The 55,136-nt window shown below is 68.8% G+C and carries 60 protein-coding genes, 3 tRNA genes and 1 pseudogene; 54 read left to right on the top strand and 10 right to left on the bottom strand.

Features of this window, described 5'->3' with window-relative positions:
- Positions 1-217 precede the first annotated feature (217 nt).
- The gene (locus tag ABZT03_RS04380; protein ID WP_356033295.1) at positions 218-430 is read left to right on the top strand and encodes a hypothetical protein; all 213 of its coding nucleotides are present in this window, start codon (positions 218-220) and stop codon (positions 428-430) included.
- 18 nt (positions 431-448) lie between these two features.
- Here ABZT03_RS04380 and ABZT03_RS04375 read toward each other — a convergent pair whose 3' ends face one another.
- A complete protein-coding gene (locus tag ABZT03_RS04375; RefSeq protein WP_356033293.1) occupies positions 449-1,105 on the bottom strand; it encodes an SDR family oxidoreductase in 657 nt (218 codons plus the stop codon).
- A gap of 167 nt (positions 1,106-1,272) precedes the next feature.
- Positions 1,273-2,613, bottom strand: a complete 1,341-nt coding sequence (locus ABZT03_RS04370) for an amidohydrolase family protein (RefSeq protein ID WP_356033290.1) — start codon at positions 2,611-2,613, stop codon at positions 1,273-1,275.
- A 245-nt stretch (positions 2,614-2,858) separates the two neighbouring features.
- Between ABZT03_RS04370 and ABZT03_RS04365 the strand changes: the two genes are divergently transcribed.
- The 8 genes from ABZT03_RS04365 to ABZT03_RS04330 all read left to right on the top strand — a co-directional run bounded on the left by ABZT03_RS04365 (position 2,859) and on the right by ABZT03_RS04330 (position 8,133).
- A tRNA-Thr gene (locus ABZT03_RS04365) sits at positions 2,859-2,931 on the top strand.
- 46 nt (positions 2,932-2,977) lie between these two features.
- Positions 2,978-3,050 (top strand) — tRNA-Met (locus ABZT03_RS04360).
- A gap of 91 nt (positions 3,051-3,141) precedes the next feature.
- The gene (gene rpmG, locus ABZT03_RS04355; protein ID WP_003948671.1) at positions 3,142-3,306 is read left to right on the top strand and encodes a 50S ribosomal protein L33; all 165 of its coding nucleotides are present in this window, start codon (positions 3,142-3,144) and stop codon (positions 3,304-3,306) included.
- 166 nt (positions 3,307-3,472) lie between these two features.
- Positions 3,473-3,925: a MaoC family dehydratase N-terminal domain-containing protein gene (locus tag ABZT03_RS04350; RefSeq protein WP_356033287.1), complete on the top strand. Its 453-nt coding sequence runs from the start codon at positions 3,473-3,475 to the stop codon at positions 3,923-3,925.
- A gap of 4 nt (positions 3,926-3,929) precedes the next feature.
- On the top strand, positions 3,930-4,358 hold the full coding sequence (locus ABZT03_RS04345) for a MaoC family dehydratase (RefSeq protein WP_356033284.1): 429 nt from the start codon (positions 3,930-3,932) through the stop codon (positions 4,356-4,358).
- A gap of 331 nt (positions 4,359-4,689) precedes the next feature.
- The gene (locus tag ABZT03_RS04340; RefSeq protein WP_356033281.1) at positions 4,690-5,259 is read left to right on the top strand and encodes a TetR/AcrR family transcriptional regulator; all 570 of its coding nucleotides are present in this window, start codon (positions 4,690-4,692) and stop codon (positions 5,257-5,259) included.
- Positions 5,260-5,381: 122 nt separating this feature from the next.
- Positions 5,382-6,833 carry an MFS transporter gene (locus ABZT03_RS04335; RefSeq protein ID WP_356033279.1) on the top strand — a complete coding sequence of 484 codons (1,452 nt, stop codon included), beginning with the start codon at positions 5,382-5,384 and terminating at the stop codon, positions 6,831-6,833.
- Between the two features lie 244 nt (positions 6,834-7,077).
- A complete protein-coding gene (locus ABZT03_RS04330) occupies positions 7,078-8,133 on the top strand; it encodes a UDP-N-acetylmuramate dehydrogenase (protein ID WP_356033276.1) in 1,056 nt (351 codons plus the stop codon).
- Between the two features lie 82 nt (positions 8,134-8,215).
- On the opposite strand, the gene ABZT03_RS04325 is transcribed toward ABZT03_RS04330, so the two are convergent.
- Positions 8,216-9,253: an adenosine deaminase gene (locus ABZT03_RS04325; protein ID WP_356033273.1), complete on the bottom strand. Its 1,038-nt coding sequence runs from the start codon at positions 9,251-9,253 to the stop codon at positions 8,216-8,218.
- Between the two features lie 134 nt (positions 9,254-9,387).
- Positions 9,388-10,614 carry a pyridoxal phosphate-dependent aminotransferase gene (locus tag ABZT03_RS04320; protein WP_356033270.1) on the bottom strand — a complete coding sequence of 409 codons (1,227 nt, stop codon included), beginning with the start codon at positions 10,612-10,614 and terminating at the stop codon, positions 9,388-9,390.
- A 249-nt stretch (positions 10,615-10,863) separates the two neighbouring features.
- Here ABZT03_RS04320 and ABZT03_RS04315 point away from each other — a divergent pair.
- The 11 genes from ABZT03_RS04315 (at position 10,864) to ABZT03_RS04265 (ending at position 25,303) form a co-directional block, all read left to right on the top strand.
- Positions 10,864-10,936: transfer RNA gene (locus ABZT03_RS04315), tRNA-Trp, on the top strand.
- A gap of 110 nt (positions 10,937-11,046) precedes the next feature.
- On the top strand, positions 11,047-11,331 hold the full coding sequence (secE, locus tag ABZT03_RS04310) for a preprotein translocase subunit SecE (RefSeq protein ID WP_356033267.1): 285 nt from the start codon (positions 11,047-11,049) through the stop codon (positions 11,329-11,331).
- A gap of 77 nt (positions 11,332-11,408) precedes the next feature.
- Positions 11,409-12,314 carry a transcription termination/antitermination protein NusG gene (gene nusG, locus ABZT03_RS04305; protein WP_356033264.1) on the top strand — a complete coding sequence of 302 codons (906 nt, stop codon included), beginning with the start codon at positions 11,409-11,411 and terminating at the stop codon, positions 12,312-12,314.
- Positions 12,315-12,529: 215 nt separating this feature from the next.
- Positions 12,530-12,964: a 50S ribosomal protein L11 gene (gene rplK / locus ABZT03_RS04300; RefSeq protein ID WP_019072313.1), complete on the top strand. Its 435-nt coding sequence runs from the start codon at positions 12,530-12,532 to the stop codon at positions 12,962-12,964.
- Positions 12,965-13,050: 86 nt separating this feature from the next.
- Positions 13,051-13,776, top strand: coding sequence for a 50S ribosomal protein L1 (gene rplA / locus ABZT03_RS04295; RefSeq protein ID WP_356033262.1), 726 nt, complete (start codon positions 13,051-13,053; stop codon positions 13,774-13,776).
- 135 nt (positions 13,777-13,911) lie between these two features.
- A complete protein-coding gene (locus ABZT03_RS04290; RefSeq protein ID WP_356033259.1) occupies positions 13,912-14,856 on the top strand; it encodes a hypothetical protein in 945 nt (314 codons plus the stop codon).
- A gap of 163 nt (positions 14,857-15,019) precedes the next feature.
- Positions 15,020-15,889, top strand: coding sequence for a DUF1396 domain-containing protein (locus ABZT03_RS04285; protein WP_356033256.1), 870 nt, complete (start codon positions 15,020-15,022; stop codon positions 15,887-15,889).
- A gap of 282 nt (positions 15,890-16,171) precedes the next feature.
- Entirely contained in the window at positions 16,172-16,702 is a 531-nt protein-coding gene (rplJ, locus tag ABZT03_RS04280) for a 50S ribosomal protein L10 (RefSeq protein WP_356033253.1), read from the top strand.
- A 109-nt stretch (positions 16,703-16,811) separates the two neighbouring features.
- The gene (gene rplL, locus ABZT03_RS04275) at positions 16,812-17,198 is read left to right on the top strand and encodes a 50S ribosomal protein L7/L12 (protein ID WP_356033251.1); all 387 of its coding nucleotides are present in this window, start codon (positions 16,812-16,814) and stop codon (positions 17,196-17,198) included.
- A 625-nt stretch (positions 17,199-17,823) separates the two neighbouring features.
- Positions 17,824-21,309 carry a DNA-directed RNA polymerase subunit beta gene (rpoB, locus tag ABZT03_RS04270; protein ID WP_356033249.1) on the top strand — a complete coding sequence of 1,162 codons (3,486 nt, stop codon included), beginning with the start codon at positions 17,824-17,826 and terminating at the stop codon, positions 21,307-21,309.
- A gap of 94 nt (positions 21,310-21,403) precedes the next feature.
- Positions 21,404-25,303, top strand: coding sequence for a DNA-directed RNA polymerase subunit beta' (locus ABZT03_RS04265; RefSeq protein WP_356033247.1), 3,900 nt, complete (start codon positions 21,404-21,406; stop codon positions 25,301-25,303).
- An 82-nt stretch (positions 25,304-25,385) separates the two neighbouring features.
- Here the strand turns inward: ABZT03_RS04265 and ABZT03_RS04260 are convergent, their stop codons facing one another.
- The 6 genes from ABZT03_RS04260 to ABZT03_RS04235 form a co-directional block, all read right to left on the bottom strand.
- Positions 25,386-26,300, bottom strand: a complete 915-nt coding sequence (locus ABZT03_RS04260; protein WP_356033243.1) for a M48 family metalloprotease — start codon at positions 26,298-26,300, stop codon at positions 25,386-25,388.
- 1,073 nt (positions 26,301-27,373) lie between these two features.
- A complete protein-coding gene (locus ABZT03_RS04255; protein WP_356033240.1) occupies positions 27,374-27,901 on the bottom strand; it encodes a Pycsar system effector family protein in 528 nt (175 codons plus the stop codon).
- Positions 27,898-29,229, bottom strand: a complete 1,332-nt coding sequence (locus ABZT03_RS04250; RefSeq protein WP_356033238.1) for a PE-PGRS family protein — start codon at positions 29,227-29,229, stop codon at positions 27,898-27,900. The genes ABZT03_RS04255 and ABZT03_RS04250 overlap by 4 nt, the downstream gene beginning before the upstream one ends.
- Before the next feature lie 38 nt (positions 29,230-29,267).
- A complete protein-coding gene (locus tag ABZT03_RS04245; RefSeq protein WP_356033235.1) occupies positions 29,268-31,421 on the bottom strand; it encodes a hypothetical protein in 2,154 nt (717 codons plus the stop codon).
- Positions 31,418-32,395: a hypothetical protein gene (locus ABZT03_RS04240; RefSeq protein ID WP_356033233.1), complete on the bottom strand. Its 978-nt coding sequence runs from the start codon at positions 32,393-32,395 to the stop codon at positions 31,418-31,420. The genes ABZT03_RS04245 and ABZT03_RS04240 overlap by 4 nt, the downstream gene beginning before the upstream one ends.
- Before the next feature lie 158 nt (positions 32,396-32,553).
- A complete protein-coding gene (locus ABZT03_RS04235) occupies positions 32,554-33,426 on the bottom strand; it encodes a Crp/Fnr family transcriptional regulator (protein WP_356033230.1) in 873 nt (290 codons plus the stop codon).
- Positions 33,427-33,801: 375 nt separating this feature from the next.
- Between ABZT03_RS04235 and rpsL the strand changes: the two genes are divergently transcribed.
- The 34 genes and pseudogenes from rpsL to ABZT03_RS04065 form a co-directional block, all read left to right on the top strand.
- A complete protein-coding gene (rpsL, locus tag ABZT03_RS04230) occupies positions 33,802-34,173 on the top strand; it encodes a 30S ribosomal protein S12 (RefSeq protein WP_003948652.1) in 372 nt (123 codons plus the stop codon).
- Between the two features lie 2 nt (positions 34,174-34,175).
- Entirely contained in the window at positions 34,176-34,646 is a 471-nt protein-coding gene (rpsG, locus tag ABZT03_RS04225) for a 30S ribosomal protein S7 (protein ID WP_005481264.1), read from the top strand.
- A 39-nt stretch (positions 34,647-34,685) separates the two neighbouring features.
- Positions 34,686-36,815 carry an elongation factor G gene (gene fusA / locus ABZT03_RS04220; RefSeq protein ID WP_356033227.1) on the top strand — a complete coding sequence of 710 codons (2,130 nt, stop codon included), beginning with the start codon at positions 34,686-34,688 and terminating at the stop codon, positions 36,813-36,815.
- Between the two features lie 157 nt (positions 36,816-36,972).
- A complete protein-coding gene (gene tuf, locus ABZT03_RS04215) occupies positions 36,973-38,166 on the top strand; it encodes an elongation factor Tu (RefSeq protein ID WP_356033225.1) in 1,194 nt (397 codons plus the stop codon).
- 298 nt (positions 38,167-38,464) lie between these two features.
- Positions 38,465-39,676: an acyltransferase gene (locus ABZT03_RS04210; RefSeq protein ID WP_356033223.1), complete on the top strand. Its 1,212-nt coding sequence runs from the start codon at positions 38,465-38,467 to the stop codon at positions 39,674-39,676.
- A gap of 448 nt (positions 39,677-40,124) precedes the next feature.
- Complete coding sequence (rpsJ, locus tag ABZT03_RS04205; protein ID WP_003948644.1) at positions 40,125-40,433, top strand: 30S ribosomal protein S10; 309 nt, start codon at positions 40,125-40,127, stop codon at positions 40,431-40,433.
- Between the two features lie 17 nt (positions 40,434-40,450).
- Entirely contained in the window at positions 40,451-41,095 is a 645-nt protein-coding gene (gene rplC / locus ABZT03_RS04200; protein WP_356033220.1) for a 50S ribosomal protein L3, read from the top strand.
- A gap of 8 nt (positions 41,096-41,103) precedes the next feature.
- A complete protein-coding gene (gene rplD / locus ABZT03_RS04195) occupies positions 41,104-41,760 on the top strand; it encodes a 50S ribosomal protein L4 (RefSeq protein WP_356033217.1) in 657 nt (218 codons plus the stop codon).
- Positions 41,760-42,179 (top strand): 50S ribosomal protein L23, encoded by a 420-nt coding sequence (rplW, locus tag ABZT03_RS04190; protein WP_356033214.1) that lies wholly within the window; start codon positions 41,760-41,762, stop codon positions 42,177-42,179. The genes rplD and rplW overlap by 1 nt, the downstream gene beginning before the upstream one ends.
- 40 nt (positions 42,180-42,219) lie before the next feature.
- Positions 42,220-43,056 carry a 50S ribosomal protein L2 gene (rplB, locus tag ABZT03_RS04185; RefSeq protein WP_097285858.1) on the top strand — a complete coding sequence of 279 codons (837 nt, stop codon included), beginning with the start codon at positions 42,220-42,222 and terminating at the stop codon, positions 43,054-43,056.
- 12 nt (positions 43,057-43,068) lie between these two features.
- The gene (rpsS, locus tag ABZT03_RS04180; RefSeq protein ID WP_007384069.1) at positions 43,069-43,350 is read left to right on the top strand and encodes a 30S ribosomal protein S19; all 282 of its coding nucleotides are present in this window, start codon (positions 43,069-43,071) and stop codon (positions 43,348-43,350) included.
- 42 nt (positions 43,351-43,392) lie between these two features.
- Positions 43,393-43,740, top strand: a complete 348-nt coding sequence (rplV, locus tag ABZT03_RS04175; protein WP_030619142.1) for a 50S ribosomal protein L22 — start codon at positions 43,393-43,395, stop codon at positions 43,738-43,740.
- Positions 43,740-44,594, top strand: coding sequence for a 30S ribosomal protein S3 (gene rpsC, locus ABZT03_RS04170; RefSeq protein ID WP_356033211.1), 855 nt, complete (start codon positions 43,740-43,742; stop codon positions 44,592-44,594). Before rplV ends, rpsC begins: the two co-directional genes overlap by 1 nt.
- A gap of 5 nt (positions 44,595-44,599) precedes the next feature.
- Entirely contained in the window at positions 44,600-45,019 is a 420-nt protein-coding gene (gene rplP, locus ABZT03_RS04165) for a 50S ribosomal protein L16 (RefSeq protein ID WP_010986348.1), read from the top strand.
- A complete protein-coding gene (gene rpmC, locus ABZT03_RS04160; protein ID WP_003998824.1) occupies positions 45,019-45,243 on the top strand; it encodes a 50S ribosomal protein L29 in 225 nt (74 codons plus the stop codon). The genes rplP and rpmC overlap by 1 nt, the downstream gene beginning before the upstream one ends.
- Positions 45,243-45,530: a 30S ribosomal protein S17 gene (rpsQ, locus tag ABZT03_RS04155; RefSeq protein WP_057602880.1), complete on the top strand. Its 288-nt coding sequence runs from the start codon at positions 45,243-45,245 to the stop codon at positions 45,528-45,530. The genes rpmC and rpsQ overlap by 1 nt, the downstream gene beginning before the upstream one ends.
- Positions 45,531-45,631: 101 nt before the next feature.
- Positions 45,632-46,000: a 50S ribosomal protein L14 gene (gene rplN / locus ABZT03_RS04150; RefSeq protein ID WP_003998823.1), complete on the top strand. Its 369-nt coding sequence runs from the start codon at positions 45,632-45,634 to the stop codon at positions 45,998-46,000.
- A gap of 2 nt (positions 46,001-46,002) precedes the next feature.
- Positions 46,003-46,326 carry a 50S ribosomal protein L24 gene (rplX, locus tag ABZT03_RS04145; protein ID WP_266519679.1) on the top strand — a complete coding sequence of 108 codons (324 nt, stop codon included), beginning with the start codon at positions 46,003-46,005 and terminating at the stop codon, positions 46,324-46,326.
- Entirely contained in the window at positions 46,326-46,883 is a 558-nt protein-coding gene (gene rplE / locus ABZT03_RS04140; RefSeq protein ID WP_003974255.1) for a 50S ribosomal protein L5, read from the top strand. Before rplX ends, rplE begins: the two co-directional genes overlap by 1 nt.
- Before the next feature lie 5 nt (positions 46,884-46,888).
- Positions 46,889-47,074: a type Z 30S ribosomal protein S14 gene (locus ABZT03_RS04135; RefSeq protein ID WP_003948630.1), complete on the top strand. Its 186-nt coding sequence runs from the start codon at positions 46,889-46,891 to the stop codon at positions 47,072-47,074.
- A 213-nt stretch (positions 47,075-47,287) separates the two neighbouring features.
- A complete protein-coding gene (rpsH, locus tag ABZT03_RS04130; RefSeq protein ID WP_030380853.1) occupies positions 47,288-47,686 on the top strand; it encodes a 30S ribosomal protein S8 in 399 nt (132 codons plus the stop codon).
- Between the two features lie 24 nt (positions 47,687-47,710).
- Positions 47,711-48,250: a 50S ribosomal protein L6 gene (gene rplF / locus ABZT03_RS04125; protein ID WP_356033205.1), complete on the top strand. Its 540-nt coding sequence runs from the start codon at positions 47,711-47,713 to the stop codon at positions 48,248-48,250.
- Between the two features lie 3 nt (positions 48,251-48,253).
- On the top strand, positions 48,254-48,637 hold the full coding sequence (rplR, locus tag ABZT03_RS04120) for a 50S ribosomal protein L18 (RefSeq protein WP_020132625.1): 384 nt from the start codon (positions 48,254-48,256) through the stop codon (positions 48,635-48,637).
- Positions 48,638-48,701: 64 nt separating this feature from the next.
- Positions 48,702-49,310 carry a 30S ribosomal protein S5 gene (rpsE, locus tag ABZT03_RS04115; protein WP_356033202.1) on the top strand — a complete coding sequence of 203 codons (609 nt, stop codon included), beginning with the start codon at positions 48,702-48,704 and terminating at the stop codon, positions 49,308-49,310.
- Complete coding sequence (gene rpmD / locus ABZT03_RS04110; protein ID WP_046263519.1) at positions 49,310-49,492, top strand: 50S ribosomal protein L30; 183 nt, start codon at positions 49,310-49,312, stop codon at positions 49,490-49,492. The genes rpsE and rpmD overlap by 1 nt, the downstream gene beginning before the upstream one ends.
- 2 nt (positions 49,493-49,494) lie before the next feature.
- Positions 49,495-49,950, top strand: a complete 456-nt coding sequence (rplO, locus tag ABZT03_RS04105; protein WP_053746341.1) for a 50S ribosomal protein L15 — start codon at positions 49,495-49,497, stop codon at positions 49,948-49,950.
- A gap of 248 nt (positions 49,951-50,198) precedes the next feature.
- Positions 50,199-51,512, top strand: coding sequence for a preprotein translocase subunit SecY (gene secY, locus ABZT03_RS04100; protein ID WP_356033198.1), 1,314 nt, complete (start codon positions 50,199-50,201; stop codon positions 51,510-51,512).
- Positions 51,512-52,174 (top strand): adenylate kinase, encoded by a 663-nt coding sequence (locus ABZT03_RS04095; RefSeq protein ID WP_356033196.1) that lies wholly within the window; start codon positions 51,512-51,514, stop codon positions 52,172-52,174. Before secY ends, ABZT03_RS04095 begins: the two co-directional genes overlap by 1 nt.
- A 144-nt stretch (positions 52,175-52,318) precedes the next feature.
- Positions 52,319-53,155: a type I methionyl aminopeptidase gene (map, locus tag ABZT03_RS04090; protein ID WP_356033193.1), complete on the top strand. Its 837-nt coding sequence runs from the start codon at positions 52,319-52,321 to the stop codon at positions 53,153-53,155.
- A gap of 141 nt (positions 53,156-53,296) precedes the next feature.
- Positions 53,297-53,518, top strand: coding sequence for a translation initiation factor IF-1 (infA, locus tag ABZT03_RS04085; protein WP_003948620.1), 222 nt, complete (start codon positions 53,297-53,299; stop codon positions 53,516-53,518).
- 61 nt (positions 53,519-53,579) lie between these two features.
- The gene (gene rpmJ, locus ABZT03_RS04080) at positions 53,580-53,693 is read left to right on the top strand and encodes a 50S ribosomal protein L36 (RefSeq protein WP_003998809.1); all 114 of its coding nucleotides are present in this window, start codon (positions 53,580-53,582) and stop codon (positions 53,691-53,693) included.
- A gap of 192 nt (positions 53,694-53,885) precedes the next feature.
- Positions 53,886-54,266 (top strand): 30S ribosomal protein S13, encoded by a 381-nt coding sequence (rpsM, locus tag ABZT03_RS04075; RefSeq protein WP_328749708.1) that lies wholly within the window; start codon positions 53,886-53,888, stop codon positions 54,264-54,266.
- A 64-nt stretch (positions 54,267-54,330) separates the two neighbouring features.
- Complete coding sequence (gene rpsK / locus ABZT03_RS04070; protein ID WP_003956432.1) at positions 54,331-54,735, top strand: 30S ribosomal protein S11; 405 nt, start codon at positions 54,331-54,333, stop codon at positions 54,733-54,735.
- Positions 54,736-54,894: 159 nt separating this feature from the next.
- A pseudogene (locus ABZT03_RS04065) lies at positions 54,895-55,136 on the top strand (DNA-directed RNA polymerase subunit alpha); the annotation flags it as partial.

Here is a 55,136-nt window from a genome sequence, read left to right as displayed (position 1 = left end):
GTTCGCGGCGCGCGGGTGTCGCCGGAACGCGCCCCACGGCTGACGCACGCGCGCCCCACTGCTGGCGCCCGCGCGTCCCACGCGGCCCGCCACCCGAACGCCCCGCGCACCGGCCGGCGGGCCGGCCCCACGGCAGCTGGACGCCCTCGCCTCATGGGTCCCCGCCACCCCGCCGCGGCCTTGCCGACCGCGCCCCCGCCCGAGGCACACTGGCCTCATGGTCTCTCGTCGTAGACGCTGTCCGGAATGCCGTCGTGACATCGCCGTCGTGGCCGGGCGGTTCGCGCGGCACGATCCGCCCGGCTCACGCGGGAGCGGGGAGTTCGTCTCGTGCCCCGGTTCGCGCAGGCAGGCGGAACTCGGGGCGGCACAGCCGTCGTTGGACGGGTATGTGGTCGCGGAGTTCCCCGGGCAACTGCCCCTCTTCTGAGGGACCCGTGACGTCAGGTCAGTTTCCCGCCACCGACTTGACCGCGACCGGGACGGGCGTCGAGCCGCCGACCAGTTCCAGGGTCAGGCCGGCCGTCGCCGTGGTGTCCACCAACTCGGCCAGTACGGCGGCCACATCGTCGCGCGGGACGGCTCCGCGGCCGGTGTGCGCTTCGAGCCGTACGAGACCGGTGCCGGCGTCGTTCGTCAGTGAACCCGGGCGCAGGATCGTCCAGTCGAGGGAGTCGAGACCGCTGACGTAGGCGTCGGCCTCGCCCTTGGCGCGCAGGTAGACGTCGAAGACCTCGTCGCCCTCGTGCGCGGGGTCGGCGCCCATGGACGACACGACCACGTGACGGCGTACGCCCGCCCGGACGGCCGCGTCCGCGAAGAGGATCGCCGCGTCGCGGTCCACCGTCTCCTTGCGGGAGGTCCCGCTGCCCGGGCCCGCGCCGGCCGCGAAGACGGCGGCGTCGGCGCCGTGCAGATGCGCCGCGACCTCCTCGGTCGAGGCCGACTCCAGGTCGAGCAGGACCGGTTCGGCGCCGGCCTCCCGCAGGTCGTCGCTCTGTTCCGCCTTGCGGATGAAGCCCGCGACCTCGTATCCGCGCGCGGCGAGCAGGCGCTCCAGCCGCAGCGCGATCTGACCATGTCCACCAGCGATGACAATGCGCATGCCTCCGACCGTACGCCCGGACGGTCCCGTCCGCCGCACGGCTCCGGCCGTGTCCCGGAGGCCGCCGTTCCGCGCCCGTGGCCCGACAACGGATCGGCCGCAGTCCGCCGACCCCGGCACTGCGCCCGCGCGGCGGCCCGGGCCCGCAGGCGCCCGGGTGGCCCGGTTCAGGAGACCTCGCCGCGCCCCTGCCGTGGCAGTCCCGACTCCGCCGACGTGGCCGAGCCGCAGTACTCCCGTACCGCACTCGTGCGCGCCACCACCCGCCCCTGGTGGACCACGATCCTGCTGTACGCCAGGGACAGCGCGCCCGCCAGTCCGTCGCCGCGCACCGCGAGGAGTTCGGCAGGGAAACCGGCCTCGACCCGTACCTCGGGCAGCCCCAGCACCGTCCGGGCCGTCGAACTCACCGTGTCGTACGCGTCCTCGGGGCGCACCCCATGGCGGGAGGACAGCAGGTAGGCCGCCTCGAAAGGGTCTCCGCGGCCGACCGGGTTCGACGCGTCGCGCAGGGCGCCGCTGCCGGCGGCCACGCGCACTCCGGCCGTGCGCAGCAGCCGTACCGGAGCCGTGCCACGGCGGTCGACGGCGCCGCAGCCGCCCTGCGGCAGGCACACGACCGCGACCCCGGCGGCCGCGAGCTGGTCCGCGGTGCGGGCCGCGACCTCGGCGGGCACTCGGCCTAGGCCGCCGCAGGGGCCGAGTGTCACGCCGGGCCGCAGGCCGCCGGCCATCGCCGCGATCCGGGCGAGGCGGGCCGGGTCGGTGCCGTCGGTGTGCAGGTCGACGGGGCAGCCGTGCTCGGAGGCGACCTCCAGGACGGCCTCCACGTATCCGGTCGGATCGGGGTCCGCGTCGGGGCAGCCGCCCACCACGGCGGCGCCCATCTCCACGGCCTCCCGCAGCATGGCGAGCCCGTCGGCCCCGGCCACCCCGGTCAGCACCCTCGGCATGGCGACGGCCGTGAGTTCGATGAGCCCGCGCAGCGAACGCCCGGCGCGCAGTACGGCGGCCAGCGCGTCGAGGCCCTGGACGTCGCCGACGCGTACGTGGGCCCGCAACGCGGTCGCGCCGTGGCCCAGTTGCAGCAGGGCGGCCTCGGTGGCCCGGCGCTGGACGTCCTCGGCGTCGTAGGAGAGCGGCCCCTCGTCGCCGGCGCTGAGCGCGGTGTCGCTGTGGGCGTGCGGTTCCGCCGGGGCCGGGAGCAGGAGGTAGCCGGTGAGGTCCACGCGCGTGCCGCGCCCCGGCGCTCCGCCCGCCGCCAGGCTGCCGGCTGTGCCCACCGCCTCGATGCGCCCGCCGCCCAGCCGTACGTCCACCCGCCGGCCGTCGGTGAGGCGGGCACCACACAGCAGCAGGGCCACCCCGTCCGCCCGGTCGGCGGAGCCCCGGGACCCCCACGAGCCCGACGACCCCGAGGAACCGGTCACTCTCGGAGTTCTTGGTCCCGAGGCGGGCGAGGACGGGTCCGGTGACCAACGGGGCGGCTGCGGCTGGTTGTCGGACATCGCGCTCCAGGGCTCGGGGACTGCTCGCAGGGGGACGCAAGATCACGCAGAGTGAGTCGAGCCTAGGGTGACGAACCAGCCCGTTCCGGGAGGAGATCAATAGTCGTACTGATGTGGCCTTCTGTGACGAGCGCTGCGTCAGAGGCCTACGGGACGTCCGGGAACGCCCGTGGAACGGGGCTCGGCGGCCACCCCGAAACGGATTTGGGCGAACGGCGGCCGAGCGTGTAATGTCTTCATCGCTCGCCCCAATAGCTCAGTCGGTAGAGCGTCTCCATGGTAAGGAGAAGGTCTACGGTTCGATTCCGTATTGGGGCTCTGGTGTGTGAGGTTCCCGTCGCGAGGCGGGAGCCGATCGCATCGCAGCGGTGTAGCTCAGTCGGTAGAGCAAGCGGCTCATAATCGCTGTGTCACCGGTTCAAGTCCGGTCACCGCTACTGACAGTAGCCGATTGCGGGGTCGGTCCTTCGATCGGCTACTCTTTTATGCGTTCAACCCTGTCCCATCCGTTCGTCAAGGAGCACTCACGTGGCTGCCACCGACGTCCGCCCGAAGATCACGCTGGCCTGCGTGGAGTGCAAGGAGCGGAACTACATCACCAAGAAGAACCGGCGTAACAACCCGGACCGACTGGAGATGAAGAAGCACTGCCCGCGTTGCAATGCGCACACAGCGCACCGCGAAACGCGATAATTCAGGCTCGTACACGAGGCCGCCCCCGCAGTCGGGGGGCGGCCTCGTGTCGTTTCGGCGCCGGTTACCGACCGGTTCCGACCGACTACACGTCGATCACGGCAGTTCCATCACGGCGGACCTCAGGTACGGGTCGGCCACCGGAGACAGCAGGAGGTGCCGAGCCATGGCGCTCGACCAGTCCTTCGTCGGGCGGACCTACCCGCCCACCGAGCCCTACGAGGTGGGCCGGGAGAAGATCCGCGAGTTCGCGGAGGCGGTGGGTGACGCCAACCCGGCGTACACGGACCCCGAGGCCGCCAAGGCGCTCGGGCACGCGGACGTCGTCGCTCCGCCGACCTTCGTCTTCTCGATCAGCTTCAAGGCCGCCGGGCAGGTCGTCGAGGACCCGCAGCTGGGCCTGGACTACAGCCGCGTGGTGCACGGCGACCAGAAGTTCGCCTACACCCGCCCGGTCCGGGCGGGGGACCGGCTGACGGTCACCTCGACCATCGAGGCGATCAAGTCCATGGCGGGCAACGACATCCTGGACATCCGCGGCGAAGTCCACGACGAGGCCGGCGAGCACGTCGTGACCGCCTGGACCAAGCTGGTGGCCCGCGCGGCCGGGGAGGCGTGAGCAGATGACAGCGAAGATCGCCTACGGCGAGGTCGAGGTCGGCACCGAGCTGCCCGCGCAGACCTTCTCCGTGACACGCGCCACGCTCGTCCGCTACGCGGGCGCCTCCGGGGACTTCAACCCGATCCACTGGAACGAGAGGTTCGCCAGGGAGGTCGGACTGCCGGACGTCATCGCGCACGGCATGTTCACCATGGCGGAGGCGATCCGCGTGGTCACCGACTGGGCCGGCGACCCGGCCGCGGTCGTCGAGTACGGCGTCCGCTTCACCAAGCCCGTCGTCGTCCCCGACGACGACGAGGGCGCCACGATCGAGGTCAGCGGCAAGGTCGCCGTCAAGCTCGACGACAACACGGTCCGCGTGGACCTCACGGCGACCAGCGCCGGACAGAAGGTGCTGGGCATGTCCCGGGCGGTCGTACGACTCGCCTGAGCCGGCGCGGGGGAAGTGGTGAGGGAAGTAAGGGGCGTCCTCCATGGTGGGGCGCTCCTTACTTGTTTCGCGCCCCCTACCGGCCCGAACGTCGGGGGTCACGCGGGGGTTCCGTCCGGCGGAGATGCCGGCGTTCGGTCCGGGGTCACGCGGGCGTTCGGTCCGTGACGATGCGGGCGTTCCGTCCGGGGTGACGCCGGCGATCTGCCCAGGAGGATCCCGGCGTTCCGTCCGGCGCCTTGCCGGCGTTCCGCCTGCGCGGGCCCGAACGGACCCCGAACCCCGGCGCATCACCTTGACGTAGTTAGTGATTGAGTACTAACTTAGCCGCATGGTCAGGATGAGCGCAGAGGAGCGGCGTGAGAGCGTCATCCGGGCGGCGCAGAGCGAATTCGCCCGGGGCGGGTACTACGGGACGTCCACCGAGGCGATCGCCAAACGCGTCGGCGTCTCGCAGCCGTATCTCTTCCGTCTCTTCCCGGGCAAGAAGGCGATCTTCCTGGCGGCCGCCGAGCGGTGCGTGGAGGACACCATCCGCACGTTCGAGGAGGCGTCCGAGGGGCTTCACGGGGAGGAGGCCCTGCATGCCATGGCCAACGCCTATACCACGGTCATCGCCGAGCACCCCGAACGGCTCATGATGCAGATGCAGATGTACGTCGCCGTGGCCGCCGCCGAGCAGGCCGGTGAGCACGAGTTCGGCGAGACGGTGCGGGCCGGCTGGATGCGACTGTGGGACACCGTGCACCTGCCCCTCGGGGCCGACGTGAACGAGACGACGACCTTCCTGGCGTACGGCATGCTCATCAACTGCCTGGTGGGCATGGGGTTCCCGCCCGGACACCGGGTCTGGGAAGGGCTCTACCCCTCGGCGCGGACCACCGGGCGACTCGAGGCGTAGGGGCGGAGTCGATCCCGGCCCGAGAAGAAACAGCAGGAGAAGGCGACTTCTTGCCCTCTCTTCTGAGCGCAGAACTTAGTCATCAATAACTAACCAAGAATGAATCACTCTCTGGGGGAGCGATGTCACAGCAGACCGAACGTCGCGGGGGAGCTGTCTGGGCCCTCGTCATCACGAGCGTGGCCGGGTTCATGGCGGCTCTCGACAACCTCGTCGTCACCACCGCCCTGCCCTCCATCCGCAAGGACCTCGGCGGGGCGCTCGACGACCTGGAATGGACCGTGAGCGCCTACACGCTCACCTTCGCAGTCCTGCTGATGTTCGGCGCGGCGCTCGGCGACCGGTTCGGCCGGCGGCGGCTCTTCCTCGCCGGGATCACGGTCTTCACCGGCGCCTCCGCCGCCGCGGCCATGGCCACCGGTATCGACGCCCTCATCGTCGCCCGCGCGGTCCAGGGCGTCGGCGCGGCGATCATGATGCCGCTGACGCTGACCCTCCTGACCGCGGCCGTGCCCGCCGCCAAGCGCGGAATGGCGTACGGCATCTGGGGTGCCGTCAACGGACTCGCGGTGGCCTCCGGACCGCTGATCGGCGGCACGCTCACCGAACACGTGTCCTGGCACTGGATCTTCTGGCTGAACGTTCCGCTGGGCCTGGCCCTGCTGCCGCTGGCCCGGCTGCGTCTCGCCGAGTCGTACGGCACCGGCGCCCGGCTCGACGTCCCCGGCACCCTGCTCGCCAGCGGCGGCCTCTTCGGCATCGTCTACGGCCTGGTCCGCGGGCCCGCCGACGGCTGGACCAGCTCCATGGTGCTGACCGGTCTGTTCGCCGGAGCCGCACTGCTCGTCGGTTTCGTCCTCTACAGCGTCCGCGCCAAGAACCCCATGCTGCCGATGCGGCTGTTCCGCTCGCGGGCCTTCACCGGGATCAACGTGGCGAGCCTGCTGATGTTCCTCGGTATGTTCGGCTCGATCTTCCTGCTCAGCCAGTACATGCAGGGCGTGCTCGGCTACTCGCCCACCGAGGCGGGACTGCGGATGCTGCCCTGGACCGGTATGCCGATGCTCGTCGCGCCGATCGCCGGCATCCTCTCCGACCGCGTCGGCGGCCGTCCCGTCGTAGCCACCGGGCTCTTCCTCCAGGCCGCCGGCCTCGGCTACATGGCCGCCGTGGTCACCGCCGACGCCTCCTACGCGATCCAGCTTCCCGGTCTGATCATCAGCGGCGTCGGGATGGGCCTCTACTTCGCCCCGGCCGCCAACCTGGTGATGTCCAGCGTGCTGCCCCAGGAGCAGGGGATCGCCTCCGGCGCCAACAACGCACTGCGCGAGGTGGGCGGCGCGCTCGGCATCGCCGTCATGGCCTCCATCTTCTCCGCGCAGGGCGGTTACGAGAGCGGCCAGTCCTTCGTCGACGGACTGCGCCCCGCGCTGATGACCGGCGCAGGGGTCGTGGCACTCGGCGGACTCGCGGCGCTGCTCATCCCGGCCCGGCGTCCGGGCGACATGGCCGGGAGCACGACCGTCGTGCGGGACGCGGCCCCGGTCCCGGTCCCGGAGACCGTCGCCCCCTGATCCGCCCACGGACACCGCGCCCCACGGACACCGCGCCCCACGGACACCGCGCCCCACGGACACCCCACCCCGCCGGACATCCGACGATCGGGCACCGCACCACCGGTCCCACCACAGGGCCGCCCCACGCACACGCGCCCCCCACGCACACGCGCCCCCACGGAAACGGCTCGGCCCCCGCGGCCGGGCCGTTTCCGTGGCCGTGAGAGCCGCGCTGTCGGTGCCGTCTCGTAGTCTTGGGCGCGTGCTGGAACTCCACGACGCTCCCCTCGCCCCGTTGACCACCTTCCGGCTGGGCGGCCCCGCCACCCGGCTGGTCACCGCGCGGACCGACGCCGAGGTGATCGCCGTCGTCCGCGAGGCCGACGACAGCGGCACCCCTCTGCTGCTCATCGGCGGCGGTTCCAACCTGGTCATCGGGGACAAGGGCTTCGAGGGCACCGCGCTCGTGATCGCCACCAAGGGCTTCGCCCTGGACGGCACGCGGCTGGAGCTGGCCGCCGGCGAGGTGTGGACGGAAGCCGTCGCCCGCACGGTGGAGGCCGGACTCGCGGGCGTGGAGTGCCTGGCCGGCATCCCGGGCTCGGCGGGCGCGACGCCCATCCAGAACGTGGGGGCGTACGGCCAGGAGGTCGCGTCGACGATCACCGAGGTCGTCGCCTACGACCGCGCGGCCCGCGAGACGGTCACCCTCACGAACGCCGAGTGCGCCTTCTCCTACCGCCACAGCCGCTTCAAGTCCGATCCGGAGCGCTACGTCGTCCTGAGGGTGCGTTTCGAGCTGGCGGACGCGGACGGACTGTCCGCCCCCCTCAAGTACGCCGAGACCGCCCGCGCCCTCGGCGTGGAGCCCGGCGACCGCGTGCCCCTCGGCAAGGCCCGCGAGACCGTCCTGAAGCTGCGCGCCGGGAAGGGCATGGTCCTCGATCCGGAGGACCACGACACCTGGTCGGCGGGGTCCTTCTTCACCAACCCGGTCCTCAGCGACGAGGAGTTCGCCGCCTTCCGCGCGCGCGTGCGGGAGCGGCTCGGCACGCAGACGCAGCCGCCCGCCTACCCGGCGGGGGAGGGCCGCACCAAGACCTCCGCGGCCTGGCTGATCGACAAGGCGGGCTTCACCAAGGGCTACGGCACCGGACCCGCCCGCATCTCCACCAAGCACACCCTCGCCCTCACCAACCGCGGCGCGGCCAGCACCGAGGACCTGCTCGCGCTGGCCCGCGAGGTCGTCGCCGGGGTGCGCGAGGCGTTCGGGATCACCCTGGTCAACGAGCCGGTGACAGTCGGCGTCAGCCTGTAGCCAGGAGTTGTCCGGCCGCCCGACAGGGCCCGTTGCCCTCCTCCACCATGACCGGCGGGACAGCTCCTGGTCCCCTCCCGCCCTACGACGTCAGCCAGCCGTCCACGCCCGCCAGCAGCTTCTCCCGCGTCGGCGCGGGGGCCGCCGACGCCCGGATCGACTGACGGGCCAGCTCGGCGAGTTCCGCGTCCGTGAACGCGTGGTGGTGGCGGGCGATCTCGTACTGGGCCGCCAGGCGGGAACCGAACAGCAGGGGGTCGTCCGCGCCCAGCGCGATCGGCACCCCGGCGTCGAACAACGTCCGCAGGGGGACGTCGGCCGGCTTGTCGTACACGCCGAGGGCCACGTTCGAGGCCGGGCAGACCTCGCAGGTCACACCCCGGTCCGCCAGCCGCTTCAGCAGACGCGGGTCCTCCGCGGCCCGTACGCCGTGGCCCAGCCGGTCCGCGCCCAGGTCGTCCAGGCAGTCCCGCACGGACGCCGGGCCGTTCAGCTCACCGCCGTGCGGCGCCGACAGCAGGCCGGCCTCGCGGGCGATGGCGAAGGCACGGTCGAAGTCCCTCGCCATGCCGCGGCGTTCGTCGTTCGACAGGCCGAAGCCGACCACGCCCTGATCGGCGTAGCGGACGGCGAGACGGGCCAGGGTCCGGGCGTCCAGCGGGTGCTTCATACGGTTCGCGGCGACCACCACCCGCATCCCGAGGCCCGTCTCGCGGGACGTCGTCCGCACCGCGTCCAAAATGATCTCCAGCGCCGGGATCAGACCGCCCAGGCGCGGGGCGTACGACGTCGGGTCGACCTGGATCTCCAGCCAGCCGGAGCCGTCCCTGACGTCCTCCTCGGCGGCTTCGCGCACCAGGCGCCGGATGTCGTCCGGCTCCCGCACGCACGAGCGGGCCGCGTCGTACAGGCGCTGGAAGCGGAACCAGCCCCGCTCGTCCGTCGCCCGCAGCTTCGGTGGCTCCCCGCTGGTCAGCGCCCCGGTCAGCGCGTCGGGCAGGCGCACGCCGTGCTTGTCGGCCAGTTCCAGCACGGTGGTGGCACGCATCGACCCGGTGAAGTGCAGGTGCAGATGGGCTTTGGGCAGCTCAGAGACATCACGTTCACGTACACGCTCCATTCCGGAATCCTGCCGCACCGGCCCGCCGTCCCGGTAGCGCTTTCCCCGATCGTGGTCTTGCTCGCACGCACACACGAAGAAGCGGGCCGCCTCCCGGGGGAGACGGCCCGCTTCCTCGAGCGGGGTGCGCGGCCTCAGTCCGTGGCCTCCGCCAGCAGCTTCTGGATCCGGCTCACGCCCTCGACGAGGTCCTCGTCACCCAGGGCGTACGACAGCCGCAGGTAGCCCGGTGTGCCGAACGCCTCACCGGGGACGACCGCGACCTCGACCTCTTCGAGGATCAGCGCGGCGAGTTCCACCGTGTTCTGCGGACGCCTGCCCCGGATCTCCTTGCCGATCAGCGCCTTCACCGAGGGGTAGGCGTAGAACGCGCCCTCGGGGACCGGGCACAGCACGCCCTCGATCTCGTTGAGCATGCGCACGATCGTCTTGCGGCGGCGGTCGAAGGCCTCACGCATCGTCGCGACGGCGTCCAGGTCGCCGGAGACCGCGGCGACGGCCGCCGCCTGCGCCACGTTGGAGACGTTCGAGGTGGCGTGCGACTGCAGGTTCGTCGCCGCCTTGACGACGTCCTTCGGACCGATGATCCAGCCGACCCGCCAGCCGGTCATGGCGTACGTCTTCGCGACGCCGTTGACCACGATGCACTTGTCCCGCAGCTCCGGCAGGATCGCGGGCAGCGAGGTGAACGTGGCGTCGCCGTAGACCAGGTGCTCGTAGATCTCGTCGGTCAGCACCCACAGGCCGTGCTCGACGGCCCAGCGGCCGAGCGCCTCGGCGTCCTCGGCGCTGTAGACCGCGCCGGTCGGGTTGGAGGGGGAGACGAACAGGACGACCTTCGTCTTCTCCGTGCGGGCCGCCTCCAGCTGCTCCACCGAGACGCGGTAGCCGGTCGTCTCGTCCGCGACGACCTCGACGGGAACCCCGCCGGCCAGCCGGATCGACTCCGGGTACGTCGTCCAGTACGGCGCGGGGACGATGACCTCGTCGCCCGGGTCGAGGATCGCGGCGAACGCCTCGTAGATGGCCTGCTTGCCGCCGTTGGTGACGAGGATCTGCGCCGGGTCGACCTCGTAGTTCGAGTCGCGCAGGGTCTTCGCGGCGATCGCGGCCTTCAGCTCGGGCAGACCACCGGCCGGGGTGTAGCGGTGGTACTTCGGGTTCTTGCAGGCCTCGATCGCCGCTTCGACGATGTAGTCCGGGGTCGGCCGGTCCGGTTCACCGGCGCCGAAGCCGATCACCGGCCGCCCCGCGGCCTTCAGGGCCTTGGCCTTGGCGTCCACTGCGAGAGTGGCGGACTCGGAGATCGCGCCGACGCGGGCGGAGACCCGGCGCTCGGTGGGAGGGGTTGCAGCGCTCATGGGCCCATCGTTCCAGACCGGAAACACCCGCGGCACGCGGGTTTCACAGACTGAACACCAACTGAACAACCGTCCGGATCCGCCGCCCGCGCTGGGCGATCTTCCGTGAGCAAGGCTCGTACGGGCGCTTTCTGTTCGACGCCCGGCCCGGGACCACGTACACTCTCACCTCGTTGGCCTTCGGCGGGCTGCGCTCAGCCGGTGCACACCGTGCACTCGGTCGGATGCGGTACGTTGGTGGACACACAAAGGGTCGTAGCTCAATTGGTAGAGCACTGGTCTCCAAAACCAGCGGTTGGGGGTTCAAGTCCCTCCGGCCCTGCTACACACACTCCTCCGCCAGGATGTGTGCGCATGCACGTACAGTAATGCACCGCCGTGCGGCTCTGACCGGGCGCGGCACGGCCACGACCCGGAATCAGGTGAGGACGAGTGACGGACGCCGTGGGCTCCATCGACATGCCTGATGCCCAGGATGAGGCGCCGGAGTCGAAGAAGACTCGCAAGGGCGGCAAGCGCGCGAAGAAGGGCCCGCTGAAGCGCCTCGCGCTCTTCTACCGCCAGGTGGTCGCGGAGCTCCGCAAGGTCGTATGGCCTACGCGCAACCAGCTCACGACGTACACGACCGTGGTGATCGTCTTCGTCGTCATCATGATCGGCCTGGTCACGGTGATTGACTATGGGCTCAATCACGCCGCTAAGTACGTCTTCGGCTGAGCCAGAAGCGAAGGGCGCCGTCACCGGCGCCCCTTTCGCGTGTTCCACCCCCATGTAACGAGGAAGAAGCAGCCACCGTGTCTGACCCGAACGTGAACGAGGCCGTCGAGCCGGACGAGTCCGTGGATGACGAACTCGACATCGTCGAGGGCGCGGACGAGGCAGACGAGTTCGAGGCTGCGGAAGCCGAACTGGGCGAGCCCGCCGAGGAGACCGCCCTCCACGTCGAGGACGAGTCCGGCGGGGACGTCGAGGACGAGTCCGGCGGGGACGTCGAGGACGAGTCCGGCGAAGACACCGACGCCGCCGACGAGGCCACCTCCGACGAGGCCGAGGCCGAGGAGCCCGCGGAGGAGCCGGAGCCGGTCGACCCCGTCACCGCCCTGCGCGAGGAACTGCGCTCCCTGCCCGGCGAGTGGTACGTCATCCACACCTACGCCGGCTACGAGAACCGCGTGAAGACCAACCTCGAACAGCGTGCCGTCTCGCTGAACGTCGAGGACTTCATCTTCCAGGCCGAGGTGCCCCAGGAAGAGGTCGCGCAGATCAAGAACGGCGAGCGCAAGACCATCCGCCAGAACAAGCTCCCCGGCTACGTGCTGGTGCGCATGGACCTGACGAACGAGTCCTGGGGCGTCGTCCGCAACACCCCCGGCGTCACCGGCTTCGTGGGCAACGCCTACGACCCCTACCCGCTGACGCTGGACGAGATCGTGAAGATGCTCGCCCCGGAGGCCGAGGAGAAGGCCGCCCGCGAGGCCGCCGAGGCCGAGGGCAAGCCGGTCCCGCAGCGCAAGGTCGAGGTCCAGGTGCTGGACTTCGAGGTGGGCGACTCGGTCACCGTCACCGACGGTCCGTTCGCCACGCTGCAGGCGACCATCAACGAGATCAACCCCGACTCCAAGAAGGTCAAGGGCCTGGTCGAGATCTTCGGCCGCGAGACGCCCGTCGAGCTGTCCTTCGACCAGATCCAGAAGAACTGACACCTTCTGGACGTAGCACTTCCGAGCAGGTCAGACAGGCCCTCCCTGGGGGTCGCCCCCGCTTGCGGGGGATGGTCTGACCTGCTCGGTTTTTGGCCGCACACAGATACCCGTTATCGTTGTGCGGTATGCCTCCATCCGGATCTTGACCTCGGAGAAGGCAGCCGTCCGGGGCAACTCGGACGTAGGAAGGCGAAAACGAAAGAGGACCCGGAATGCCTCCCAAGAAGAAGAAGGTCACGGGGCTCATCAAGCTCCAGATCAACGCCGGTGCGGCGAACCCGGCCCCGCCGGTCGGCCCCGCGCTCGGTCAGCACGGCGTCAACATCATGGAGTTCTGCAAGGCCTACAACGCCGCGACCGAGTCGCAGCGTGGCTGGGTCATCCCGGTGGAGATCACGGTCTACGAAGACCGCTCCTTCACCTTCGTGACCAAGACTCCGCCGGCCGCGAAGATGATCCTCAAGGCCGCGGGTGTCGAGAAGGGCTCCGGCGAGCCGCACAAGACCAAGGTCGCCAAGATCACCCAGGCGCAGGTCCGTGAGATCGCCACGACCAAGCTCCCCGACCTGAACGCCAACGACCTGGACGCCGCGTCCAAGATCATCGCTGGCACCGCCCGCTCCATGGGCATCACGGTCGAGGGCTGATCCCCAGCCCCTCAGCACCTTCGTAGCACCGTGGAAGGGCCTGCTCGGTCCGTACCACGACTCCTCAAGAACACTCAGGAGCAGTAGTGAGCAAGCGCAGCAAGTCCCTCCGCGCTGCGGACGCCAAGATCGACCGGGAGAAGCTCTACGCCCCGCTCGAGGCCGTCCGTCTCGCCAAGGAGACCTCCACGTCCAAGTTCGACGGCACCGTCGAGGTCGCCTTCCGTCTGGGTGTCGACCCGCGCAAGGCCGACCAGATGGTCCGTGGCACCGTGAACCTCCCGCACGGCACCGGTAAGACCGCCCGGGTCCTGGTCTTCGCGACCGGCGACCGTGCCGAGGCCGCGCGTGCCGCGGGCGCCGACATCGTCGGCTCCGACGAGCTCATCGACGAGGTGGCGAAGGGGCGTCTGGACTTCGACGCCGTCGTCGCCACCCCGGACCTCATGGGCAAGGTCGGCCGTCTCGGCCGCGTGCTCGGTCCCCGTGGTCTCATGCCGAACCCCAAGACCGGCACCGTCACCCCGGACGTCGTCAAGGCTGTCAACGACATCAAGGGCGGCAAGATCGAGTTCCGCGTCGACAAGCACTCGAACCTGCACTTCATCATCGGCAAGACGTCGTTCGACGACACCAAGCTGGTGGAGAACTACGGCGCGGCGCTGGAGGAGATCCTCCGTCTGAAGCCGTCCGCCGCCAAGGGCCGCTACATCAAGAAGGCCGCGATCAGCACCACGATCGGCCCCGGCATTCCCCTTGACTCCAACCGCACCCGCAACCTCCTCGTCGAGGAGGACCCGGCGTCGGTCTGAGCCTGACGGCTCACCGCATCCGGTCACGGGCCCCGCAACCTCCCAGGTTGCGGGGCCCGTTCCCTTTCCCGGTTCGGGTGTCGGTGCCCTGCGCTAGCGTGCGGACACAGGATTCGCACAGAGGTGGGGCCGCCGATGAGAAGCACGACCGTGCGCCGCGTGACCGTGTCCATAGCGGCGCTGGCCGCGCTGACCGGTGCGGCCGGCTGCAGTTCGTCCTCCTCCCCGGCTCCCTCCTCCCCGGCTCCCTCTTCCCGGTCGGGCGGCGCCGGCGCGGACGACGGGTCGTCCGGCGGCGGCTCGGCGCGGACGCGTCACCTGACCGCCCTGCGCGCCGCCGAGCGCTCCACCGACGCGGCGGACTCCGCCAGGGTCGAGTCGACCACCACGATGGGCGCTCTGATGTCGATGACGGCCGGCGGCGCCCTCGGCTGGCACGACGGCCTCTCCGGCACCCTGACCATCACCTACACCGGCGGCACGGTCGCCGACACGATGCGCCGGCTCGGCAGCACGTCCATGCAGGCCCGCTACCTGCCCGACGCCTACTACGCCCGGATGGGCGAGAAGTTCGCCGAGCGCACGGGCGGCAGGCACTGGATCCGCTACCCGTACGACGACCTGGAGGCGCTCGGCGGCGGCTCCGGCGCCTACCTGAGGGACCAGCTGCGCAACACCACGCCCAACCAGTCGGTGCAGCTGCTGCTGGCGTCGGGGGATGTACGCAGGGCCGGCACGGAGAAGGTGCGCGGGCGGGACACCACGCACTACTCGGGCACGGTCGACGTCGCCCGCCTCACCGCCGCCGGCTCAGGCATCGACAAGCGCCGGCTGGCCGACCTGAAGCGACAGCTGGAGCAGGCCGGGGTCACCACGCAGAGCGTGGACATCTGGGTCGACGCCCGTGACCTGCTGGTCAAGAAGGTCGAGAAGGGGCGGACGGCGACCGGGGAGCTGACCCAGACCGCCTACTACAGCGACTACGGCGTGCGGGTCCCGGCCGACCGGCCGCCGGCCGCCGACACCGAGGACTTCACCGCGCTGCTGAAGCAGCAGGGCGGTACGGGCGCGACCTCCTGAAGCACCCCGCCGAGCCGGATTACCGGGACGCAGTGGGACGCAGGGCTCGGCCGCGCCGACCGAAGTCACCTGCGGCCGGGGGGAATTCGGAAGACCATTCGAGGCCCCTGGGATACGCTCTCCGCCTTGCTGTGTATCAGCCATGCATTCCTTGGGGGGAATCTTGAAGACTTCCGTACGCACTTCCGTACGCCCTTCCGTACGCCGCCGGACGGCCGGCGCCGGCCTCGCCGCCCTGGTCCTCGCCGGGGGTGTGGCCGGGTGCGCCAAGGGCGACGACGACGCGCTCGCGATGGAGCCGGCCGCGGCCGTCGCCAAGGCCGCGAAGAACGCCGAGACCATCACGTCCTTCTGCTACACGATGACCGGCAGGGTGCCGGACGCCGGCCGGGTGAGCGGCGAGGCGGCGATGAGCGTCAAGCCGTTGGCCATGAGCATGAAGATGACGGCGGCGGGCAAGGCCGCCACCGCCGGCAAGGTGGAGATCCGGCTCGTCGGCAAGGCCATGTACATCGGCGGCGGCGCCCAGGCCGCCAAGGAGATGGACGGCAAGAGCTGGATCAAGTTCGACATGTCCGCGCTCGGCGCCGACAAGAAGCTCAACCCCGCCCAGCTCGGGGCAGGTCAGGCCGACCAGAACCCGGCGACCGAGTCCACGTTCCTCACCGGCTCCAAGAACGTGAAGAAGGTCGGCACCGAGACCGTCGACGGGGTGGAGACCACCCACTACAAGGGCACCGTCACCGTCGCCGAGATCGAGGCCTCCCTCAAGGGCAAGGGCAAGGCCACCCGGGAGGCCCGCGAGAAGAGCCTCAAGCAGTACGAGAAGATGGGCATCGACTCGCTCGCGATGGACATGTGGATCGACGGCGACGACCACACCAAGAAGTTCCGCATGCGCGGAGACGCCGACAAGGGTCCCCTCGACATGACCATCACCTTCCTCGACATCAACAAGCCCGTGACGGTCACCGCCCCGCCCGCCAAGGACACCGTCGACCTCGCGGAGATGATGAAGGGCACCGAGGGCTGAGGCCCCGGACGACCGGATTTGCCTCGCGGCAAGCCGGTCACGTAGTCTCCTGAAGAAGCCAAAGACCGCTGGTCGTCGCCGTGTGCTCGCAAGAGGGTGCGGTGGCCGAAGGATCCGCTGAACTGCGGACGACCCGCGCAGGTGACTGTGGATGAACTCCCGGGAATCGCCGCTCACGCCGCGAAACCGGTCGAGTCACGCCCCGTGCGCCTGCGCCGGGGCGTTTCGTTTTCCCCGGCCCCTTGCGAGCGGTCCTCATCACCCGGAAGGAGGCCACGCTCTATGGCAAGGCCCGACAAGGCTGCCGCGGTAGCCGAGCTCGCGGACCAGTTCCGCAGCTCGAACGCCGCCGTGCTGACCGAGTACCGGGGTCTCACCGTGGCGCAGCTCAAGACGCTGCGCCGTTCCCTCGGTGAAGACGCCCAGTACGCCGTGGTGAAGAACACGCTGACCAAGATTGCGGCCAACGAGGCCGGGATCTCGACGCTCGACGACCTGTTCAACGGTCCGACGGCGGTCGCCTTCATCACCGGTGACCCGGTGGTGTCGGCGAAGGGTCTTCGTGACTTTGCCAAGGACAACCCGAACCTCGTCATCAAGGGCGGTGTCCTTGACGGCAAGGCGCTCTCCGCCGACGAGATCAAGAAGCTCGCGGACCTCGAGTCCCGCGAGGTTCTGCTCGCCAAGCTGGCGGGTGCCTTCAAGGGCAAGCAGTCCCAGGCTGCCTCGCTCTTCCAGGCGCTGCCCTCGAAGTTCGTCCGCACCGCGGAGGCGCTTCGGGTCAAGCTGGCCGAGCAGGGCGGTGCCGAGTAACTCGGCTCGCGCAGTGACCGCCGCCTGAGGCGACGGTCGTAGCGGGCCGAACGTACGCCCGCCTCACATGTACATCGGCACCAGCCGAATTAGTGGAAGGATCGCCCACATGGCGACGAAGCTGTCCCAGGAAGAGCTGCTCGAGCAGTTCGAGTCCCTCACCCTCATCGAGCTCTCCGAGTTCGTGAAGGCGTTCGAGGAGAAGTTCGACGTCACCGCCGCCGCCGCGGTCGCCGCTGTGGCTCCGGGTGCCCCGGGCGCTCCGGTCGAGGCCGCTGAGGAGCAGGACGAGTTCGACGTCATCCTCACGGGTGCCGGCGAGAAGAAGATCCAGGTCATCAAGGTCGTGCGTGAGCTGACCTCCCTGGGTCTCAAGGAGGCCAAGGACCTCGTGGACGGCGCCCCGAAGCCCGTCCTCGAGAAGGTCGCCAAGGACGCCGCCGAGAAGGCCGCCGAGTCCCTCAAGGGCGCCGGCGCCTCCGTCGAGGTCAAGTAACACCTCACGCGACCGCACGGCCCCGCGCGGGCCGCTGCGGCCGCGGGCGACAGGCCCCGAAAGAGGTCTGTAACGCTGACGCACCGAAGAGCGATCATCCATCCGGGTGGTCGCTCTTCGGCGTTCAGGGGAGGCCGGTTGCGGCTCCTTGCAGGGCGGGATGCGCGGAGTATGGTGATCTTCATCGTGTCTCCGGGCGCCCGTGGTGGCGGCGGCGCGTGACGGTCGCGGCACCAGGTTCGGGCAGTGGGGCCTTGACGAACTGCACGCAGCGCGCAATTCTCAGGACGCGTCGTCACAAGGATCCGGATCCGAGGCATGGATCGACGGCGAAGAGGGCAGTATCAACGTGCATTGAGGGCGTGGGCTTGCGTAGGTGTCGAGAACGACGAGGGTCTCAAAAAACCCGCACTGGACATCAGTGTGCCAAGTGGCTACACTGACCCTTTGCGCTGCCTGTTAGCTGCTCCCTGCCCGTCACCAGGGGCATGCCCTCACTTGAGCACAGACGACCAGACCGTTCTGACCTGGCCCTATCCGGGCCGTGAAGGAAACGTCTGTCCCTGTGCACGGGAGAGGGACCGGTACGCGCGTAGTGAGTCCGAGCCCTCGGAAGGACCCCCTCTTGGCCGCCTCGCGCACTGCCTCGACCGCGAATATGAACAACGGCGCCAGCACCGCCCCGCTGCGCATCTCCTTTGCAAAGATCAAGGAGCCCCTCGAGGTTCCGAACCTTCTTGCGCTGCAGACCGAAAGTTTCGACTGGCTGCTCGGCAACGACGCGTGGAAGGCTCGTGTCGAGGCGGCTCTGGACAGTGGACAGGACGTCCCCAGGAAGTCCGGTCTGGAGGAGATCTTCGAGGAGATCTCCCCGATCGAGGACTTCTCCGGGTCGATGTCCCTGACGTTCCGTGACCACCGCTTCGAGCCTCCCAAGAACTCCATCGACGAGTGCAAGGAGCGCGACTTCACGTTCGCCGCGCCGCTCTTCGTCACCGCCGAGTTCACCAACAACGAGACCGGCGAGATCAAGTCCCAGACGGTCTTCATGGGCGACTTCCCGCTCATGACCAACAAGGGCACCTTCGTCATCAACGGCACCGAGCGTGTCGTCGTGTCGCAGCTCGTCCGCTCGCCGGGTGTCTACTTCGACTCCTCGATCGACAAGACGTCCGACAAGGACATCTTCTCCTCCAAGATCATCCCGTCCCGGGGTGCCTGGCTGGAGATGGAGATCGACAAGCGCGACATGGTCGGCGTCCGCATCGACCGCAAGCGCAAGCAGTCCGTCACCGTCCTCCTCAAGGCGCTCGGCTGGACGACCGAGCAGATCATCGAGGAGTTCGGCGAGTACGAGTCCATGCGCGCCACCCTGGAGAAGGACCACACCCAGGGCCAGGACGACGCGCTGCTCGACATCTACCGCAAGCTGCGTCCGGGCGAACCGCCCACCCGTGAGGCCGCGCAGACGCTGCTCGAGAACCTCTACTTCAACCCCAAGCGCTACGACCTCGCCAAGGTCGGCCGCTACAAGGTCAACAAGAAGCTGGGTGCGGACGCGCCGCTGGACGCGGGCGTCCTGACCGTCGAGGACATCATCTCGACGATCAAGTACCTGGTGAAGCTGCACGCCGGCGAGACGGAGACGACCTCCGACAGTGGCCAGACGATCGTCGTCGAGACCGACGACATCGACCACTTCGGCAACCGTCGTCTGCGCAGTGTCGGCGAGCTCATCCAGAACCAGGTCCGTACGGGTCTGGCGCGTATGGAGCGTGTCGTCCGCGAGCGCATGACGACCCAGGACGTCGAGGCGATCACGCCGCAGACCCTGATCAACATCCGGCCGGTCGTCGCCTCCATCAAGGAGTTCTTCGGCACCAGCCAGCTGTCGCAGTTCATGGACCAGAACAACCCGCTGTCGGGTCTCACCCACAAGCGCCGTCTGTCGGCTCTTGGCCCGGGTGGTCTCTCCCGTGAGCGGGCCGGCTTCGAGGTCCGTGACGTGCACCCCTCGCACTACGGCCGCATGTGCCCGATCGAGACGCCCGAAGGCCCGAACATCGGTCTGATCGGCTCGCTCGCCTCCTACGGCCGGGTCAACGCGTTCGGCTTCGTCGAGACGCCGTACCGCCGGGTCACCGACGGCATCGTCACCGACGAGGTCGACTACCTCACGGCCGACGAGGAGGACCGCTTCGTCATCGCGCAGGCCAACGCCACGCTCAACGACGACATGCGGTTCACCGAGAACCGCGTCCTGGTCCGCCGCCGTGGCGGCGAGGTCGACTACGTCGCCGGTGACGACGTGGACTACATGGACGTCTCGCCGCGCCAGATGGTGTCGGTCGCGACCGCCATGATCCCGTTCCTCGAGCACGACGACGCCAACCGTGCCCTCATGGGCGCGAACATGATGCGCCAGGCGGTGCCGCTCATCAAGAGCGAGTCCCCGCTCGTCGGCACCGGCATGGAGTACCGCTCCGCCGTCGACGCCGGCGACGTGGTCAAGGCCGAGAAGGACGGTGTGGTCCAGGAGGTCTCCGCGGACTACATCACCACCGCCAACGACGACGGCACGTACATCACGTACCGCCTCGCCAAGTTCTCGCGCTCCAACCAGGGCACCTCGGTGAACCAGAAGGTCATCGTCAACGAGGGCGACCGGATCATCACCGGTCAGGTCCTCGCCGACGGTCCGGCCACCGAGAACGGCGAGATGGCGCTGGGCAAGAACCTGCTCGTGGCGTTCATGCCGTGGGAGGGTCACAACTACGAGGACGCGATCATCCTGTCGCAGCGCCTCGTGCAGGACGACGTCCTCTCCTCGATCCACATCGAGGAGCACGAGGTCGACGCCCGTGACACCAAGCTCGGCCCCGAGGAGATCACCCGGGACATCCCGAACGTCTCCGAGGAGGTCCTCGCCGACCTCGACGAGCGCGGCATCATCCGGATCGGTGCCGAGGTCGTCGCCGGCGACATCCTCGTCGGCAAGGTCACGCCCAAGGGCGAGACCGAGCTGACGCCCGAGGAGCGCCTGCTGCGCGCGATCTTCGGCGAGAAGGCCCGTGAGGTCCGTGACACCTCGCTGAAGGTGCCGCACGGCGAGATCGGCAAGGTCATCGGCGTCCGCGTCTTCGACCGTGAAGAGGGCGACGAGCTGCCGCCGGGCGTGAACCAGCTGGTTCGTGTCTACGTGGCGCAGAAGCGCAAGATCACGGACGGTGACAAGCTCGCCGGCCGTCACGGCAACAAGGGCGTCATCTCCAAGATCCTGCCCATCGAGGACATGCCGTTCCTCGAGGACGGGACGCCGGTCGACATCATCCTGAACCCGCTGGGTGTGCCGTCCCGAATGAACCCGGGACAGGTCCTGGAGATCCACCTCGGCTGGCTCGCCAGCCGCGGCTGGGACGTCTCCGGCCTCGGCGAGGACTGGGCGAAGCGTCTGCAGGTCATCGGTGCCGACCAGGTCGACCCGGGTACCAACGTCGCCACCCCCGTCTTCGACGGTGCGCGTGAGGACGAGCTCGCGGGTCTGCTGAACCACACCATCCCGAACCGCGACGGCGACCGCATGGTCCTCCCGTCCGGCAAGGCGAGGATGTTCGACGGCCGCTCCGGCGAGCCGTTCCCGGAGCCGATCTCGGTCGGTTACATGTACATCCTCAAGCTGCACCACCTGGTCGACGACAAGCTGCACGCCCGCTCGACCGGTCCGTACTCGATGATCACCCAGCAGCCGCTGGGTGGTAAGGCCCAGTTCGGTGGCCAGCGCTTCGGTGAGATGGAGGTGTGGGCGCTGGAGGCATACGGCGCCGCCTACGCCCTCCAGGAGCTGCTGACCATCAAGTCCGACGACGTGACCGGCCGCGTGAAGGTCTACGAGGCCATCGTCAAGGGCGAGAACATCCCCGAGCCCGGCATCCCCGAGTCCTTCAAGGTGCTCATCAAAGAGATGCAGTCCCTGTGCCTCAACGTGGAGGTGCTGTCCTCGGACGGCATGTCCATCGAGATGCGCGACACCGACGAGGACGTCTTCCGCGCGGCGGAGGAGCTTGGCATCGACCTGTCCCGGCGTGAGCCGAGCAGCGTCGAAGAGGTCTGACGGGAGTTCGGAGGCCTTCGCGATGAAGGCCTCCGGCCCCAGGACCCCCGTATCAGACCCCATGACTTACAACCCTGAGAGGGATTGACGCATAGTGCTCGACGTCAACTTCTTCGACGAGCTCCGGATCGGTCTGGCCACCGCTGACGACATCCGTCAGTGGAGCCACGGCGAGGTCAAGAAGCCCGAGACGATCAACTACCGCACGCTCAAGCCCGAGAAGGACGGACTCTTCTGCGAGAAGATCTTCGGTCCGACCCGGGACTGGGAGTGCTACTGCGGCAAGTACAAGCGTGTCCGGTTCAAGGGCATCATCTGTGAGCGCTGCGGCGTCGAGGTCACTCGCGCCAAGGTGCGTCGTGAGCGGATGGGCCACATCGAACTGGCCGCCCCCGTCACGCACATCTGGTACTTCAAGGGCGTCCCGTCGCGCCTCGGCTACCTGCTCGACCTCGCCCCGAAGGACCTCGAGAAGGTCATCTACTTCGCGGCGTACATGATCACGTACGTCGACGACGAGCGCCGTACGCGTGACCTGCCCTCGCTGGAGGCGCACGTCTCCGTCGAGCGTCAGCAGGTCGAGAACCGTCGCGACTCCGACCTGGAGGCCCGCGCCAAGAAGCTCGAGACCGACCTGGCCGAGCTCGAGGCCGAGGGTGCCAAGGCCGACGTGCGCCGCAAGGTGCGCGAAGGCGCCGAGCGGGAGATGAAGCAGCTGCGCGACCGTGCGCAGCGCGAGATCGACCGTCTCGACGAGGTGTGGACCCGGTTCAAGAACCTCAAGGTCCAGGACCTCGAGGGCGACGAGCTGCTCTACCGCGAGCTGCGTGACCGCTTCGGCACGTACTTCGACGGTTCGATGGGTGCCGCGGCGCTGCAGAAGCGCCTGGAGTCCTTCGACCTCGACGAGGAGGCCGAGCGCCTCCGCGAGATCATCCGCACCGGCAAGGGCCAGAAGAAGACCCGTGCGCTCAAGCGCCTCAAGGTCGTCTCCGCGTTCCTGCAGACCAGCAACAGCCCCAAGGGCATGGTGCTCGACTGCGTGCCGGTCATCCCGCCGGACCTCCGCCCGATGGTGCAGCTGGACGGTGGCCGCTTCGCGACCTCCGACCTGAACGACCTGTACCGCCGTGTGATCAACCGCAACAACCGCCTGAAGCGGCTTCTCGACCTCGGCGCGCCCGAGATCATCGTGAACAACGAGAAGCGCATGCTCCAGGAGGCCGTCGACGCGCTCTTCGACAACGGCCGTCGTGGCCGCCCGGTGACGGGCCCCGGCAACCGTCCGCTGAAGTCGCTGTCCGACATGCTCAAGGGCAAGCAGGGTCGCTTCCGTCAGAACCTGCTCGGCAAGCGCGTGGACTACTCCGCGCGTTCCGTGATCGTCGTCGGTCCGCAGCTGAAGCTGCACCAGTGCGGTCTGCCGAAGGCGATGGCGCTGGAGCTCTTCAAGCCGTTCGTGATGAAGCGCCTGGTCGACCTGAACCACGCGCAGAACATCAAGAGCGCCAAGCGGATGGTCGAGCGCGGCCGCACGGTCGTGTACGACGTCCTCGAAGAGGTCATCGCCGAGCACCCGGTTCTGCTGAACCGTGCGCCCACGCTGCACCGCCTCGGCATCCAGGCCTTCGAGCCGCAGCTGGTCGAGGGCAAGGCCATCCAGATCCACCCGCTCGTCTGCACCGCGTTCAACGCGGACTTCGACGGTGACCAGATGGCCGTCCACCTGCCGCTCTCCGCGGAGGCGCAGGCCGAGGCCCGCATCCTGATGCTGTCCTCGAACAACATCCTCAAGCCCGCCGACGGCCGTCCGGTGACGATGCCGACCCAGGACATGGTCCTCGGTCTGTTCTTCCTCACCACCGACGGTGAACTGCGTGACGTCAAGGGTGAGGGCCGTGCGTTCGGCTCCTCCGCCGAGGCGACCATGGCGTTCGACAACGGCGAGCTCGCGCTCCAGTCGGCGATCGACATCCGCTTCCCGGTGGGCACCATCCCGCCGCGCGGCTGGACCCCGCCGGCGCAGGAGGAGGGTGAGCCGGAGTGGCAGCAGGGTGACTCCTTCCGCCTGCGGACGACCCTGGGCCGCGCGCTCTTCAACGAGCTGCTGCCCGAGGACTACCCGTTCGTCGACTACTCGGTGGGCAAGAAGCAGCTCTCCGAGATCGTCAACGACCTGGCCGAGCGCTACCCCAAGGTCATCGTGGCGGCGACGCTCGACAACCTGAAGGCGGCCGGCTTCTTCTGGGCGACCCGTTCCGGTGTCACCGTGGCCATCTCCGACATCGTCGTTCCCGAGGCGAAGGTGGAGATCGTCAAGGGCTACGAGGCGCAGGACGAGAAGGTCCAGAAGCAGTACGAGCGCGGTCTGATCACCAAGGACGAGCGCACGCAGGAACTCATCGCGATCTGGACCAAGGCGACCAACGAGGTCGCCGAGGCGATGAACGCGAACTTCCCGAAGACGAACCCCATCTTCATGATGGTCGACTCGGGTGCCCGAGGAAACATGATGCAGATGCGTCAGATCGCGGGTATGCGTGGTCTGGTGTCGAACGCCAAGAACGAGACGATCCCGCGTCCGATCAAGGCGTCCTTCCGTGAGGGTCTGTCCGTCCTGGAGTACTTCATCTCCACCCACGGTGCCCGTAAGGGTCTCGCGGACACCGCCCTGCGTACCGCCGACTCGGGTTACCTGACCCGTCGTCTGGTGGACGTCTCGCAGGACGTCATCATCCGCGAGGAGGACTGCGGCACCGAGCGCGGTCTGAAGCTGCGGATCGCCTCGAAGGACGCCAGTGGCGTGCTGCGCAAGGCGGAGGACGTGGAGACCAGCGTCTACGCCCGCATGCTCGCCGAGGACGTCGTCATCGACGGCAAGGTGATCGCGCCGGCCAACGTGGACCTGGGCGACGTGCTCATCGACCAGCTCGTGCACCACGGTGTCGAGGAGGTCAAGACGCGTTCGATCCTGACCTGCGAGTCGCACGTCGGCACCTGTGCCATGTGCTACGGCCGCTCCCTGGCCACCGGCAAGCTGGTCGACATCGGTGAGGCGGTCGGCATCATCGCCGCCCAGTCCATCGGTGAGCCCGGTACCCAGCTGACGATGCGTACCTTCCACACCGGTGGTGTGGCCGGTGACGACATCACGCAGGGTCTGCCGCGTGTCGTCGAGCTCTTCGAGGCCCGTACCCCGAAGGGTGTCGCCCCGATCTCCGAGTCCTCGGGCCGCGTGCGGATCGAGGAGACCGAGAAGACCAAGAAGCTCGTCATCACGCCGGACGACGGAAGCGAGGAGATCGCGTTCCCGATCTCCAAGCGCGCCCGACTCCTGGTCAGCGAGGGCGAGCACGTCGAGGTGGGCCAGAAGCTCACCGTGGGTGCCACCAACCCGCACGACGTGCTGCGCATCCTGGGTCAGCGTGCCGTCCAGGTCCACCTGGTCGGCGAGGTCCAGAAGGTCTACAACTCGCAGGGTGTGTCGATCCACGACAAGCACATCGAGATCATCATCCGGCAGATGCTGCGCCGGGTGACGATCATCGAGTCGGGCGACGCGGAGCTGCTGCCCGGCGAGCTGGTCGAGCGTTCGAAGTTCGAGACCGAGAACCGTCGTGTGGTCCAGGAAGGCGGCCACCCGGCCTCCGGCCGTCCGCAGCTGATGGGTATCACCAAGGCCTCGCTGGCGACCGAGTCGTGGCTGTCGGCGGCGTCCTTCCAGGAGACGACCAGGGTTCTGACGGACGCGGCGATCAACGCCAAGTCCGACTCCCTGATCGGCCTCAAGGAGAACGTCATCATCGGTAAGCTCATCCCGGCCGGTACGGGTCTGTCCCGCTACCGCAACATCCGGGTCGAGCCGACCGAGGAGGCCAAGGCCGCGATGTACTCGGCCGTCGGCTACGACGACATCGACTACTCGCCGTTCGGCACCGGCTCCGGCCAGGCCGTCCCGCTGGAGGACTACGACTACGGTCCGTACAACCAGTAAGCAAGCAGCTTGATCCGAAGGGCGCCCACCCCGTCTCGTACGGGGTGGGCGCCCTTCGGCGTGTCCGTCTCCTGCCCGTGGCTCAGCGGGTCAGGCGCAGGTACGGCTCCAGTTCGGTCATGCGGGTCTGGTTGTCGGGGTGGGTGGACAGCAGCCTGGCCAGGGTGCCGGGCCGGCTGAGCTTCTGGCCCTGGGCGACGAGGGCCGCCTTGGCCGCGGTCTCCTCGGCCTCGAAGTGGTACAGCACTTCGGCGAGTTGACGGGCGAAGCCGAGTTCGGCGGCCTGCCGGTCGGCGCGCAGTTCGCCGCGCCGGCCCGCGTAGGCGAGCAGGTAGGGGGCGGCGACCAGCGGGAGGGTGATGTACCAGGCGGCGAAGAACGCGGCCATCACCATCATGCCCATGAAGAGGATCAGGAAGCCGGTCGCCGCCATGGAGAACACCCGGGCCACGGCGATCGCGAACCGTGCCAGGCCCCTGGTCGCCGCCCAGGCGATCCGGCCGGGCAGCGAGTACCAGTAGCCGAGCAGCCCGGCCCAGGCGTGACCGCCGGTGTGGTGACCGAGTTCATGGGCGAGTACGGCGGCGAGGTTGCTGCTCGGGATCCGGTTCAGGGCGTACGTCGTGACGCTGACGACATGGCCGGCGACCGCCGACGCGTTCAGTTCCTCGCTGCTTTCCACCATCAGCTCGTAGCTGCCCGGTTCGATGCCTGCGCGGGCGGTGACCTCGTGCCAGACGGGCTCGAGCCGGGCCCGTTCGTCGGGCGCCGGCTGCCGGAGCTTGAGCACGTGCCGGGCGAACGCCAGCTCGGTGGGCCGGTGGAAGACGAGCAGTCCGGAGGCGACCCAGGCCACGATCACGAACGTCCCCACGACGCTCCCGAGCAGCCCCACGGCCAGCGAACTCACCAGCGCCAGGCTCACCAGCGCCCCCGGCAACTGCACCGCGAGCCGCCCGACCGCGGTGGCGTCGGCGCCCCGCTGATGCTCGGCCACATGCAGCCGGGCACCACGGTGCCGGTAGTCGAGGTCGTCGGGGGCGGGGTCGGGGTCGGGAGCGGGCGGGGGAGCGGTCCCGGCGGCGGGTCCGACTGCGGCCGGATCGGGGTAGGACGGGCCGGGGCCGGGCGGGGACGGGGCTGTGGCCGGGTAGGCGTATGCCGGATCCGCGCCGGGGTGGGCCGGACCGGAGCCGGGGTAGGCCGGGCCTGGCCAGGGATAGGTCGGTGCGGGGTCCGTGCCCGGGTACGCCGAGGCCGATCCGCTCGGGGGCCGGCCGGAGACGGGGCCTGGCCCCGGGTGAGCGGGCCCTGCCCCCGGGTGGGCCGGGCCGGAACCGGGGTAGGCGGGACCTGCCCCGGGATAGGTCGGCGCGGAACTCGGTTGCGCGGCGGTCGGGTTGGGGTAGGTGCCGCCCGGTCCGGGATGGGCCGGGCCGGATCCCGCGGTGCCGGGGCTGGTTTTGGGATACGCCGGTCCCGAACCCGGGTGGGAAGCGGCGGAGTCCGGGTAGGCGGGACCTGGTCCCGGGTGGCCGCCCGGTTCCGGATAGGCCGGGCCCGACCGCGTGGAGCCGGGGCTCGTTCCGGGGTGGGCCGGTCCCGAACCCGGGTGGGAAGCGGCGGAGTTCGGATTGGCGGGACCTGGTCCCGGGTGGCCGCCCGGTGCCGGATAGGCCGGGCCCGACCGCGTGGAGCCGGGGTTCGCTTCAGGGTAGGCAGGCCCCGAACTCGGTTGACCAGCTGCCGAGTTCGGATAGGCGGGACCCGACCCCGGGTAGGGCGGTTCCGGGGTCGCGGAGGCCAGGGGCGCTCCTGGCTGCGACCGTTGCCGGGGTTGTGATCCCGGAGCGGACGCGGGGCCCGGGATGGCGATGTGCGGGTACGGCGGCTCCGGGTACGCCGGGCCCGGGACGGCGGTGCCGGGGTGTGGGGGCTGCGGGTGGGCGGGGCCCGGCGCGGCGGCGTCGGGGTACGGCGGCTCCGGGTAGGCGGGTGTGCCGGGGCGTGGGTGGGCGGGGTCGGTCGGGACGGGGGGCTGGGACATGGCGGCTCCTTCGGGGCGGCGCGTCAGCCGATGAGCGGGGCGGTGGGCAGCAGCAGGGTGCCGACGCAGAAGGCGATCAGGCCGGCCCGGATCCAGCGGTGCTTGGACAGGGCGATCCCGCTGTTCTCCGCGAGGGAGGCCAGCAGACCGGCGGCCGGGTCGCGGTCGGTGTCGGCGAGCGCCTCGGCGAGCCGGCCCTCGCGCACGGCCTGCTGGATGTCGCCGAAGTAGCACAGGGGCCGCCCGGCGGCCCAGGTGCGGGCGCGGTAGCGGGGCAGCACGGCCAGCAGCAGGGAGACCAGCGACAGGGCCAGCGCGGCCGTCCCCGTCCACCACAGCGCGGCCGCCGGAGCGGACAGCCGCCCCGGCGACCAGTCCCGGCCCGCCAGCAGCGCGGTGAACACGCCGGCCGTCATGCCGAGGGCCCCCACCAGCACGGACGCCTTGGTGTCGGCGCGCGCGATCTCGCCCCGCACCTCGCCGAGCAGCCGCTCCGCGGTCCGGTGCGCCGCCGTCGCGGGGGCGGGGGCCGCGGTGTCGGGAACGGTCACGCGGACCCCGCCTCGGGCGTCTGCGCCGGATACGCCCCCGGGGCGGGCGGCACGGCGGGGGCGGGCCCGTCGGCGACGGGGGACACGGGCGGCGGGGGAGGCGTGGGAACGGCGTACAGCGTCTGCTCGTACGACCCGGCGGACCCCTGTGCCGCCGGGTCGTACGGGACCTGCGCGGGGGCCTGGGGCGCACCGTACGGCGCCGCGGGCCCGCCCGGGGTGTAGGTCTGCGGGCCGGGGGCGTACGGCTGCTGACCGGGCGGGTACGGCTGCGACGGGGCGTACGGCTGCTGCGGGGCCGGCGCTCCCGGGTAGGGGGGCTGCGGCGGCCCGCCGTGGGGCTGCTGCGGGGGTTCTCCCGGGGGGAGGGCGGGGGGCGGCGTCTGTTCGCGCAGCAGGTCGTCCACGGACCGCAGGACGGACTTGGCCGACTCCGCCTTCTGGAAGTCCTCCAGGCTGTCCCCGGCGATCACCTGCAACTCCTTGCGGATCGCGCCGAGTTGGTCCTTCTGGAGGGTCTGGATCACCATCCGGGTGTCCCTGGGGTGCGCGGCGAGGTGGAAGGCCCAGGCGCCGACCCCGCCGTGCTGGAGGTGGTGCTGGTAGAAGGCGATCTTCTGGGCGATCAGCTCCTGCGACTGGTGCTCGCGCAGCACCTCCAGCTCGTGTTCCAGGCGGGCCTGCCGCAGCCGGTACTCGTGCTCGGGGTCGAGCATCTCCGACTCGTAGCGGAGGGTCCGCCGGCGCCGGCGGTGGGCGATCGCGTCGTCGTCCAGCCGCAGCCGCACCACGCACGACACGGTGAGCCCGGTGCCCGCGGCGAAGTCACCCGCCTCCTCCACCGCCCGCTGGACGGCCCGCTCGGCGGCGGAGCTGTCGTCGATGGCGAAGCGCCGGGTGACCGGCCGGGCCGCCTGCTGGAGTTCGCGGGTCAGCCGGGTCGGCACGTCCCGCTCGCCGCTCACCACGTACGCGATCGGGTCCGCGACCCGCCAGGTCAGGTCGGCGGTGACGCCGAACGCGAACGCGTCGTCGTCACTGGGGAGTTCGAGTTCCAGCTGCACGGGGTGGCTGCCCATGTCCACCTCGTAGACGGAGGTGTAGCGGCGGGTCGCCGCCTCCGCGCGGCTCGGCCGGTGCGGCGGCATGAAGACGTCGTAGGAGCCGCCCGCGGTGACGAACACCAGGGCGTGGTCGATCGCGCCGACCTGTCTGCGGGCCGTGTAGTCGAACCGTGAGATGGGGCGCACGGTCAGCACCGGGTCGATCAGCGCCGTGTGCCGGTCGGCCTGTTGCTGCCACTCCGGCGGCCGGCGGAAGTCCGTCATGGGTCACTCCTCGTGGGTGGTTCGGTGCGTGGGGCGGTTCAGTGCGCGGACGCCGGGTGCAGTACGGCGAGCAGCCGGTCGGCCGGCGCGGGGCGCGGGCCGCCGTCCTCGGCGCGCAGCGTGCGCAGCGCGTGGTCGAGCCGTTTGCGGTCGTCCGCGGTGACGACCAGCGCGGGCAGCAGCAGCTCCAGCGCCATGGCGGTGTCCGCGCGGCGGACGGCGACGTGCACCCAGGTGCGCAGGGCGTCCAGGGCCGGGCGGGTGTGGGTGCGGTCGTTGAGGGCGGTGCGCCACAGGGTGGCGAGGTCGCGGGCCGCGTCGGCCTCGTACATGCCGGTCTCGGCGTACCAGCCGACGAGCCCGCCGTCCTCGGCGTTGTCGCAGGCGCGCACGAAGGCGGCGAGGGCGAGGTCGCGGACCGCGGGGGTGTCCAGGTACAGCAGCCGTACGAACTCGGCGAGCACCTCCGCGCGGCGCCGGCCCGGGCCGCCGGACAGCAGCAGGGCGGCGGACTCGGTGAGGTTGGCGTACTCGGCGGGACTGCTGGCGTCGACCCGGGCGCGGGCGGCGAGCGCGCCGAGCGCGGGCCCGGCCAGGTCGGGGCGGAGCGGGGCGAGCAGGCCCAGGGCGCGGATGGCCGTCCAGCGGCGGCCCGGGTGGGTGTCGGAGCACCACTGGGTGAGCAGCCGCAGGACGACGGGCAGGTCCAGGAGCAGGGCGAGCGTCAGCGTGTTCGCGGCGGTGACGCGGGGGCCGAAGGCGCGGGACCTGGCCCAGCCGTCGACCAGGAGCGCCATCGCCGAGGGCAGGTCGGCGGCGGCCAGCAGCGCGGTGGCCGCGGCGGCCCGGGTGCGCACCAACGGGCGTCCGTCGCGGGCGAGTTGGCGCAGCCACTCGACGAGGGCCGGGCGGGCCGAGGGGTGGTTCGTCCACACCTCGGTGAGCAGGACCCGCGGGGTGCGTTCGTCGCGGAAGCGGGACACGAACTGGGGCACCGCGCCCCATTCCGTCTGCTCGTCGCGGAGTTCGCCCTCGGCCCGGGCGAGCGCGAGCCGGTCCTCGGCGGTCGGCCCGAACACCGGGATCTCCGGGGACTGTTCGGGGTGCTGGAGCCGCTGGAAGTGGACGAACAGCTTGTCGGCGAGTTCGGCGGCGAGGACGTAGGGGGCCTGGTCGAAGACGGCGAGGGAGAGCAGGAACGCCTTGTCCCGCAGGCCGGCCGCCGGGTCGCTGAGCCAGTCGCGGCACTGCTTCTCCACCGTGGCCTGCCCGAAGTCGGCGAGCCCGGCCAGCGCCCGCGGGCTGCCGTCGTAGGCGGTCAGCGCCTGGGCGAACGCGGCCGCCTCGGCCGGCCGCCGGTCCGGGGCGGCGAGGAAGCCGGTCACCGGTTCCAGGGCCAGCAGTGCCTCGGCGTCGTCCGGCCGGTGCCTGGCCAGCAGCGCCCGTACGACGTCCGGGGCGCCCGGCGGGACCCAGGCGCACGGGGTGACGCCCGGCAGGTGCGGCGAGTTCTCGACGGTGACCACGAGGTAGCCGCCGGACGTCCGCAGCTGGTCGCGGGCCGCGAAGAGGTGGGTGTCGCGCAGCGGACGGTTGCGGCTCAGTGGCAGGTCGCGCAGGACGTGTCCGCCGGGCCGGGTGAGCCGCCCGCTCAGCGCGGCCGGCGCGGTCTCCGGGCTCAGGGCGTGGACGGCGCTGACGCCCAGGCGGTGCAGCAGCATCAGGGCGGCGGCGTTGCGGCCGGTGGCGTGGGCGCCGCGGAGGACCAGGACGCGTTCCTCGCGCAGCCGCTCCAGGGCGGCGTCGAAGGCGGGGCCGGCGGCGAACACCGCGGCCAGCGCCTCCAGACGCTCCCGGGGTATCTCACCGGAGGCGTCCTGGGCGGTGGTGGCCGGGCCGTGGTGGTGGACCTCGGTCCTGCCGCCGAGGTAGACGTCACCGCGGACGTGCCCGCCGGACACGCCGTGCTGGGAACCGCCGACCAGGCTGCCGCCGAAGCCGGTCCCGTCGCCGAGGATGAAGTCGGGGGTGTGGGCGAACAGTTCGCGCTGGGCGGCCCGCGCCTCCTGGGTCCGCTCCTCGTCCGGCTCCTGCCCGTCGTCGCCGTGCGGTTCCCGGTACGGCGTGGGCTGCTGCGCCGGGATCGTCGCCGGGTCGTCGGGGCCGGCGTCCCCGGCCTCGGACACCGTCACGACTCCTCACCCGCCGTGCCGCCCAGGTGGACGTCCCCGGTGACCTGCCCACCGGACACCCCGTGCTGGTCCCCGGCCACCAGAGCACCCCCGAACCTGGGCGACCCACTGCCGAAGTTGAAGACGGGGCCGGGCGAGGGGGTGGGGGCGGGGGGCTGCAGCGGGGCCGGGGCCGCAGCCGGAGCCGGAGTCGACACCGCGGCCGGCCGTCCGGCGGCGGACTCCCGGGGCCGGGCGACAGCCGGCTCCGCGCCAGCCGACTCGGTCGGGGGCGACGCGACGAGAGCCCCCTCCGCCGCGGTCGACCCCGCCGCGGCCGCCCCGGTCGAGCCCGGCGCCACCGCCCCCGGCCCGCCCGATCCCCGTCCCCCCGACTCCGCCGGCTCCCCGCCGCCCGCCCCCGTCTCGAACCCCGCCGGGACGGGGCCGTGCAGCCAGGCCGGCAGCGGGCCGTTCTTGCTGGCCGGCGTCACCCGGTGGAACTCCGCGGCCGGGACGCCGTGGTGGTCGTGGCGGACGATGCCGGCGTGCACGCCCTCCGACACGCACAACGCGAATCCGGACGCCCGCTCGCGCAGCGCCGCCCGCAGCAGCTGCGCGTCGAGCAGACGGCAGGCGTGGTTGAGGTCGGCGCCGACCCAGCCGCCGTGCTCGTCGACGGCCACGTATCCGGTGGCCACCACGCCCCGCAGCCGGATGCGGGCCGAGCCGGCGGCGATCCGGTTGTAGCCGTGCAGCTGGGCCGGGACCTCGGTGAGCAGGGACCGCAGCAGTGCCGTCACGGAGGCGTTGGCGTCGATCAGCTCCATCACCGAGTCACCGCGGTCGGCCCGCAGGCGCAGCGTCTCGTCGATGCCGGCGTGCTCCAGGGCGCGGTCGGTGATGTCGTAGAGGACACGGCGCAGGTACGCCTGCTCCACGTCGTCGCGGTCGCTGTACTTCTCGATGTCGAGCAGAAGGATCGTGCGGCTCACGGGGTCCGGCATGGTCGCCTTTCGGTCGCGGGCGGGGTGCGCGGGGGCGGCGCGCCCCCGGGACGGGAAAGCGTGGCGCGGCCGGTGGTGCGGCCGTGAGGACGGATGACGCACTGGAACTGTGACGGTGTGCACACACGGCCCGCCGGGCCCAGGGCTCACTCGGCTTCCTCGGCCCGCGCGATCCTGCGCAGCACGCCGGGCCGGACGATGACCAGGGCCCGTCGCCCCGTGGTCACCACCCCGCGCTCACGCAGCTCCTTGAGCAGCCGCTGCACCGCCTCGCGCGAGGCCCCCACCGAGCCGGCGAGCTCCTGTTTGCTCAGCGGCACGGACAGTTCCACCCCTTCGGCGGTACGGCGGCCGTGGGTGCGGGCGAGGTCGAGGAGCAGGGCCGCGAACCGCTCCCTGACGCTCATCGAGGCGAACTCCAGCCGGCGCCGGTCGGCCGCGCGGGTGCGGTCCGAGGTGAGGCCGAGCAGGGCGAAGGAGGTGGCGGGGGAGCGGTTCAGGAAGTCCGTGAAGCGTTCGCGCTGTACGGCGACGGTCCGTACGGCCTCCAGCGCGGTCACGGTCGCCGAGCGGGTCCGGCCGGTCAGCGCGGCGGACTCGCCGACGACGTCACCGGGGCCGCGCAGGGCGAGCAGGGCCTCGTAGCCGTTGGCGGCGGCCGCGGTCACCTTGGTCCAGCCGGCCACGATGAACAGGACGTGCGAGGAGGGCTCGCTCTGGTGGAGGAGGACCATCCGGGGCGCGAAGGACAGCTCACGGCCGAGGGCGAGGAGTGCGGCCCGGTCCGCCTGCTCCAGCCGGGCGAGGAAGGGCACCCGGTCGTCGAGAGCGTCGTCCCCGGGAAGGCCACCGGCCAGCCCGTCGGCCAGCCCGTCGGCCAGCCCGTCGGCCAGCCCGTCGGCCAGGCCGCCGGTCGGGCCGACCCTCGGCCCGTACGGCGGGATGCCGGGCAGGCCGGAAGGTAATTCGCCCGGTATGTCCCCGGGCTCCGGCGTGCCGGCCCAGCGTTCGGCTGTCATCGTTCCCGCCCCCCACGCGTCAGCGACGGCTCAACGTACTGAAGGGGAGGAGGGGGCGAGGCCCGAACGGCGGGGATTCACACCGAAGTGCCAACTACCAGAGATGGGGAACCAGAACAAGCCCGGCGTGTCGGGGTGGACGGCATTTGTTTTGACCGAAGTCGTTGAGGTAGGTACGCTCAGACCTTGTGCCTGGGGTGTGCCCTGGCTCCCGTGCGTGCCTTCAACCGCATAAGGGGAGTCATCACCGGCCACCGTAATCTGCGTTCCTCCCGCTTCACGGCGGGGGTCCGCTGGATTCGACACACCCGACCGCGTGGGTCGGCGATGTTCCAGGTTAGCTTCACCATTCGGCACACAGAAACCGGAGAAGTAGTGCCTACGATCCAGCAGCTGGTCCGGAAGGGCCGGCAGGACAAGGTCGAGAAGAACAAGACGCCCGCACTCGAGGGTTCGCCCCAGCGTCGCGGCGTCTGCACGCGCGTGTTCACGACCACCCCGAAGAAGCCGAACTCGGCCCTGCGTAAGGTCGCGCGTGTGCGTCTGACCAGCGGGATCGAGGTCACTGCCTACATTCCGGGTGAGGGACACAACCTGCAGGAGCACTCGATCGTGCTCGTGCGCGGCGGCCGTGTGAAGGACCTGCCCGGTGTTCGCTACAAGATCATCCGCGGTTCGCTCGACACCCAGGGTGTCAAGAACCGCAAGCAGGCCCGCAGCCGCTACGGCGCCAAGAAGGAGAAGTAAGAATGCCTCGTAAGGGCCCCGCCCCGAAGCGCCCGGTCATCATCGACCCGGTCTACGGTTCTCCTCTTGTCACGTCGCTGATCAACAAGGTGCTGCTGAACGGCAAGCGCTCCACCGCCGAGCGCATCGTGTACGGCGCCATGGAGGGCCTGCGCGAGAAGACCAGCAACGACCCGGTCATCACGCTGAAGCGCGCGCTGGAGAACATCAAGCCGACCCTCGAGGTCAAGTCCCGCCGTGTCGGTGGTGCGACGTACCAGGTCCCGATCGAGGTCAAGCCCGGTCGCGCCAACACGCTCGCGCTGCGCTGGCTCGTCGGTTACTCCCGCGCCCGTCGCGAGAAGACCATGACCGAGCGTCTGCTCAACGAGCTTCTCGACGCCTCCAACGGCCTCGGTGCCGCTGTGAAGAAGCGCGAGGACACCCACAAGATGGCCGAGTCCAACAAGGCCTTCGCGCACTACCGCTGGTAGTCGCAACCCACATCGAGACCGAGAGAAGACTGAAGCCTTATGGCTACCACTTCACTTGACCTGGCCAGGGTCCGCAACATCGGGATCATGGCCCACATCGACGCGGGCAAGACGACCACCACCGAGCGGATCCTCTTCTACACCGGCGTCAGCTACAAGATCGGTGAGGTCCACGACGGCGCTGCCACCATGGACTGGATGGAGCAGGAGCAGGAGCGTGGCATCACGATCACCTCTGCTGCCACCACCTGTCACTGGCCGCTCGACGACGACGACTACACGATCAACATCATCGACACCCCGGGGCACGTCGACTTCACGGTCGAGGTGGAGCGCTCGCTGCGCGTCCTCGACGGTGCCGTCACGGTGTTCGACGGTGTCGCCGGTGTGGAGCCGCAGTCCGAGACGGTGTGGCGTCAGGCCGACCGTTACGGCGTGCCGCGCATCTGCTTCGTGAACAAGCTGGACCGTACGGGCGCCGAGTTCCACCGCTGTGTGGACATGATCTCGGACCGCCTGGGCGCCGTCCCGCTCATCATGCAGCTGCCGATCGGCGCCGAGATGGACTTCAAGGGCGTTGTGGACCTGGTCCGCATGAAGGCGCTCGTGTGGTCCGCCGAGGCCGCCAAGGGCGAGATGTACGACGTCGTCGACATCCCGGCCACGCACACCGAGGCTGCCGAGGAGTACCGCGGCAAGCTGGTCGAGGCCGTCGCGGAGAACGACGATGAGATCATGGAGCTGTTCCTGGAGGGCCAGGAGCCCACCGAGGAGCAGCTGTACGCCGCGATCCGTCGCATCACCATCGCGTCCGGCAAGTCCGACGGCGTCACGGTCACCCCGGTGTTCTGTGGCACCGCGTTCAAGAACAAGGGCGTCCAGCCCCTGCTCGACGCGGTCGTGCGCTACCTTCCGACCCCGCTCGACGTCGAGGCCATCGAAGGCCACGACGTCAAGGACCCCGAGGTCGTCGTCAAGCGCAAGCCGTCCGTGGACGAGCCGCTGTCCGCGCTCGCGTTCAAGATCATGAGCGACCCGCACCTGGGCAAGCTCACCTTCGTCCGGGTCTACTCGGGCCGCCTGGAGGCCGGCACTGCGGTGCTGAACTCCGTCAAGGGCAAGAAGGAGCGCATCGGCAAGATCTACCGCATGCACGCGAACAAGCGTGAGGAGATCGACGCGGTGGGCGCCGGCGACATCGTCGCCGTGATGGGCCTGAAGCAGACCACCACCGGTGAGACGCTGTCGGACGACAAGAACCCGGTGATCCTGGAGTCCATGGACTTCCCGGCGCCGGTCATCCAGGTCGCCATCGAGCCCAAGTCCAAGGGTGACCAGGAGAAGCTGGGTGTCGCCATCCAGCGTCTCGCGGAGGAGGACCCCTCCTTCCACGTTCACTCGGACGAGGAGACGGGCCAGACCATCCTCGGCGGTATGGGCGAACTGCACCTCGAGGTGCTGGTCGACCGTATGAAGCGCGAGTTCCGGGTCGAGGCCAACGTCGGCAAGCCGCAGGTCGCGTACCGTGAGACGATCCGCAAGGCCGTCGACCGCGTGGACTACACCCACAAGAAGCAGACCGGTGGTACCGGTCAGTTCGCCAAGGTGCAGATCGCGATCGAGCCCATCACCGAGGCCGACGGCCCGGCGTACGAGTTCGTGAACAAGGTCACCGGTGGCCGTATCCCGCGGGAGTACATCCCGTCGGTGGACGCCGGTGCGCAGGAGGCCATGCAGTTCGGCATCCTCGCCGGCTACGAGATGACGGGCGTCCGCGTCACGCTTCTCGACGGTGCCTACCACGAGGTCGACTCCTCCGAGCTCGCGTTCAAGATCGCCGGCTCGCAGGCCTTCAAGGAGGCCGCGCGCAAGGCAAGCCCCGTACTGCTCGAGCCGATGATGGCCGTCGAGGTCACCACGCCCGAGGACTACATGGGTGAGGTCATCGGCGACATCAACTCCCGCCGTGGTCAGATCCAGGCCATGGAGGAGCGGGCCGGTGCCCGCGTCGTGAAGGGCCTCGTGCCCCTCTCGGAGATGTTCGGCTACGTCGGAGACCTCCGCAGCAAGACCTCGGGTCGCGCAAGCTACTCGATGCAGTTCGACTCCTACGCCGAGGTTCCGCGGAACGTCGCCGAGGAGATCATCGCGAAGGCCAAGGGCGAGTAACGCACTCCGTTCACACGCTTTAGGCTTGACTCCGGAGCCTCCGGGGGCATTTCCGCCGCAATCGCGGTGGGAGTGCCCCGGGGCCCGGGCTTTCCAGCAAAGATCACCTGGCGCCGTTGAAGCAAGGCGTACCAGAACCACTCCCAGGAGGACCCCCGTGGCGAAGGCGAAGTTCGAGCGGACTAAGCCGCACGTCAACATCGGCACCATCGGTCACATCGACCACGGTAAGACGACCCTCACGGCCGCCATTACCAAGGTGCTGCACGACGCGTACCCGGACCTGAACGAGGCCTCGGCCTTCGACCAGATCGACAAGGCTCCTGAAGAGCGCCAGCGCGGTATCACCATCTCGATCGCGCACGTCGAGTACCAGACCGAGACGCGTCACTACGCCCACGTCGACTGCCCCGGTCACGCGGACTACATCAAGAACATGATCACGGGTGCGGCGCAGATGGACGGCGCCATCCTCGTTGTCGCCGCCACCGACGGCCCGATGCCGCAGACCAAGGAGCACGTGCTCCTGGCCCGCCAGGTCGGCGTTCCGTACATCGTCGTCGCCCTCAACAAGGCCGACATGGTGGACGACGAGGAGATCCTGGAGCTCGTCGAGCTCGAGGTCCGTGAGCTGCTCTCCGAGTACGAGTTCCCGGGCGACGACCTGCCGGTCGTCAAGGTCTCGGCGCTCAAGGCGCTCGAGGGTGACGCCGAGTGGGGCCAGACCGTCCTCGACCTGATGAAGGCCGTCGACGAGAACATCCCGCAGCCCGAGCGTGACGTCGACAAGCCGTTCCTCATGCCGATCGAGGACGTCTTCACGATCACCGGTCGTGGCACCGTCGTCACCGGTCGTATCGAGCGTGGTGTCCTCAAGGTCAACGAGACCGTCGACATCGTCGGCATCAAGACCGAGAAGACCACCACCACGGTCACCGGCATCGAGATGTTCCGCAAGCTGCTCGACGAGGGCCAGGCCGGTGAGAACGTCGGTCTGCTGCTTCGTGGCATCAAGCGCGAGGACGTCGAGCGCGGCCAGGTCATCATCAAGCCCGGCTCGGTCACCCCGCACACCTCGTTCGAGGCGCAGGCGTACATCCTGTCCAAGGACGAGGGCGGCCGTCACACGCCGTTCTTCAACAACTACCGTCCGCAGTTCTACTTCCGTACCACGGACGTGACCGGCGTCGTGACCCTCCCCGAGGGCACCGAGATGGTCATGCCGGGCGACAACACCGAGATGACCGTCGAGCTCATCCAGCCCGTCGCCATGGAAGAGGGCCTGAAGTTCGCCATCCGTGAGGGTGGCCGGACCGTGGGCGCCGGCCAGGTCACCAAGATCAACAAGTAGTTCTGTCGATCTGACCTGGTAGCTCCAGCCTCAGCTGAGCTCCTGAAGGGGCCCCTGCGACTTCGGTCGTGAGGGCCCCTTCGCCGTTCCCCAAAACCCTTGAGCCGACTGCCCGTTGCCGGTCAGGTGAAGGGTCGGGGAACTCTGTGGGACGCGCGGGCGAGCGTTCCCGCAACTCCGCTCCACCCGCGTACGGAATGTTCTTGTCTGTTCGCTGTGCGGTGGTTGTGACCGTCGTACCGTGAGTCGTCCGGTCGCGACGCGGCCCGAACCCCGTCGTGAGGATGGCCTGGCCGTGATGCGTGGCTTGCCCGGCGAACCGCCGACGTCCGTGCCGGTCCAGGGCCGGTACCGGCAGCCGCTTCCGGCGCTCGCCGACCAGCCGACGCGGCAGCTGCGCACGGTCCGGCCCGGCAGGCCCGCCCCCGCGGCTCCCACGGCTCGCCGCCGCAGGCCCCGGCTCCACGCCATCGACGGCATACGGCTGCTGGCCGCCCTGATGGTGGCCCTGCACCACTACGCCGGCACCCGCCGCGCCGACCAGCCGCACAACCTGATCTGGGACCGGCCGGTCTCCGACATCATGCCGTCGGTGTACCGCGTGGCCACCTACGGCTGGATCGGCGTCGAGATCTTCTTCGTGATCAGCGGCTTCGTGATCTGCATGTCCTGCTGGGGTCGCGGCCCGCGCCAGTTCTTCGTCTCCCGGGTGATCCGGCTCTACCCCGCCTACTGGTTCGCCATAGCCTTCACCACCGCCGTCCTGGTGGCCCTGCCGGGCGTGTGGGAGCGGCTGCGGGCGCGGGACGTCCTGCTCAACCTCACGATGCTGCAGACCGGCTCAGGCGTGCCGAACGTCGACGGCGTCTACTGGACCCTCTGGTCCGAGCTGCGTTTCTACCTGCTGTTCCTGGTCGTCGTCGCCACTGGTCTGACGTACCGCAAGGTCGTGGTCTTCTGCTGCGTCTGGGGCGCCGCCGCCATGCTCGCCCCGGTCTCCCGCCTCCCCCTGCTGGAGCTGGTCGCCAACCCGGACGGCGCCTGGTACTTCATCGCCGGCCTCGCCCTGTACCTCATGCACCGGTTCGGCCAGGACCTGCTGCTGTGGGGCGTCCTGGCCATGGCGTGGCTGATGGGCCAGCGGGAACTGGGGCGGCGGATCGACGAGGTCGAACACGTCTCCGGCTGGCGCGGCAGCGTGCTGATCTTCACCGTGTTCCTGCTGGTCATGGTCGCCGTGGCGCTGGGGGCGACGGACCGTGTCCGGTGGAGATGGCTCGTCACGGCCGGCAGCCTGACCTATCCGCTCTACCTGATCCACTACGCGGCCGGTACGGCCGTGATCAACCGTCTGCGCGACACCCTGGACGCCCGGCTGCTGGTGGCGGCGGTGATCGCCGGCTTCCTGGTGCTGAGCTGGCTGGTACACCGTTTCGTGGAACGGCCGGTGGCGGGGCTGCTGAAGCGGGGCCTGGACACGTCGTTCGCGCGGTTGCGCACCGCGGGGTAGCGCGCCGGCCGGTCCGCGGGCAGCTGCGCGGGCCCGTCGGTTTGACGTTCGTCACCTTCGGGGTATTGTCTCCGGCTCGATTGGCCAGGCCCCCGCCCCATATGGCAGACTGTCCGAGTTGCTCGGTCGAGTGTTGATGCTGCGCGCCTCCCGCCGGGAGGACCGGAAGCGAGTCCCACAGTACTCGTCGTCCCAACTGCCCTCAGGCAGCGCTGGGACGGACGTACGGGAATCTTTCGGGAAGTGTCAGTGCAGCGCCGGCCAGGCACCCGGTGGGGTTTCCGCCCCCGGCTTGCGGTTCCGGAAGGGCCGTGCTTCCCAGCAGGGAATGTCTCGTGAGGGACATCTGTGTCGGTGAGAGCGCGACACACCCGACCGCGTGGGTCGGACATAAGGGCCGGAATACCGGGTTCCAGAGCGTTACGAGAGACAGGACTACTGAGTAGCCATGGCGGGACAGAAGATCCGCATCCGGCTCAAGGCCTACGACCACGAGGTCATCGACTCCTCGGCGAAGAAGATCGTCGAGACGGTGACGCGCACTGGTGCGTCGGTCGCGGGCCCGGTGCCGCTGCCCACTGAGAAGAACGTGTACTGCGTCATCAAGTCGCCGCACAAGTACAAGGACTCGCGCGAGCACTTCGAGATGCGCACGCACAAGCGCCTGATCGACATCCTCGACCCGACTCCCAAGACCGTTGACTCTCTGATGCGACTCGACCTCCCGGCCGGTGTCGACATCGAGATCAAGCTCTGAAGGCCGGTGATCTGAGAATGGCTAAGCAGATCAAGGGCATCCTGGGCGAGAAGCTCGGCATGACGCAGGTGTGGGACGAGAACAACCGTGTTGTTCCGGTCACCGTCGTCAAGGCCGGCCCCAACGTCGTCACCCAGGTCCGTACGAACGATGTCGACGGCTACGAGTCGGTCCAGATCGCCTTCGGCGAGATCGACCCGCGCAAGGTGAACAAGCCCCTCAAGGGCCACTTCGCCAAGGCCGACGTCACCCCCCGCCGCCACCTCGTCGAGATCCGTACCGCTGACGCCAGCGAGTACACCCTCGGCCAGGAGATCACCGCCGAGACCTTCGAGGCCGGCGTCAAGGTGGACGTGACCGGCAAGAGCAAGGGCAAGGGCTTCGCCGGTGTCATGAAGCGTCACAACTTCAAGGGCCTCGGCGCCGGCCACGGTGTCCAGCGCAAGCACCGCTCTCCCGGTTCCATCGGTGGCTGCGCCACCCCGGGCCGTGTGTTCAAGGGCGTCCGCATGGCGGGCCGCATGGGCAACGAGCGGGTCACCACCCAGAACCTGACCGTCCACGCCGTTGACGCGGAGAAGGGTCTGCTGCTCATCAAGGGCGCGATTCCTGGTCCGAACGGCGGCCTCGTCCTGGTCCGCACCGCGGCCAAGGGGGCCTGAGGTAACTGATGAGCACTGTTGACATCCTTTCGCCGGCAGGCGACAAGACCGGGACGGTCGAGCTCCCCGCGGAGATCTTCGACGTCGAGAAGATCAGCATCCCGCTGCTTCACCAGGTCGTCGTCGCTCAGCTGGCCGCTGCCCGCCAGGGCACGCACAAGACCAAGACCCGTGCCGAGGTCCGCGGTGGCGGTAGGAAGCCCTACCGTCAGAAGGGCACCGGCCGCGCCCGCCAGGGTTCGACCCGTGCGCCGCAGTTCGCAGGCGGTGGCGTCGTCCACGGCCCGCAGCCGCGTGACTACTCGCAGCGGACCCCGAAGAAGATGAAGGCCGCGGCCCTGCGCCACGCCCTCACCGACCGGGCCCGTAACGCTCGCATCCACGTCGTCTCCGGCGTGATCGAGGGCGAGACCCCGTCCACGAAGGCCGCCAAGACGCTGTTCGGCAAGATCTCGGAGCGCAAGAACCTGCTCCTGGTCATCGACCGCGCCGACGAGGCCGCGTGGCTGTCCGCCCGCAACCTGCCCCAGATCCACATCCTGGAGCCGGGCCAGCTGAACACGTACGACGTTCTCGTCTCGGACGACGTGGTCTTCACCCAGGCCGCTTTCGAGTCCTTCGTGTCTGGCCCCAAGGCCGCTGACACCGAAGGGAGCGAAGCCTGATGGCTACGCGTCACCCGAGCATCGCCTCGAAGGCCGCCAAGGCCAAGAAGGTCGCGCGCGTCGCCAAGGCGCGCCGCCACGAGGCCGAGGGCAAGAACACCGTCGAGACGCCGATCAGCAAGTCGTACACGGACCACCGTGACGTGCTGCTGAAGCCGGTCGTCTCCGAGAAGAGCTACGCGCTTCTCGACGACAACAAGTACACGTTCATCGTCGCCCCGGGCGCCAACAAGACCCAGATCAAGCAGGCCGTCCAGGCGGTCTTCTCGGTCAAGGTCACCGGGGTCAACACGATCAACCGCATCGGCAAGCGCAAGCGCACGAAGACCGGTTTCGGTCAGCGTGCCTCCACCAAGCGCGCGATCGTGACCCTCGCTGAGGGCGACCGTATCGACATCTTCGGCGGTCCGACCGCCTGACGGCGGTCCGGATCGTCCGATATCGGACGAGGACTGAGAAATGGGAATCCGCAAGTACAAGCCGACTACGCCGGGCCGTCGTGGCTCCAGCGTCGCCGACTTCGTCGAGGTCACGCGGTCCACGCCGGAGAAGTCGCTGGTTCGCCCGCTGCACAGCAAGGGCGGCCGTAACAATTCCGGTCGTGTGACCGTCCGCCACCAGGGTGGTGGCCACAAGCGCGCCTACCGCGTCATCGACTTCCGTCGTCATGACAAGGACGGCGTGCCGGCGAAGGTCGCGCACATCGAGTACGACCCCAACCGCACCGCGCGCATCGCGCTGCTGCACTACGCGGACGGCGAGAAGCGCTACATCCTCGCCCCGCGCAACCTGCAGCAGGGTGACCGCGTCGAGAACGGTCCCGGGGCCGACATCAAGCCGGGCAACAACCTGGCGCTCCGCAACATCCCGGTCGGTACCACGATCCACGCGATCGAGATCCGTCCCGGTGGCGGCGCCAAGTTCGCCCGCTCCGCAGGCGCCTCGGTGCAGCTGCTGGCGAAGGAGGGCACCATGGCCCACCTTCGTATGCCCTCCGGTGAAATCCGCCTGGTCGACCAGCGCTGCCGCGCCACGGTCGGCGAGGTCGGCAACGCCGAGCAGAGCAACATCAACTGGGGCAAGGCCGGACGTAAGCGCTGGCTCGGCGTCCGTCCGACCGTTCGCGGTGTGGCGATGAACCCGGTTGACCACCCGCACGGTGGTGGTGAGGGCAAGACCTCCGGTGGTCGCCACCCGGTCTCCCCGTGGGGTCAGAAGGAGGGTCGTACTCGTTCGCCGAAGAAGGCTTCGAACAAGTACATCGTCCGCCGCCGCAAGACGAACAAGAAGCGCTAGGAGCGGGTTTAGATGCCGCGCAGTCTCAAGAAGGGGCCCTTCGTCGACGACCACCTGATCAAGAAGGTGGACGCCCAGAACGAAGCCGGTTCCAAGAACGTCATCAAGACCTGGTCCCGTCGCTCGATGATCGTCCCGGCCATGCTGGGCCACACGATCGCGGTGCACAACGGCAAGACCCACATTCCGGTGTTTGTCACCGAGTCGATGGTCGGCCACAAGCTCGGCGAGTTCTCGCCGACGCGCACCTTCCGGGGTCACGTCAAGGACGACCGGAAGTCGAAGCGCCGCTAGTAGCGGGGTGGAATGACCATGACAGACACTGGAAGGACAACCATGGAAGCCAGGGCCCAGGCGCGGTACATCCGCGTCACGCCCATGAAGGCCCGCCGAGTGGTGGACCTTATCCGTGGCATGGATGCCACGGAGGCTCAGGCGGTCCTGCGTTTCGCCCCGCAGGCCGCGAGCGTGCCGGTCGGCAAGGTGCTGGACAGCGCCATTGCCAACGCCGCACACAACTACGACCACACCGACGCCGACAGCCTCGTCATCTCCGAGGCGTACGTCGACGAGGGTCCGACCCTGAAGCGGTTCCGTCCGCGTGCCCAGGGCCGCGCCTACCGGATCCGCAAGCGGACCAGCCACATCACCGTGGTCGTCAGCAGCAAGGAAGGAACCCGGTAATGGGCCAGAAGGTTAACCCGCATGGGTTCCGGCTCGGCATCACCACGGACTTCAAGTCCCGCTGGTACGCCGACAAGCTGTACAAGGACTACGTCAAGGAAGACGTCGCCATCCGTCGGATGATGACGTCCGGCATGGAGCGCGCCGGCATCTCGAAGGTGGAGATCGAGCGCACCCGTGACCGCGTGCGTGTGGACATCCACACCGCTCGTCCGGGCATCGTCATCGGCCGCCGTGGCGCCGAGGCCGACCGCATCCGCGGTGACCTCGAGAAGCTCACGGGCAAGCAGGTCCAGCTGAACATCCTCGAGGTCAAGAGCCCCGAGACCGACGCTCAGCTGGTTGCCCAGGCCGTCGCCGAGCAGCTGTCCTCCCGCGTCTCCTTCCGTCGCGCCATGCGTAAGAGCATGCAGGGCACGATGAAGGCCGGCGCCAAGGGCATCAAGATTCAGTGCGGTGGCCGTCTCGGCGGCGCCGAGATGTCCCGCTCGGAGTTCTACCGCGAGGGCCGTGTGCCCCTGCACACGCTCCGCGCGAACGTGGACTACGGCTTCTTCGAGGCCAAGACGACCTTCGGCCGCATCGGCGTGAAGGTCTGGATCTACAAGGGCGACGTCAAGAACATCGCCGAGGTCCGCGCCGAGAACGCCGCTGCCCGTGCCGGCAACCGCCCGGCCCGTGGTGGTGGCAACGACCGCCCGGCCGGCCGTGGTGGCCGCGGTGGCGGTGGTGGCGAGCGTGGCGGCCGCGGCCGCAAGCCGCAGCAGCAGTCCGCGCCGGCTGCCGAGGCCCCCAAGGCCGACGCTCCCGCCGCCGCTGCCGCTCCGGCTGAGAGCACCGGAACGGAGGCCTGACCGACATGCTGATCCCCCGTAGGGTCAAGCACCGCAAGCAGCACCACCCGAAGCGCCGTGGTCAGGCCAAGGGCGGTACGCAGGTTTCGTTCGGCGAGTACGGCATTCAGGCCCTCACGCCGGCGTACGTGACGAACCGCCAGATCGAGGCCGCCCGTATCGCGATGACCCGCCACATCAAGCGTGGCGGCAAGGTCTGGATCAACATCTACCCGGACCGCCCGCTGACCAAGAAGCCTGCCGAGACCCGCATGGGTTCCGGTAAGGGTTCGCCGGAGTGGTGGATCGCGAACGTTCACCCGGGCCGGGTCATGTTCGAACTGTCCTACCCGAACGAGAAGATCGCGCGTGAGGCCCTCACTCGTGCAGCGCACAAGCTGCCGATGAAGTGCCGGATCGTCAAGCGCGAGGCAGGTGAAGCGTGATGTCGGCCGGTACGAAGGCGTCAGAGCTGCGCGAGCTGGGTGACGAGGAGCTTCTCGCGAAGCTCCGCGAAGCCAAGGAAGAGCTGTTCAACCTCCGCTTCCAGGCGGCGACCGGACAGCTCGAGAACCACGGCCGTCTGAAGGCGGTCCGCAAGGACATCGCGCGGATCTACACCCTGATGCGTGAGCGCGAGCTGGGCATCGAGACGGTGGAGAGCGCCTGATGAGCGAGAGCAACGTGACCGAGAACACCACTGAGGCGCGCGGATTCCGCAAGACCCGCGAGGGTCTCGTCGTCAGCGACAAGATGGACAAGACCGTCGTCGTCGCCGTCGAGGACCGCGTGAAGCACGCGCTGTACGGCAAGGTCATCCGCCGTACGAACAAGCTCAAGGCGCACGACGAGCAGAACGCCGCGGGTGTCGGCGACCGTGTCCTCCTCGCGGAGACCCGGCCGCTGTCCGCGACGAAGCGCTGGCGCGTCGTCGAGATCCTCGAGAAGGCCAAGTAATTCCTGCGGGGTCGACCCGGCAGGACAGTTCCGCCAGGCTCGGCAGGGGTCCTCTTCACTGAGGCCCCTGCCGGGAACCGGCAGACAAACAGGAGATAGACGTGATCCAGCAGGAGTCGCGACTGCGTGTCGCCGACAACACTGGTGCGAAGGAGATCCTTTGCATCCGTGTGCTCGGTGGCTCCGGTCGCCGCTACGCGGGCATCGGTGACGTCATCGTCGCCACCGTCAAGGACGCGATCCCCGGCGGCAACGTGAAGAAGGGTGACGTCGTCAAGGCGGTCATCGTTCGCACCGTCAAGGAGCGCCGCCGTCCGGACGGCTCGTACATCCGCTTCGACGAGAACGCCGCCGTCATTCTGAAGAACGACGGCGACCCTCGCGGCACCCGTATCTTCGGCCCCGTCGGCCGTGAGCTGCGCGAGAAGAAGTTCATGAAGATCATCTCGCTCGCGCCGGAGGTGCTGTAAGCATGAAGATCAAGAAGGGCGACCTGGTTCAGGTCATCACCGGTAAGGACAAGGGCAAGCAGGGCAAGGTCATCGCGGCCTTCCCCCGTGAGGACCGCGTCCTGGTCGAGGGTGTCAACCGGGTCAAGAAGCACACCAAGGCCGGCCCGACCGCCAGCGGTTCGCAGGCCGGCGGCATCGTCACGACCGAGGCCCCGATCCACGTGAGCAACGTTCAGCTCGTGGTGGAGAAGGACGGCAACAAGGTCGTCACGCGTGTCGGTTACCGCTTCGACGACGAGGGCAACAAGGTTCGCGTTGCCAAGCGGACGGGTGAGGACATCTGATGGCTACCACCACCACTCCGCGTCTCAAGACGAAGTACCGCGAGGAGATCGCGGGCAAGCTGCGTGAGGAGTTCTCCTACGAGAACGTCATGCAGATCCCCGGTCTCGTCAAGATCGTGGTCAACATGGGTGTGGGCGACGCCGCCCGCGACTCCAAGCTGATCGAGGGCGCCATCCGCGACCTCACCACGATCACCGGGCAGAAGCCGGCCGTCACCAAGGCCCGCAAGTCCATCGCGCAGTTCAAGCTGCGTGAGGGCCAGCCGATCGGCGCCCACGTCACGCTCCGTGGCGACCGCATGTGGGAGTTCCTGGACCGCACCCTGTCGCTCGCGCTGCCGCGCATCCGCGACTTCCGTGGTCTGTCCCCCAAGCAGTTCGACGGCCGTGGCAACTACACCTTCGGTCTCACGGAGCAGGTCATGTTCCACGAGATCGACCAGGACAAGATCGACCGCACCCGGGGTATGGACATCACCGTGGTGACCACGGCGACCAACGACGCTGAGGGCCGCGCGCTCCTTCGTCACCTCGGCTTCCCCTTCAAGGAGGCGTGAACGAGATGGCGAAGAAGGCTCTGATCGCGAAGGCTGCTCGCAAGCCCAAGTTCGGCGTGCGCGGTTACACGCGCTGCCAGCGCTGCGGCCGTCCCCACTCCGTGTACCGCAAGTTCGGCCTGTGCCGCGTGTGCCTTCGTGAGATGGCTCACCGTGGCGAGCTGCCGGGCGTGACCAAGAGCTCCTGGTAATCCCCTAAATAAGGGATTGCAGGGCTCTCGGTAAGCACTGGGCGTGTCAGGTGCCCACCTCTCCATGGCTTAGGCTTGGAGGGTTGGGCGCCTGATTGCCGCCCGTACGACTTACTACGCCGTAGGTCCACCGCGCCGCACCCGTCCCGTCTCGGATCGGGGAGAGGGATGGCGCACCAGGAAACCCCGGCGAGAGAGGCCGAAGGCCAACTCATGACCATGACTGATCCGATCGCAGACATGCTTACGCGTCTGCGCAACGCGAACTCGGCGTACCACGACTCCGTGGCTATGCCGGCATCGAAGATCAAGTCTCACATCGCGGAGATCCTCCAGCAGGAGGGCTTCATCACGGGCTGGAAGGTCGAGGACGCCGAGGTCGGCAAGAACCTCGTCCTCGAGCTGAAGTTCGGCCCGAACCGTGAGCGCTCCATCGCGGGCATCAAGCGGATCTCCAAGCCCGGTCTCCGGGTGTACGCGAAGTCCACCAACCTGCCCAAGGTGCTGGGTGGCCTCGGCGTGGCGATCATCTCCACGTCCCACGGGCTCCTCACCGACAAGCAGGCCGGCAAGAAGGGCGTAGGCGGAGAAGTTCTCGCCTACGTCTGGTAGCGGAAGGGAACGGAGGAAACAGCTATGTCGCGTATTGGCAAGCTCCCCATCACGGTTCCCGCCGGCGTGGACGTCACCATCGACGGCCGTACGGTCTCGGTCAAGGGCCCCAAGGGGACCCTGAGCCACACCGTTGCTGCGCCGATCGACATCGCCAAGGGTGAGGACGGCGTTCTCAACGTCACCCGCCCCAACGACGAGCGTCAGAACAAGGCCCTGCACGGCCTGTCCCGCACGCTGGTGGCGAACATGATCACCGGCGTGACCGAGGGTTACGTGAAGAAGCTCGAGATCAGCGGTGTCGGTTACCGCGTGGCGGCGAAGGGTTCGAACCTCGAGTTCGCGCTCGGCTACAGCCACTCGATCACTGTCGAGGCTCCCGAGGGCATCACCTTCAAGGTCGAGGCCCCCACCCGGTTCTCGGTCGAGGGCATCGACAAGCAGAAGGTCGGCGAGGTTGCGGCCAACATCCGCAAGCTGCGCAAGCCCGACCCGTACAAGGCCAAGGGTGTCAAGTACGAGGGCGAAGTCATCCGCCGCAAGGTCGGAAAGGCGGGTAAGTAAGCCATGGCATACGGACAGAAGATCCTCAAGGGCGACGCTTACAAGCGCGCTGCGATCAAGCGTCGCCACATCCGGATCCGTAAGCACATCTCGGGTACGGCCGAGCGTCCGCGCCTGGTCGTGACGCGCTCCAACCGCCACATCGTGGCCCAGGTCATCGACGACATCAAGGGTCACACCCTGGCGTCGGCGTCGACCCTGGACACGACGATCCGTGGGGGCGAGGGCGACAAGTCCGCGCAGGCCAAGTCGGTCGGCGCCCTGGTCGCCGAGCGCGCCAAGGCCGCCGGTGTCGAGGCTGTCGTATTCGACCGTGGTGGCAACCAGTACGCCGGGCGCATCGCCGCCCTGGCGGACGCCGCCCGCGAAGCCGGACTCAAGTTCTGAGTCGCCCGTCGCGCTAGCGACCTAGGTCGCTGCGTAGCTAGCGGAAAAAGAGAGAGGTAATCCAATGGCTGGACCCCAGCGCCGCGGAAGCGGTGCCGGTGGCGGCGAGCGGCGGGACCGGAAGGGCCGCGACGGTGGCAACGCCGCCGCCGAGAAGACCGCGTACGTTGAGCGCGTTGTCGCGATCAACCGCGTCGCCAAGGTTGTGAAGGGTGGTCGTCGCTTCAGCTTCACCGCGCTCGTCGTGGTGGGTGACGGTGACGGCACCGTGGGTGTCGGTTACGGCAAGGCCAAGGAGGTGCCGGCCGCCATCGCCAAGGGTGTTGAGGAGGCCAAGAAGCACTTCTTCAAGGTCCCCCGTATCCAGGGCACCATCCCGCACCCGATCACGGGTGAGAAGGCTGCCGGCGTCGTGCTGCTCAAGCCCGCGTCCCCCGGTACCGGCGTCATCGCCGGTGGCCCGGTGCGTGCCGTGCTCGAGTGCGCCGGTATCCACGACATCCTGTCGAAGTCGCTCGGCTCGTCGAACGCGATCAACATCGTGCACGCGACCGTGGCGGCTCTCAAGGGCCTGCAGCGTCCCGAGGAGGTCGCGGCCCGCCGTGGCCTGCCCCTCGAGGACGTCGCTCCCGCGGCTCTGCTGCGTGCGCGTGCCGGGGCCGGTGCTGCGTAATGGCACAGCTCAAGATCACGCAGACGAAGTCGTACATCGGTAGCAAGCAGAACCACCGAGACACCCTGCGTTCCCTTGGTCTCAAGGGGATCAACTCGCAGGTCGTCAAGGAGGACCGCCCCGAGTTCCGCGGAATGGTGCACACCGTCCGCCACCTCGTGTCGGTCGAGGAGGTCGACTGATCATGGCGGAGAACAACCCGCTCAAGATCCACAACCTCCGTCCTGCCCCGGGCGCCAAGACCGCCAAGACCCGTGTGGGTCGTGGTGAGGCGTCGAAGGGTAAGACGGCTGGTCGTGGTACCAAGGGCACGAAGGCCCGTTACCAGGTTCCGGAGCGCTTCGAGGGTGGCCAGATGCCCCTCCACATGCGTCTCCCGAAGCTCAAGGGCTTCAAGAACCCGTTCAAGACCGAGTTCCAGGTCGTGAACCTCGACAAGCTGGGCGCGCTGTACCCGGAGGGTGGCGAGGTCACCGTCGAGGGGCTCGTCGCCAAGGGTGCCGTTCGCAAGAACAGCCTCGTCAAGGTGCTCGGCCAGGGCGAGATCTCCGTGGCGCTGCAGGTGACGGTCGACGCCGTCTCCGGCTCCGCCAAGGAGAAGATCACCGCCGCCGGCGGTACCGTCACCGAGCTCGTCTGAACATCACAGGCGTCTCGATGACTTGAGCGATCCCGACCGGGGATGCCCCACAAATGGGGTATCCCCGGTTGGTCGTTCCTAGGGTGGCAGTCTCGCCGGTAAGGTGACCTGCACTGCCTACTTTCACAGGGTGCGTCACTTGGGGCACCCTGGGCGGCAGTCAACCGTTACGTATGTCGTCGTCGTTTCTATCGGACTCTCAAGACCGTCACCCTTGACGCAGTTGCGCGGGGGTCGCAGGAGGCACCGTGCTCACCGCGTTCGCCCGGGCGTTCAGGACGCCCGACCTGCGCAAGAAGCTCCTCTTCACGCTCGCCATCATCGTGGTGTACCGCGTCGGTACCCACGTTCCGATCCCGGGCGTCAACTACACGTCCGTCCAGCAGTGTGTGGACGAGGCCTCCGGCAACCAGGGCCTCTTCGGCCTGGTCAACATGTTCAGTGGCGGCGCGCTGCTGCAGATCACGATCTTCGCCCTCGGCATCATGCCGTACATCACGGCGAGCATCATCCTGCAGCTGCTGACCGTGGTGATCCCGCGTCTGGAGGCCCTCAAGAAGGAGGGCCAGGCCGGCACGTCGAAGATCACGCAGTACACCCGTTACCTGACGGTGGCGCTCGCCATCCTGCAGGGCACCGGCCTGGTGGCCACCGCCCGCAGCGGCGCGCTCTTCTCCGGTTGCACGGTCGCCTCCAGCATCGTCCCGGACCAGGCGATCTTCACGACCATCACCATGGTCATCTGCATGACCGCCGGCACGGCCGTCGTGATGTGGCTCGGCGAGCTCATCACCGACCGCGGCATCGGCAACGGCATGTCGATCCTCATGTTCATCTCGATCGCCGCGACCTTCCCGTCCGCGCTGTGGGCGATCAAGAAGCAGGGCACGCTGGCCGGCGGCTGGATCGAGTTCGGCACCGTCATCCTCGTGGGCCTGGTCATGGTCGGCCTGGTGGTCTTCGTGGAGCAGGCCCAGCGCCGTATCCCCGTGCAGTACGCGAAGCGCATGATCGGCCGCCGTTCCTACGGCGGTACCTCGACCTACATTCCGCTGAAGGTCAACCAGGCGGGTGTGATCCCGGTCATCTTCGCGTCCTCGCTGCTCTACATCCCGGCACTGGTCGCCCAGTTCTCCGGCAGCAACTCCGGCTGGAAGACCTGGATCGAGCAGAACCTGACCAAGGGCGACCATCCGATTTACATCAGCATGTACTTCTTGCTGATCGTTTTCTTCGCGTTCTTCTACGTGGCGATCTCCTTCAACCCCGAGGAAGTCGCCGACAACATGAAGAAGTATGGTGGCTTCATCCCGGGCATCCGGGCTGGCCGACCGACCGCTGAGTACCTTTCGTACGTGCTCAACCGGATCACCTGGCCGGGTTCGCTGTATCTGGGTCTGATCGCTCTCGTACCGACGATGGCGTTGGTTGGCTTCGGGGCAAGCCAGAACTTCCCGTTCGGTGGGACAAGCATCCTGATCATCGTGGGTGTCGGTCTCGAGACGGTGAAGCAAATCGAGAGCCAGCTCCAGCAGCGCAATTACGAAGGGTTCCTCCGCTGATGCGTATCGTCCTCGTCGGGCCGCCAGGCGCCGGTAAGGGAACGCAGGCCGCGTTCCTCGCCAAGAACCTGTCGATCCCGCACATCTCCACGGGCGACCTGTTCCGGGCCAACATCAGCAAGCAGACGGAGCTCGGCAAGCTGGCGAAGTCCTACATGGACAAGGGCGAGCTGGTGCCGGACGAGGTCACCATCGCGATGGCCAAGGACCGCATGGAGCAGCCCGACGCGGTGCACGGCTTCCTGCTGGACGGCTTCCCGCGCAACGTCTCGCAGGCCGAGGCGCTGGACGAGATGCTGAAGTCCGAGGGCATGAAGCTGGACGCGGTGCTGGACCTGGAGGTCCCCGAGGAAGAGGTCGTCAAGCGGATCGCCGGCCGGCGCATCTGCCGCAACGACTCGGCGCACGTCTTCCACGTGTCGTACAAGGCACCGAAGAAGGACGGCGTCTGCGACGTCTGCGGCGGGGAGCTCTACCAGCGGGACGACGACTCCGAGGAGACCGTCCGCACCCGGCTGGAGGTCTACCACACGCAGACCGAGCCGATCATCGACTACTACAAGGCCCAGGGCCTCGTGGTGACGATCTCGGCGCTCGGCAAGGTGGAGGATGTGACCGCTCGCGCCATGGAGGCGCTGAAGCGGGGCGAGGACGACAAGTAGTCGTCGCAGAACCTCGGCCGCGGTTCCCTGTCGAAGGGGGCCGCGGCTGCTGCGTGCGGGGCGGGCCGGTCGGCCGCCGGCCGTGAAGCCTTATCGTTGAAGGCGTTCGTACTCTTTCCCGGTCCGAGAAAGGCCTCCGCCGCCATGGTGCAGATCAAGTCCCCCGAGCAGATCGCCAAGATGCGTGCGGCGGGACTGGTCGTCGCCGCCATTCACGCGGCGACCCGGGAGGCCGCCGTGCCCGGTGCCTCCACCAGGGATCTGGACCAGGTCGCGCGCAAGGTGCTGGCCGAGCACGACGCCAAGCCGAACTTCCTCGGGTACGGCGGCTTCCCCGCGACGATCTGCACCTCGGTCAACGAGGTCGTCGTCCACGGCATCCCCTCCGACGAGGTCGTCCTGAAGGACGGGGACGTCATCTCCGTCGATTGCGGCGCGATCATCGACGGCTGGCACGGTGACGCCGCCTACACGGCGTTCGTGGGCTCCGGTCACTCCCCGGAGCTGATCGAGCTGTCCCGGGTCACCGAGGAGTCGATGTGGGCCGGCATCGCGGCGATGAAGCCGGGCAACCGGCTCGTCGACATCTCGCGGGCCGTCGAGACGTACATCCGCCGCCAGCCGAAGCCCGGCGGCGGCAAGTACGGGATCATCGAGGACTACGGCGGCCACGGCATCGGCACCGAGATGCACATGGACCCGCACCTGCTGAACTACGTGGAGAAGCGGCGCGGAAAGGGCCCGAAGCTGGTCCCCGGTTTCTGCCTGGCCATCGAGCCGATGGTGTCGCTGGGCACCCCGCGGACCAAGGTCCTGGAAGACGACTGGACGGTCATCACCACCGACGGCACCTGGTCCTCGCACTGGGAGCATTCCGTCGCCCTGACCGAGCAGGGCCCGCTGGTCCTGACCGCTCCCGACGGCGGCAGGGCCAAGCTGGCGGAGCTCGGCATCACGGCCGCGCCGGATCCCCTTGCTTAAAGACCTCCGGCCCGGGGCAGACTTCCTCGATTCGTCTTTCCGGATGCCCTGACGTAGACTGACTCGTCGGCTCTGGTGCACCCGCATGTCTGCATGCTGGTCTACGGAGCCGATCAAGGTAGTCGATTCGAAGGGCGAAGCGTGGCCAAGAAGCAAGGTGCCATCGAGATCGAGGGCACTGTCGTCGAGTCTCTTCCGAACGCCATGTTCAAGGTCGAGCTCCAGAACGGCCACCAGGTCCTGGCGCACATCAGCGGCAAGATGCGTATGCACTACATCCGTATCCTCCCTGACGACCGGGTCGTGGTGGAGCTGTCTCCGTACGACCTGACGCGTGGCCGGATCGTCTACCGATACAAGTAGATCTTGCCCAGGTCCCGCATCAGGCGGGGCTGCCGGCAACTGACCCGGAGAACCTCACCCCATGAAGGTCAAGCCGAGCGTCAAGAAGATCTGCGACAAGTGCAGGGTGATCCGCCGTCACGGTCGGGTCATGGTCATCTGCGAGAACCCGCGCCACAAGCAGCGCCAGGGCTGACGCAGGACCGCGTTCCCTCTGCACCTCCGCAGAACTTCGCGCGACGCGAGCAGTACACGTTCATACGCAGGACCCGGACACCCCAGGTGTCCGACACCCCCGGTTCGGAGGCCGGGGACCCGGTTCGTACCTGGTACGGCGGCTGGGAGCCGGTTCTGTGGAAGACCTCCGAAGATCAACTGGAGCCATTGAATGGCACGCGTTTCCGGTGTTGACATCCCGCGCGAAAAGCGCGTGGAGGTCGCCCTGACCTACGTGTTCGGCATCGGCCGGACCCTTTCCCAGCTGACGCTGGCCGAGACCGGCATCGACCCGAACACGCGCGTTCGCGACCTCTCCGAGGAGCAGCTCGTCGCGATTCGTGAGTACGTCGACAGCAACATCAAGACCGAGGGTGACCTCCGCCGCGAGGTCCAGGCCGACATCCGCCGCAAGGTCGAGATCGGCTGCTACCAGGGTCTGCGTCACCGTCGCGGCCTGCCCGTCCGCGGTCAGCGCACCAGCACGAACGCTCGTACCCGCAAGGGCCCGCGTCGCGCCATCGCCGGCAAGAAGAAGCCGGGCAAGAAGTAGTCCTCAGCGGACGCTCACCAGCGGTCTTCGCTGTAGGACCGACCACCTCCCGTAGGAGATTTAGATGCCCCCCAAGGGTCGTCAGGGCGCTGCCAAGAAGGTGCGCCGCAAGGAAAAGAAGAACGTCGCTCATGGGCACGCCCACATCAAGAGCACGTTCAACAACACCATCGTCTCGATCACGGACCCCTCGGGCAACGTGATCTCCTGGGCCTCCGCCGGCCACGTCGGCTTCAAGGGCTCGCGCAAGTCGACCCCCTTCGCCGCGCAGATGGCCGCCGAGTCGGCCGCCCGCCGCGCGCAGGAGCACGGCATGCGCAAGGTGGACGTCTTCGTCAAGGGTCCCGGCTCCGGCCGTGAGACCGCGATCCGCTCCCTCCAGGCCACCGGCCTCGAGGTCGGTTCGATCCAGGACGTCACCCCCACCCCGCACAACGGCTGCCGTCCGCCCAAGCGTCGTCGCGTCTGACGCACGGCCGCCTGCGGTCCGAGGTTTTCGGGCGGTACGACCCCGTCGAGGGGCCGTATCGCCCGTACCCTTGCAGTACCCCCGCGCTGTGTCTCGTGAGTGGCGCGGTTTTGTCGGACGTCAAATAGCGGGCGTCCACGAAAAAAGGATGATCCACACATGCTGATCGCTCAGCGTCCGTCTCTGACCGAAGAGGTCGTCGACGAGTTCCGCTCCCGGTTCGTGATCGAGCCGCTGGAGCCGGGCTTCGGCTACACCCTCGGCAACTCCCTGCGCCGTACCCTGCTGTCCTCGATCCCCGGCGCGGCTGTCACCAGCATCCGCGTCGACGGCGTCCTGCACGAGTTCACCACCGTGCCGGGTGTCAAGGAGGACGTCACCGACCTGATCCTCAACATCAA

This window comes from Streptomyces sp. NPDC005574, from assembly GCF_040605435.1.
In the GTDB taxonomy this organism is placed as follows: domain Bacteria; phylum Actinomycetota; class Actinomycetes; order Streptomycetales; family Streptomycetaceae; genus Streptomyces.
This window is presented reverse-complemented; position numbering and strand designations above follow the sequence as displayed.

Coding starts and splice junctions, on each gene's coding strand:
- ABZT03_RS04380 (WP_356033295.1), top strand. CDS start 218: ATGGTCTCTCGTCGTAGACGCTGTCCGGAATGCCGTCGTGACATCGCC.
- ABZT03_RS04375 (WP_356033293.1), bottom strand. CDS start 1,105: ATGCGCATTGTCATCGCTGGTGGACATGGTCAGATCGCGCTGCGGCTG.
- ABZT03_RS04370 (WP_356033290.1), bottom strand. CDS start 2,613: ATGTCCGACAACCAGCCGCAGCCGCCCCGTTGGTCACCGGACCCGTCC.
- ABZT03_RS04350 (WP_356033287.1), top strand. CDS start 3,473: ATGGCGCTCGACCAGTCCTTCGTCGGGCGGACCTACCCGCCCACCGAG.
- ABZT03_RS04345 (WP_356033284.1), top strand. CDS start 3,930: ATGACAGCGAAGATCGCCTACGGCGAGGTCGAGGTCGGCACCGAGCTG.
- ABZT03_RS04340 (WP_356033281.1), top strand. CDS start 4,690: ATGGTCAGGATGAGCGCAGAGGAGCGGCGTGAGAGCGTCATCCGGGCG.
- ABZT03_RS04335 (WP_356033279.1), top strand. CDS start 5,382: ATGTCACAGCAGACCGAACGTCGCGGGGGAGCTGTCTGGGCCCTCGTC.
- ABZT03_RS04325 (WP_356033273.1), bottom strand. CDS start 9,253: ATGGAGCGTGTACGTGAACGTGATGTCTCTGAGCTGCCCAAAGCCCAT.
- ABZT03_RS04320 (WP_356033270.1), bottom strand. CDS start 10,614: ATGAGCGCTGCAACCCCTCCCACCGAGCGCCGGGTCTCCGCCCGCGTC.
- rplK (WP_019072313.1), top strand. CDS start 12,530: ATGCCTCCCAAGAAGAAGAAGGTCACGGGGCTCATCAAGCTCCAGATC.
- ABZT03_RS04290 (WP_356033259.1), top strand. CDS start 13,912: ATGAGAAGCACGACCGTGCGCCGCGTGACCGTGTCCATAGCGGCGCTG.
- rplJ (WP_356033253.1), top strand. CDS start 16,172: ATGGCAAGGCCCGACAAGGCTGCCGCGGTAGCCGAGCTCGCGGACCAG.
- rplL (WP_356033251.1), top strand. CDS start 16,812: ATGGCGACGAAGCTGTCCCAGGAAGAGCTGCTCGAGCAGTTCGAGTCC.
- ABZT03_RS04250 (WP_356033238.1), bottom strand. CDS start 29,229: ATGACGGACTTCCGCCGGCCGCCGGAGTGGCAGCAACAGGCCGACCGG.
- ABZT03_RS04235 (WP_356033230.1), bottom strand. CDS start 33,426: ATGACAGCCGAACGCTGGGCCGGCACGCCGGAGCCCGGGGACATACCG.
- rpsG (WP_005481264.1), top strand. CDS start 34,176: ATGCCTCGTAAGGGCCCCGCCCCGAAGCGCCCGGTCATCATCGACCCG.
- fusA (WP_356033227.1), top strand. CDS start 34,686: ATGGCTACCACTTCACTTGACCTGGCCAGGGTCCGCAACATCGGGATC.
- ABZT03_RS04210 (WP_356033223.1), top strand. CDS start 38,465: ATGCGTGGCTTGCCCGGCGAACCGCCGACGTCCGTGCCGGTCCAGGGC.
- rpsJ (WP_003948644.1), top strand. CDS start 40,125: ATGGCGGGACAGAAGATCCGCATCCGGCTCAAGGCCTACGACCACGAG.
- rplC (WP_356033220.1), top strand. CDS start 40,451: ATGGCTAAGCAGATCAAGGGCATCCTGGGCGAGAAGCTCGGCATGACG.
- rplD (WP_356033217.1), top strand. CDS start 41,104: ATGAGCACTGTTGACATCCTTTCGCCGGCAGGCGACAAGACCGGGACG.
- rplW (WP_356033214.1), top strand. CDS start 41,760: ATGGCTACGCGTCACCCGAGCATCGCCTCGAAGGCCGCCAAGGCCAAG.
- rplB (WP_097285858.1), top strand. CDS start 42,220: ATGGGAATCCGCAAGTACAAGCCGACTACGCCGGGCCGTCGTGGCTCC.
- rpsS (WP_007384069.1), top strand. CDS start 43,069: ATGCCGCGCAGTCTCAAGAAGGGGCCCTTCGTCGACGACCACCTGATC.
- rplV (WP_030619142.1), top strand. CDS start 43,393: ATGGAAGCCAGGGCCCAGGCGCGGTACATCCGCGTCACGCCCATGAAG.
- rpsC (WP_356033211.1), top strand. CDS start 43,740: ATGGGCCAGAAGGTTAACCCGCATGGGTTCCGGCTCGGCATCACCACG.
- rplP (WP_010986348.1), top strand. CDS start 44,600: ATGCTGATCCCCCGTAGGGTCAAGCACCGCAAGCAGCACCACCCGAAG.
- rpmC (WP_003998824.1), top strand. CDS start 45,019: ATGTCGGCCGGTACGAAGGCGTCAGAGCTGCGCGAGCTGGGTGACGAG.
- rpsQ (WP_057602880.1), top strand. CDS start 45,243: ATGAGCGAGAGCAACGTGACCGAGAACACCACTGAGGCGCGCGGATTC.
- rplX (WP_266519679.1), top strand. CDS start 46,003: ATGAAGATCAAGAAGGGCGACCTGGTTCAGGTCATCACCGGTAAGGAC.
- rplE (WP_003974255.1), top strand. CDS start 46,326: ATGGCTACCACCACCACTCCGCGTCTCAAGACGAAGTACCGCGAGGAG.
- ABZT03_RS04135 (WP_003948630.1), top strand. CDS start 46,889: ATGGCGAAGAAGGCTCTGATCGCGAAGGCTGCTCGCAAGCCCAAGTTC.
- rpsH (WP_030380853.1), top strand. CDS start 47,288: ATGACCATGACTGATCCGATCGCAGACATGCTTACGCGTCTGCGCAAC.
- rplF (WP_356033205.1), top strand. CDS start 47,711: ATGTCGCGTATTGGCAAGCTCCCCATCACGGTTCCCGCCGGCGTGGAC.
- rplR (WP_020132625.1), top strand. CDS start 48,254: ATGGCATACGGACAGAAGATCCTCAAGGGCGACGCTTACAAGCGCGCT.
- rpsE (WP_356033202.1), top strand. CDS start 48,702: ATGGCTGGACCCCAGCGCCGCGGAAGCGGTGCCGGTGGCGGCGAGCGG.
- rpmD (WP_046263519.1), top strand. CDS start 49,310: ATGGCACAGCTCAAGATCACGCAGACGAAGTCGTACATCGGTAGCAAG.
- rplO (WP_053746341.1), top strand. CDS start 49,495: ATGGCGGAGAACAACCCGCTCAAGATCCACAACCTCCGTCCTGCCCCG.
- ABZT03_RS04095 (WP_356033196.1), top strand. CDS start 51,512: ATGCGTATCGTCCTCGTCGGGCCGCCAGGCGCCGGTAAGGGAACGCAG.
- map (WP_356033193.1), top strand. CDS start 52,319: ATGGTGCAGATCAAGTCCCCCGAGCAGATCGCCAAGATGCGTGCGGCG.
- rpmJ (WP_003998809.1), top strand. CDS start 53,580: ATGAAGGTCAAGCCGAGCGTCAAGAAGATCTGCGACAAGTGCAGGGTG.
- rpsM (WP_328749708.1), top strand. CDS start 53,886: ATGGCACGCGTTTCCGGTGTTGACATCCCGCGCGAAAAGCGCGTGGAG.
- rpsK (WP_003956432.1), top strand. CDS start 54,331: ATGCCCCCCAAGGGTCGTCAGGGCGCTGCCAAGAAGGTGCGCCGCAAG.